This is a genomic window from Pseudoduganella sp. GW821-FHT12E03 (assembly GCF_058807115.1).
Genome location: NZ_JBXAQJ010000005.1, coordinates 114389 through 172059 on the forward strand (window position 1 = coordinate 114389; position 57671 = coordinate 172059).

The following is a 57671-nucleotide window of genomic DNA, read 5'->3' on the forward strand; positions in this document are numbered from 1 at the left end:
CCCGCCGCCACGCGTTTCCTGCAAATGCAGTTGTCGGCCGTCTATGGCGACGCGGCCCGGGGCTGGCGCATTGCCGACGATGACGCACCGTATGGCGAACCGCGCGCCGCCTGCGGCATCGACGCGCAATTGCTGCAAGCGTTGCGCACGGACCTGGGCAAGCGCTGCGGCGCCATCGAACCGGTCATGGGCACGGCCAGCCGCATGCCGACGGGAATGGCGGCGTTTGCCATCGTGGAAGCGGGCAAGCTGACCATGGCCACCACGGCGCATGGGCACATCAGCGCCATCTGCTCGCAGCCTTGCGGCCCCGCGTGGCAGCAGGAACTGGAACGTGCATGGCAACGCTGGATACTGCGCATGCCGGAACTCGACAGCATTGCCGCTGTCGCCGTCATCGACCTCACTGGCCTGGGCGGGCAGCCTTCCGCGCCGCACGCGCTGCCGTCGCTGTTCCAGCCCGTCGACACGCCATTCGGCCCGTCATCGCTGCTGGCAGCCGGCGCCCAAGCGGAGGTGCTATGCGCCTGAAGCCAGCACCCGGCCTGTCGTTCACGCCAGCCGCCGCGCCACGGGGCGGCTGGCGGCTGATGTTACTGGGATTGGGGATGACCGCACTGCTGCCCGCCGCCGCACACTGGCTGCGCGTGTATGCCGATGTGCAGTCGCTGCAGGCGCGCATGGCGGTGGTCCAGCCGCGCCGCGCCGCGTCCACGCTCCTGCCACCGGCCGTTCAGCGCGAACAGGAACAGCAAGTCAACGTCGTGGCGGAAGCCGTGCGCCAGTTGAATTTGCCGGTGGCGCGCCTGCTGAAAACCCTGCAAGCGCCGGCGGATATGCACGTTGCCCTGCTGGGGCTGGATTTGAATGGCCAACCGGCGCAGGACAGCGGCGACCACGCCAGGGGCGGCACAACGGCATCGGCGACACCACCGGCACAAGCGGCAGGCAAGAGCGCGGCCCCGGTTGTCCCAAACAGCCCCGCCGGCAGCCTGAAAATCACCGCCGAAGCGGAAACCGCGCGCGACATGCTCAACTACCTGGCATTCCTCAACCAGCAGCCGCTGTTCCGCTCGGTCTACCTGGTCAAGCATGAGCAGGCCGGCAGCGACCCGGGGCGCGCCGTGCGATTCCAGTTGGAGGCGCAATGGCGGCAGTGACTTCGATCGCCCCACGCGCCAAGTGGCAGGCGCGGCGCACCTTGCGCCGCCTGGGTGCGCCCGCCGCCATTGGCGCCACCGCGCTGGCGTGCGCCCTGGCCATGCTGTGGCACGCCCGGGTGCTGCAACTGCAATTGCCCGCCATGCAAGAGCGCCTGGCCAACGCGACGCGGGCCGCCGCCATGCCGGTGGCGGCGCCCCCCACCGCCGCCGCCGGGCTGGCCGCGTTTTACCGCCACTTGCCGGACCATGCCGCGATCCCCGCGCAACTGCAAACGCTGGTGGAAATCGCCGACAAGCACCAGGTGCCGCTGGCCAAGGCGGAATACAAGCCGCAGGTGGAGCCGCGCGCAGGGTTCATGCGCTACCAGATCACCCTGCCGGTCCATGCCGATTATGCCGCTGTGCAAGCCTTCATGCTCGACGCGCTGCAGGCTCTGCCGGCGCTGACCCTCGACAGCGTCGTTTTTAAACGCGAACGAGCCGGTTCCGCCACCGTGGAAGCACGGATCCAGTTCATCCTGCTGGTCAGGAGCCAGGCATGAAGAAATGGATTATTGCCGCAGGCGCGGCCACCGTGGCGCTGGCATGGTTTGCGCCGGAAGACGACGTGGTGCCACCGGCCGCCGCCACCACCAGGAGTGCGGCCACGCCAGCCGGCGGCGCCACACACGCCGTGGCACCAGCGGCCGGCCTTTCCGCCGCGAGTTCGCTCACGATTCCAGCCGAACTGCAAATCCAGCGCCGCATCGAAGGCGAAGACCCGGGCAACCTGTTTGCCGGCGGCGCCGAACCGCCGCCAGCGCCGCTGAAGCCCGTTGCAGCCAGGGCCGAGCAGCTGGAATTGGCAACCGCCGCAAAGACGCCGGCGGGTACCTCCGCACTGCCGTTCATCTTCCTGGGCAGTTACCGTGACGGCGGCCACACCACATATTTGCTGCAGGCCGACGGCCAGGACATCGTGGCCCGCATCGGCGACACCCTCGCGGGCGGCTACCGTCTCGATGCGGCGCACGACGACACCCTGTCCTTCACTTACCTGCCACGCAACCAGTCCATGACGCTCGCATTAACTCTCGCCACCGGGGATGCCAATTGAACCAACCGAAACACATGCTGCAGCGCCTCGGCGCGGCCATCGCGGCAGCCACCCTGCTGGCCGCCTGCGCCGGCAACCCCAGTTTCAGGGAGGGCAATGCGTTGCTGGACGCGGGCCAGGTCGAACAGGGCATGGCCAAACTGGAACAGGCGCTGCGCGAAGACCCGAACAATGCGCAGTTCCGCATGGCGCTGCTGAACCGCAAGGCGGCGCTGGTCAATGGCTACATCAGCCGCGCCGATGCGCAGCGCCGTGACGGCAACGACCTGGAAGCGGAAACGCTGTACCGCCAGGCACTGGCCGTGGACCAGCACAACATGGTGGCGCAACAGGGCCTGGCGGCATTGGCGCAGGAACGCCGCCACCGCGCCATCGTGGCGGAGGCGGAAACCCAATTCCAGAAAGGCGATCCGGCGGCCGCGCTGGACTTGCTGCGCCCCGTGCTGCAGGAAAAACCCAACCAGCGCGACGCGCTGCGCCTGAAGGCCCGCATCGCCGACGCCCAGGCGCAGAAGGGGCCGGGCCGCCTGTCGGCGGCCTTCCGCAAACCCGTCACCCTGCAATTCCGCGACGCCCCGATCCGCTCGGTGTTCGACTTCATCGGCAAGGTCTCCGGCCTGAATTTCGCGTTTGACCGCGAAGTCGATCCCAACCTGCGGGCCACGATTTCCGTGCGCGACGCCAGCATCGAGGAAGCCATCGCCATGCTGCTGTCCTCCAACGGACTGGAACAGGCCGTGACGGGAGACCGGTCGATCACCATCTTCCCCAACAATCCGCAAAAGGTGAAGGATTACCAGCAATTGATGGTGCGCAGCTTCTTCCTGGCCAACGCGGAAGCAAAACAGGTGGCGGCCACCCTGAAAACCCTGCTGAAGGCGCGCGACATCGTCACCGACGACCGCCTCGGCATCGTCATCATGCGCGACACGCCGGACATGGTGCGCATGGCCGAACGCATTATCGCGATGCAAGACCTGGCGGACCCGGAAGTCATGCTGGAAGTGGAAGTGCTGGAAGTCAAACGCTCGCGCCTGCAGGAACTCGGTATCCGCTGGCCGGAGCAGGCAACCTTGTCGCTGGCCGGCGTCAACGCCACCAATATCGGTACCGGCCAGCTGAAGGTGTCGGACCTGAAGCGCATCAACAGCGGTAATATCAACCTGGACCTGGGCAAGACCACCATCAATGCCGGGGCGACCGACACCGACAACAACCTCCTGGCCAATCCCCGCATCCGCGTGCGCAACAAGGACAAGGCCAAGATCCTGATCGGCGACCGGGTGCCCGTCATCACCGTCACGACCAACAATGGCGTCAGTTCGGACAGCGTCAACTACGTCGATGTGGGCCTGAAGCTGGACGTGGAGCCGAACGTGCATCTCGACGACGAAGTGGCCATCAAGATCAACCTGGAAGTGTCGAACGTGGTCAAGGAAGTGACCAGCAAATCCGGCACGCAGGCCTACCAGATCGGCACCCGCAGCGCGTCGACGGTGCTGCGGCTGCGGGACGGCGAAACGCAGGTGCTGGCTGGGCTGATCAACGATGAAGACCGCAAGGTCGGCAGCAAGGTGCCGGGCGTGGGCGACTTGCCGGTGCTGAACCGCCTGTTCGGCACGCAAAAGGATGACGTGTCGCGCAGTGAAATTGTGCTGTCGATCACGCCGCGCCTGTTGCGCTCCGTGCGCCGTCCGGATTTGCGGGAAGCGGAATTCCTGTCCGGCACGGAAGCGTCGATAGGCGTGCGCGCGGCCGTGACCGGGCCGGACCTGGGCGTGCCGGCGCTGGCCACCGAGCCGCCGCCGTATAACCGCGCGCCGGAGGGCGACGCGGCCCAGTCCCTGCCATCGGCGCAATCCGGGCCGGTCACGCCAGCCACCGAACAAGGCGCTAATCCCGACAAGCCGGCCAACGCCGGCCCGGGCCCGAAAAAGGTGCAGTGATGGGGCGAGGCATGGCGCGACTTCGCCGCCAGCGCGGCTTCACGTTCATCGAACTGATCGTCACGCTGGCCATCATGGGCGTGCTGGCCACGGTGGCGGTGCCGATGGCGCAGGTGGCGATCCAGCGCGACAAGGAACGCGAACTGCGCCTGGCGCTGCAGGAAATCCGCGAAGCCATCGATGCGTATAAGCGGGCGTCCGATAATGGCAGCATCAAACTGAGCCTGGGCGACTCTGGTTTTCCGAAAACACTGGAGGAACTGGCTGAAGGCGTGCCGGACCAGCGCCACCCGCAAAAGCGCACGTTGTATTTCCTGCGCCGCATTCCGCGCGACCCGTTTGCGCCGCCATCCATTGCCAGTGCGGCGGACACCTGGGCCAAGCGCGCGTATTCGTCGCCGCCGGACAACCCGATGGAAGGCGTGGATGTATTCGACGTGGCCAGCCGTTCGGATGTGACGGGGCTGAACGGCACTCCCCTGAGGGCATGGTGATCATGAAGAACAAGCGCGGTTTCACGCTGATTGAATTGCTGGTGGTGCTGGCCATCATTTCCCTGTTGCTGACGGTGGCCCTGCCGCGCTATTTCGGGGCCGTCGATAAATCGAAGGAAGCGGCGCTGAAGGAAAACCTGCGCGTGCTGCGCATCGGCATCGACAAATATTACGCCGACAAGGGCGAGTACCCGGCCGCGTTGTCCGACCTCGTGACACACCAGTATTTCCGGGCCGTGCCACTCGACCCGTTGACGGACTCCGACAAGACGTGGCAAGCCGTCAATCCGCAGGCGGCCGGTCTGTCCGGCATTGCCGACGTGCGCAGCGGCGCCCAGGGCAAGACGCGCGACGGCATCCCTTATAACCAGCTGTGATGCCACGCCTGACCCGCGCCACCGGCGGTTTCGCCTATCTCTGGACCTTGATGCTGGTGGCCCTGATGGGGACCGCATTGGCGATCGGCGGCGAATTGTTTGCGACGGCGGCGCGGCGCGACAAGGAAGCGCAGTTACTGTTCATCGGCCATGAATTCCGCCAGGCGCTGGGGCGCTACCTGCAGGCGCAGGGTTCCGGCGGCATGGCGCAATATCCTCTGAGCCTGGACGAGCTGCTGCAAGACCCGCGCTTTCCCGGCGCCAGGCGCCATCTGCGGCGGCTGTATGCGGACCCGATCACGGGCAAGCCGGAGTGGGGGCTGGTGCGGCAGCAGGGACGCATTGTCGGCATCCATTCCCTGTCCGAACAACGCCCCATCAAACAGGGCAATTTCCTCGACGACGACCGTGGCTTCAATGGCAAGGGGCGCTATGCGGATTGGGTCTTCACCTATCCGTCCGACCTGCACACGGGACCGCAGACCGCGCCGCCACCGGGCATGGCGCGCAACCCGATGACGGGCGGCTGAACCGGCGGCCGGATGCGCGGCTGTGCGGCTTTCCTCATGCTGCGATACGATCGCGGCACAAGCTGTTTTACCCGCCGCCAAAGCTGCTATGATCGCCGCCACCGGCAATTACCAGGAGTTATCAGGATGACCATCGGCGTAGGCGGCAAAACCGCGGAACAAGCCCTGGCGACGCTGTCTGACATGACGGCAGGCGCCATCCCCATCGGCAAGGATGAACACCAGCAGCGCATCGCGCGTGCGCAAAGCTATATGCAGGCGAATGGCATCGCCGCCATTTATATCAATGCGGGCGCCAACCTGCTGTATTTCACCGGCACCCGATGGCATCCGAGCGAGCGCATGGTGGGCGCCATCCTGCCCGCGCAAGGCGCCATCGAATACATCGCACCGGCATTCGAAGAAAGCACCTTGCTGGACTTCATGCTGATCGAAGGTAAAGTCAATGGCTGGCACGAGCATGAAAGCCCGTACCGCCTGTTCATCGATACGTTGCAGCGCATGGGAATCGCCCCCAATGCCGCCGATCCGGCAAAAGCGCCGCGCATCGGCATTTGCGAGAGCGCCGCATTCTTCATCTATGACGGCGTCAAGCCGCTGGCGGAAGGCTACGCGTTGGAAAACGCCCGTCCGGTGACGGCGCACTGCCGCATGCGCAAGTCCAAAGCGGAAATCGCACTGATGCAGCGCGCCAAGGACATGACCCTGGCCGTGCACGTGGCCACCGCGTCGATGCTGCATGAAGGGATCACCACGAAGGAAGTGGAAGAATTCATCGCCAGCGCGCACCGCAAGGTCGGCGCATCGGGTTCGTATTTCGTGATCGTCCTGTTTGGCGTCGCCACTTCGTACCCGCACGGCGTCAGCTACGTGCAAACCCTGAAACAGGGCGACACGGTGCTGATCGACACGGGCTGCAAGGTGCACAACTACATTTCCGACATTACGCGCACCTATGTGTATGGCGAGCCCAATGCGCGCCAGCGCAGCGTGTGGAACAGTGAAAAGAAAGCCCAGGCAGCGGCATTCGCAGCGGCGCAACTGGGCGCGCCATGCGAAAGCGTGGACCAGGCCGCGCGCCGTTCGCTGGAAGAAGACGGTTTCGGCCCCGGCTACAAGCTGCCCGGCCTGCCGCACCGCACCGGCCACGGCATCGGCCTCGATATCCACGAATGGCCGTACCTGGTGGGTGGCGACAAAACCCCACTAGACGTGGGCATGTGCTTCTCGAATGAACCGATGATCGTGGTGCCGGGCGAATTCGGCGTCCGCCACGAAGACCACTTCTACATGGCGGAAGAAGGCCCGCGCTGGTTCACCAAGCCGGCGCACAGCATTGACGATCCGTTCGGGCTGCAGCAGTAAACACCATGGCGGGCCGCGATGGCCCGCCTGTGCGAGGCTGGTGACGAGCTGTTATTTGGCGGCTTTTGCGCCGGTGTAGCTCAATTCGGACAGGTCTTTGCGGGCCTGGTCCGCACCCACCAGTTCCGGCACCACGTGGCCCACCATCAGGCCCATCGACACCGACGTTTTCACGTACTTGGTTTCGCCCTTATCCAGCACGAAGCTGACCTTGTTGGTGGTTTCAGTGCTGGTCTGCGCCACGTGGCTGCCCGCGTACGTGTCCACGTAGAAGTATCCGCCCTGGTGCGAGTTGCCCACTTCGATGCCGTCCAGCTGGATGGCCGGTTTCAGGGCTGCGCCCAGCATGCTGGCGTTACGGTAGAAATACACGCGGCCCTGGTCCGCTTTCAGCACAGGCGCTGCGGATTCCGCTTCAGCGAATTTCGGGCCGGTTGCCGCGCAACCAGTCAATGCCAGGGCCAGGCCGATAGCGGCAAATTTCATCAATTTCATTTTTTATTCCTGTAGTGTGATGGGAAGGGATGGCTGTTGCGGCGAGAAGCCTCTCTCGGCCGGGAGGTAAAAACCTACCAGGTGGCCTTGTTCGACCACCAGGTAAGCTTCGTGTACATGCGCGCCCTCCAGCGTGAACACATCCCGGTGACGGCGGTAGACCGTCCCTTGGGGGATGGTGCCGGCCATGGTCCAGAAACTGCCGGCCGGCAGCTTGCGCTGATAGCCTGTGGCCAGCGGGACGATGACTTCACTGGCGATGGATTTGGGCACCAGCGCAGCATGGCCGGTGGCGGGGGAAATCGCGACGGGGACATGCTGGACGCTGGCGCAACCGGCCAGCATCAAGGCTGCTGCAAGGCTAAAAAGGCGCATCGTGTTAGATAGCAATAAGCAATGCGCTCGATGTTAACCGCTAATGTGCTGTTGAAAACTCACCAATCTTCACGCCGGCTGATTTCACCTGTAAAAAAGGCGCCACACCGGCGCCTTTTTAGCGGGAAGCCGGCAGCAAAGGGCTTACTGCTTCTTCATGACCAGCGTCAGGATGTCATACGACGCCACCAGCTCGTCGTTCTGGTTGGTCACCTGCACGTCCCACGCCACCACGCCCTGGCCGCGGCCCTGGTCGTCGGTGCGGTTGCGGTCGACCTTGCGCTTGCAGGTCAGGCGGGCGCGGATGGTGTCGCCGATCGCCACCGGGGTGATGAAGCGCAGGTTGTCGAGGCCATAGTTGGCCAGCACTGGGCCCGGCGCCGGCGACACGAACAAGCCTGCCGCCGCCGATAGCACAAAGTAGCCGTGCGCAATGCGCTTGCCGAATTGCGTGTCTTTCGCCGCGATGTCGTCGAAGTGCATGTAGAAGAAATCGCCCGAAATGCCGCCGAAGTTGACGATGTCGGCTTCGCTCACGGTGCGGCGGTGCGTCAGCAGCGAGTCGCCCATCTGCAAATCTTCGAAGTATTTGCGGAACGGATGCACGTCGCTTTCATTGACGGTCGCGCCACGCACATACTCGCCCGTGACGGCGGCCAGCATGGTCGGCGACCCCTGCACGGCGGCGCGCTGCAGGAAGTGGCGCACCGCGCGGATGCCGCCCAGTTCTTCGCCGCCGCCGGCGCGGCCCGGGCCGCCGTGTTTCAGTTGCGGCAAGGGCGAACCGTGACCGGTCGAATCGACCGACGATTCCTTGTCGAGGATGTGCACGCGGCCATGCGATGCGGCCGCCACCGGCACCGCGTACGCCGCCGTCTTCGGATCTTTCGTCACCAGGGTCGACACCAGCGAACCCTTGCCGCGCGCGGCAAGGTCCAGCGCTTCATCGATGCCGTCATACGTCATCATGGTCGACACCGGACCAAATGCTTCCACGTCGTGCACCGCGTCATTGCTGCCCGCGTTACGGCACAGCAGCAGGGTCGGCGAGAAGAACGCGCCATCGGCCACGCCGTCGCCCACCGGCTTGAAGCCGTCGCCCGCGCCAAACACGATTTCATTGCCTTGCGCGAGCATCGCCACGCGTTCCGCCACGTCGCGCTGCTGGTCTTTCGACGCCAGCGCGCCCATGCGCACGCCTTCGATCGACGGATCGCCCACCGTGACTTTCGCCAGGCGCTCGCGCAAGCGTTCCGCCACCGCGTCGACGCGGTTGCGCGGCACGATGATACGGCGGATCGCGGTACATTTCTGGCCGGCCTTGCCCGTCATTTCACGTGCGACTTCTTTCACGAACAAGTCGAATTCCGAGTCGTCCGGCGTCACGTCCGGCGCCAGGATCGCGCAGTTCAGCGAATCGGCTTCCGCCGCGAACGGGATCGAATTGGCGATCAGGTTGCGGTTGGCGCGCAGCTTGGCGGCGGTGTCGGCGGAACCGGTAAACGTCACCACGTCGGCGCCGGTCAGGCGGTCCAGCAAGTCGCCCGTGCCGCCAATCACCAGCTGTAAAGAGCCGTCCGGCATCAGGCCGGATTCATGGATCATGCGCACCACGGCTTCGGTCAGGTAGCTGGTGGCGGTGGCGGGTTTGCCGATGCACGGCATCGCGGCCAGGAAGGTCGGCGCGAATTTTTCCAGCAAGCCCCAGATCGGGAAATTGAAGGCGTTGATGTGCACCGCCAGGCCGCCGCGCGGCACCAGGATGTGGGTGCCGGCAAAGCCGCCGCGCTTGCCCAGCGCCATGGCCGGGCCTTCATGCAGCACGTTCGACGATGGCAGTTCGCGGCTGCCCATCGATGCGTACGCGAACAGGGTGCCGATGCCGCCTTCCACGTCCACCCAGCTGTCGGCGCGGGTGGCGCCGGTCAGATGCGAAATCGTGTACAGCTCTTCCTTGCGCTCCATCAGGTACTGCGCCAGCGCTTTCAGGCGCTGCGCGCGCTGCTGGAAATCCAGCTTCATCAGCGCGGGAATACCGGTCTTGCGCGCATACGTGACGGCTTCCGAGAAATCGATGGTTTCCGCGTGCGTGTGATAGATCACGCTGTTGTTCAACGCGTTGTACAGCGGGGTGGCGGCTTCCTTGCCGTGCCAGCGGCCGGCGATCAGGCTTTGCAAAGTTTGAGGCATTTGTCTCTCCAGTTATTCGGTTGTCTTTTTATGCTGGTGCAGCGGCAGCGACGTTTCCCAATCCATCCGCCTGCGGTCCGCCTCCGGCGCGTCCAGCGCATCGACTTCGCGCATGGTGGCCAGCGAACGCACGGCCAGTTCGTGGTATTGCGCGGTGCCGCTGCTCTTCCACTTCACTTCATCATCGGTCACGCTGCGCAGGATCTTCGCGGGCATGCCCACCACCATCGAACGGGGCGGCACTTCCATCTTCGCCTTCACGAAACTCATGGCGGCCACGATGCTTTCCGCGCCAATCACCGCGTTATCCATCACCACGGCATTCATGCCAACCAGCGCATTGCGGCCGATGCGGCAACCATGCAGCACGGCGCCATGGCCGATATGGCCATCAACTTCGACCACCGTGTCGCAGCCGGGGAAGCCGTGCATCACGCAGCCATCCTGCACATTGGCGCCCTCTTCCAGGATCAGGCGGCCGAAATCGCCGCGCAGCGACGCCAGCGGGCCCACGTAGCAGCGCGGGCCGACGATCACATCGCCGATCAGCACAGCGGTCGGGTGCACGTAGGCCGTTGGGTGCACCACGGGACGGATGCCGTTGATTTCGTAGACTTTGACCACGGTTACACCCGCTCGATCACCAGGGCAATGCCCTGGCCCACACCGATACACATGGTGCACAGCGCATAACGGCCGCCCGTGCGTTCCAATTGGTTCAATGCCGTCGTCACCAGCCGCGCGCCGGATGCGCCCAGCGGGTGGCCAATCGCAATCGCGCCGCCATTCGGGTTTACGTGCGCCGCATCATCGGCCAGTCCCAGGTCGCGCGTCACCGCCAGTCCCTGCGCGGCAAAGGCTTCATTGAGTTCGATGACATCCATCTGGTCGATACTCAAGCCCAGCTGCGCCAGCACTTTCTTCGATGCCGGCGACGGACCGAAGCCCATAATGCGCGGAGCCAGGCCGGCGGTCGCCATGCCCAGCACCTTGGCGCGCGGCTTCAGACCATATTGGTCCACCGCCGCGCCGGATGCCAGCAAAATCGCGCAAGCGCCGTCGTTGACGCCGGACGCATTGCCGGCCGTGACGGAACCATCCGGCTTCACCACGCCTTTCAGCTTGGCCAGCATCTCGACGGTGGTTTCCGGACGAGGATGCTCGTCGGTATCGATGACCTTCGGGTCGCCTTTCTTTTGCGGGATCGTGACCGGCACGATTTCCGCCTTGAAGTGGCCGGCCGCATGGGCGGCGGCCCAGCGCTGCTGGCTGCGCACGGCAAACGCATCCTGGTCGGCGCGGCTGATATTGAAATCCTGCGCCACGTTTTCCGCGGTTTCCGGCATCGAGTCGATACCGTATTTCGCCTTCATCAACGGATTGACGAAACGCCAGCCGATGGTCGTGTCTTCGATTTTCGCGCTGCGGGAAAACGCGCTGTCGGCCTTGCCCATCACGAACGGCGCGCGCGTCATGCTTTCCACCCCGCCTGCAATGATCAGCTGCGCTTCGCCGGCCTTGATGGCGCGCGCACCGATACCCACCGCATCGAGGCTGGAACCGCACAGGCGGTTGATGGTGTTGGCCGGCACGTCGACCGGCAAGCCGGCCAGCAGCGCCGCCATGCGGCCCACGTTGCGGTTATCTTCACCGGCGCCGTTGGCGCAGCCATAGTAGATGTCATCCACTTGGGCCCAGTCCACGCCCGGATTGCGCGCCATCAGCGCGGCGATCGGCACGGCGGCCAGGTCGTCGGCGCGCACGGACGCCAGGGCGCCGCCGTAGCGGCCGAAGGGGGTACGGACGGCGTCACAGATGAAGGCTTCGTTCATTATTTTTCCTTTATACGATTTTCGGGCGCTGGTCGATCACACGCTTGGCCTTGCCGGTCAGGGTGCGCTCGATACTGTTCGGTTCTTTCAATGTCACACGGGTCGACACGCCAACATTGGTCTTGATGCGCTGCTCCAGTTCGCGCGCCAGGTTGGCCACGTCACCGGGCACCAGCGAGCCACCGGGCCGCAGTTCGGCCAGCACTTCCAGCTTGTCGAGGTGGCCGTCGCGGCTCACGACCAGCTGATACTGCGGCGCCAATTGCGGCATCTTGCAAATCAATTCTTCGATCTGGGTCGGGAACACATTGACGCCACGGATGATCAGCATGTCGTCCGAGCGGCCCGTGATCTTGCCGATGCGGCGCATCGAACGCGACGTCGGCGGCAGCAAACGCGTCAAGTCGCGCGTGCGGTAGCGGATCACCGGCATCGCTTCCTTGCTCAAGGAAGTGAACACCAGTTCCCCTTCGGATCCATCCGGCAGCACTTCACCGGTTTCCGGATCAATGATCTCCGGATAGAAATGGTCTTCCCAGATCACCGGGCCATCTTTCGACTCGATGCATTCGCTGGCCACGCCGGGGCCCATCACTTCCGACAAGCCATAGATATCGACCGCATCGATCCCGGCGCGCTGCTGGATTTCCGCGCGCATCGCTTCAGTCCACGGTTCGGCGCCAAAAATGCCGACCTTCAGCGACGAGCTGGCGGGGTCCATCCCCTGGCGCTGGAATTCCTCGATGATGTTCAGCATGTACGACGGCGTGACCATGATGATGTCCGGCTTGAAGTCGGTGATCAATTGCACCTGCTTTTCGGTCTGGCCGCCGGACATCGGCACCACCGTGCAGCCCAGGCGCTCCGCGCCGTAATGGGCGCCCAGGCCGCCCGTAAACAAGCCATAGCCGTACGAGATATGCACCATGTCGCCGGCGCGGCCACCGGCGGCGCGGATCGAGCGGGCCACCACATTGGCCCAGGTGTCGATGTCTTTCAGGGTATAGCCCACCACCGTGGCCTTGCCGGTGGTGCCGCTCGATGCGTGCACGCGGGCGACTTGTTCACGCGGCACCGCGAACAGGCCGAAGGGATAATTGTCGCGCAGGGTTTTCTTGTCCGTGAACGGAAATTTGGCCAGGTCCGACAAGGTTTTCAAGTCGCTCGGGTGGACCCCGGCCGCGTCAAACGCGGCGCGGTAATGCGGCACGTTTTCGTATGCGTGCGCCAGCGACCATTGCATGCGTTCCAGCTGCAGCGCCTGCAATTCATCGCGGCTGGCACGCTCGATGGCTTCCAGGTCGGTTGGTGCGGGATGACGTTGAACCATGTTGCGATCTCCTGTTACTGCGGCACAAATTACAGCGGCACGGGTTATTGCGGAACAACTTCTCCGCTGATGCGGTGCGATTTTCCCCGGAACAGCACAATCAGCTTGCCGTCCTGGTTGCGGACCTGGACATCGTAGACGCCGGTCTTGCCGGCCAGTGCCTGTTCCTGCGCCTCCGCAGTCAACACGTTGCCGGGACGGCCCGGGGCCAGGTATTCAATGGTGCAGCCGGCGCCCACGGTCACGTGGTTATGGCTGTTGCAGGCGAACGCAAAGGCGCTGTCGGCCAGTGCGAAGATATAGCCGCCGTGGCAGGTTTGGTGGCCGTTCAACATGTCGTCGCGCACCGGCATCGTCATGCGCGCATAGCCGGGGCGGATTTCCGCCAGCACCATGCCCATCGCCTGGCTGGCCCGGTCACGTTCGAACATGGCGGCGCCGGCCGCTTGCGCCAGCGCCAGGGCATGCTCGGGTGACAGCGCAGCATGTGCGTCATGCATGGAACTTGCCTCCGGCAGCCAGCTTGCGGCGCAGCAGCGGCGACGCGCGGTAGCGGTCTTCGCCATAGCACGACGCCAGGTTGTGCAACACCGTCACCACGTGGCCGATGCCGATACTGTCGGCCCAGGCCAGCGGGCCTTTCGGATAATTGACGCCTTTTTGCATGGCGGTATCGGCGCCCTCGGCGCTGCACACGCCCTGGTTGACCGCGTCCGCCGCTTCATTGGCCAGCATGGCCACGGTGCGCATCACGGCCATGCCGGGCACGTCGTCGAGTTTCGTCACGATGAAACCGGCCGCCTGGAACAGGCCGACCACGGACTGCCACACGGCCGGCTTGCACTGGTCGGAGCACGCCAGCGCAATGCGCGGCGCCTTGCCATAATCGAGCGCCAGGTCGAACAGCACGGTATCCGGATGCCTGTTGTCGCGCGCGCGCTGGGTCGCGGTGCGGCCGTCGGTCAGGTAAATCGCGGCACCGTTGCAGTGGATGCCGGCCGCGCTTTCATTGCCGTGGCCATGGCCTTCCAGGTGCTTTTTCAGGCCCACTTCCACGCCACGCGCGCGGAAGCGTTCCAGCAGCGCATCCATCTGCGGCATGGCTGTCACCGCGCCCGTCGCATCCTGGCCATGGCTGTGGTTCGCATATTCCGGGTTCGGTTGCGGCGCTTCGCAGGCCGCTTGCGGCGCTGCTGCGCCTTCACCATAGGCATAGAATCCCTGTCCGGATTTACGGCCCAGGAAGCCCGCATTGACCAGTTCTTGCTGGATCACGGACGGCGTGAAACGGGGATCGTTGTAATACGCGTTGAAGACCGATTGCGTGACGGAGTAATTGACGTCGTGGCCGATCAAATCCATCAATTCAAAGGGCCCCATGCGGAAGCCGCCCGCGTCGCGCATGACGGCGTCGATGGTGGCGGGATCGGCGGCCTGCTCGTTCAGCAGGCGCAAGCCTTCCGCATAGTATGGACGTGCCACGCGGTTGACGATGAAGCCCGGCGTGGATTTCGCGTGTACCGGATTCTTGCCCCAGCTGGCGGCCGTGTCGAACACGGTCTGCGCGACTTCGGCATCGGTGGCCAGGCCACTGATGACTTCCACCAGCGCCATCAACGGCACCGGGTTAAAGAAGTGCATGCCGACCAGCCGCTGCGGGCGGCGCAGTTTGGCGGCGATCGCGGTGACGGAAATCGACGAGGTATTGGTGGCGAGGATGCAGTCGTCGGACACCACGCCTTCCAGGTCGGCAAACAGGGAACGCTTGACGTCGAGGTTTTCCACGATGGCTTCCACCACCAGCGCGGCATCGGCCACGTCGCCCAGGCTGGACACCGCTTTCAGGCGCGCGGTGGCGGCATCGGCGTCGGCCGCCGTCATCTTCTGCTTGTCGACCAGCTTGCGGTAGACCGCGCCGATGTCGGCAATGGCTTTGCCGACGGCGTCGAGGCGGGTGTCATACAGTTTGACGATATGGCCCGCGCTTGCAGCCACTTGCGCGATGCCGGAGCCCATGGCGCCGCTGCCGATGACGGCAACGACGCTGCCTGCAGCAAGAATGCCCATGATTATTCCCCCTTGAATTCAGGCGTGCGTTTTGCCATGAAGGCCGACACGCCTTCGCGGTAATCGTGCGAGTAGCCCAGTTCGCGCATCATGCCCGCTTCCAGCGCCAGCTGGTCTTGCAGGGTATTGCCGTAGCTGGCTTGCAGGGCTTTCTTGGTGAAGGCAAGTCCCTTGGTCGGCGCGGTGGCGAAGTGCGCCGCCATCGCCATGGCTTCGGTCATCAGCACTTCGTCCGGTACCGACTTCCAGATCAGGCCCCATTCCTCGGCGCGTTCCGCCGTCAGCTTTTCGCCCAGCATGGCCAGGCCGGTGGCGCGCGCCAGGCCGATCAGGCGCGGCAAATGCCAGGTGCCGCCGGTATCCGGGATCAGGCCCAGTTTGCAGAACGCTTCAATGAAACTGGCCGATTTACCGGCGATCACGATGTCGCAGGCCAGCGCCAGGTTGGCGCCTGCGCCGGCCGCCACGCCATTGACGGCGCAGATCACCGGCATCGGCAGGTTGCGCAATGCCAGCACCAGCGGCGCATAGAATTTTTCCACCGATTCGCCCAGGTCCACGCCCTTGGCGCCAGGTTCCACGGCGCGGTCGGACAAGTCCTGGCCGGCGCAGAAACCACGGCCCGCGCCGGTCAACACCAGCACGCGCACCGATTTATCGGCCTGCACCTGCTCCAGCGCGGCGCGCACTTCCAGGTGCATCGCCTGCGTGAAGCTGTTGAGTTTATCGGGACGGTTCAGGGTCAGTTTGGCGACGCCGTTGCTGATGTCGAACAGGATATTTTCGTAGGTCATGTTGTCTCCTCGGTCTCGTCTCAATCTCGTTTTATTCAGCCTGGTCGAAGTCGACCACCACCTTGTCGGTCACGGGGAAGCTCTGGCAGCTCAGCACAAAGCCCCGGGCAATCTCGTAATCTTCCAGCGCATAATTGACGTCCATGTCGACCTTGCCGTCGAGGACCTTGCAGCGGCAGGTGGAACACACGCCGCCCTTGCACGAATAACGCATGTCGATGCCGGCGCGCAGGCCCGCGTCGAGGATCGATTCCTTGTCCTTGTCCATCGTGAACATGGTGTGGTTGCCATCGAGGACCACGGTGACTTCCGTGAGGCCGGAGCCCAGGTCCGTGGCGGCGCGCGGCTTGTGCTGGTGCTTCGGAATGCTGGCGGCGAACAGTTCGATCTTGATGTTCGATTTCGGCATGCCGGCGTCAATCAGCGCTTCCGACACGCCATGCATCATGTCTTCCGGTCCGCAGATAAACGCGGTGTCGTAATCGGCCGGGTTGACCCACAGGCGCAGGAAGTCCTTGGCCTTCTCTTTCGTGATGCGGCCATTGAACAATTCGATATCCTGCTGTTCGCGGCTCATTACATAAACGATGTTCAGGCGGTCCGTGTAAATATCCTTCAGGTCGCCCAGTTCGCCCTTGAAAATCACCGACGACGACGCGCGGTTACCGTAAAACAGCGTGAAGCGGCTGTGTGGTTCCGTCATCAGCGTGGTCTTGATGATCGACAGCATCGGCGTGATGCCGCTGCCGGCGGCGAACGCCATGTATTGCTTGCGGTGGGCGCTATCCAGCGGCACGTTGAAGTGGCCCATCGGCGGCATCACATCCAGCATCGAGCCCGGCTTCAGCGCTTCGTTGGCCCAGGTCGAAAACAGGCCGCCCGGGGTGCGCTTGATGGCGACGCGCAGGCGGTTATCCTGCACGGCGGAACAGATCGAATACGAGCGGCGCACATCCTCGCCATTGATATGGGTACGCAGGGTCAAGTGCTGGCCTTGCTGGTACTGGAAGCTTTGCTGCAGCTCGGGCGGCACGGCAAAGGTGACGGCGATGCAGTCGCGCGTTTCGTGGGTCACCGCGGCGACCGACAGCGGATAGAATTTGCTCATATTTTTTCAGTGACACTTGAAGTAGTCAAATGGTTCGCGGCAGTCGAGGCACTTGTACAAGGCCTTGCAAGGCGTGGAACCGAACTGGCTGGTGAGTTCCGTGTGGCTGGAGCCGCAATGGGGGCACGCGACTTTCGGCGCGGCGACGGCGTTGCCGCCTTTGCGGCTGACGCCGGCGGCCAGGCTGCCGCCCTTGCGCAAGCCGCTGATGTCGATCACCTGCTGCGCGGGCGGCGCGATGCCATAGCCTTTCAGCTTGGCCTTGCCCGATTCGCTCATCCAGTCGGTGGTCCATGCCGGCGACAGTTGCGTATGCAATTGCACCTGCTGCACGCCGCGCGCTTTCAACGCGTCGGTCACGGCGTCGGCAATCACTTGCATCGCGGGGCAGCCGGAATACGTGGGCGTGATGGTGACGGTGCAGGCGCTGTCCCCCGTCACTTGCACGCCGCGCACGATGCCCAGATCGACCACGGAAATCACGGGGATTTCAGGGTCCGGCACGTCGTTGAGCCAGGACCAGACTTGGGCGGCGCTCAAGCGGGCATCCATGGCAGCCTCCATTACCACTGCGAACCGGGATAGGCGCGCTGCAGGTATTGCATCTCGGCCAGCAGGTAGCCCAGGTGCTCGGTATGGCGGCCTTGCTTGCCGCCTTTTTGCATCCATGCGTCAGGCGCCGGCATCACCAAGGTGGCTTCGGCCAGGATGTCCGACACGTGGGCCAGCCACTGGGCGCGCAATGCCTCCGCCGGCGGGGCGATCCCGGCCGCCACCATGGCCTGGTCCACGTCGTCGTAGTTGAAGAATTCGCCCGTGTACATCCACAGTTCATTGACGGCGGTCTGGGTTTTCGCGTGGCTCACTTCCGTGCCATCGCCCAGGCGCACCACCAGGTCGCCGCTGCGGCGCAGGTGATAGGTGACTTCCTTCAGCGATTTTTCAGCGATTTCCGCCATCCGGGTGTCGCTGCATTTGGTCAGCGCGCCAATCAGGAAATAATGCCAGGTATCGAAGAAGAACTGGCGCACCAGCGTGTCGGCATAGTTGCCGTTGTTTTGCTCCACCAGCAGGCAATTCTTGAACTCGTGCGCGTCGCGGTGATAGGCGATGCGGTCTTCATCGCGGCCCAGACCTTCCAGCTCGCCGGCATAGGTGAACCACATGCGGGTCTGGCCCAGCAAGTCCAGCGCCACGTTGGTCAGCGCCATGTCTTCTTCCAGCGCCGGGCCCTTGCCGCACAGTTCCGACAAGCGCTGCGACAGGATCAGGGCATTGTCGCCCTGGCGCAAAAGATAGTTAACCTTGACGTCCATGGCTGCGCTCACAGGTTCTTGACTTCTTCCGGCATCGGGAAGAAGGTCGGGTGGCGGTATACCTTGCTGTTCGATGGTTCGAACAGCGCATCCTTGTCGCCGGGGCTTGATGCAACGATATCGGTGGCGCGCACCACCCAGATGCTGACGCCTTCATTGCGGCGCGTATACACGTCGCGCGCATTGTTGACCGCCATGCCGGCGTCCGGTGCGTGCAGGCTGCCCACATGCTTGTGCGCCAGGCCGTGCTGGCTGCGAATGAATACTTCCCACAATGGCCATTCTTTGCTCATAACTTTATCTCCTTAAGCCGCAGCCTTTGATCAGTACCACCTGACACCTTCGGTATCAGGCAGCAGCCGGTGTAGATTGTTGTTTGTCGGCGTACGCCACCAGCGCGTCGCGGAACCACTCGCCATCGTCCCAGGCTTTGACGCGGGTGCGCAGGCGTTCGCGGTTGCACGGGCCATTGCCCTTCAAGACCTGGTGGAACTCTTCCCAGTCGATTTCACCGAAGTCGTAGCTGCCGCGCGCCTCGTTCCATTTGAGGTCCGGGTCGGGCACGGTCAGGCCCAGGTATTCGATTTGCGGCACGGTCTGGTCGACCATGCGCTGACGCAGTTCATCGTTGGAGAACAGCTTGATGCGCCATTGCGCCGATTGCGCGCTGTTGACGGAGGCCGCGTCGGACGGGCCAAACATCATCAGGGAAGGCCACCACCAGCGGTTCAGCGCATCCTGCGCCATGGCCTTCTGCTCCGGCGTGCCCTTGGCCAGCGACATCATGATGTCGTAGCCCTGGCGCGCGTGGAACGATTCTTCCTTGCAGACGCGGATCATGGCGCGCGAATACGGACCATACGAGCAGCGGCACAGCGGGATCTGGTTGATGATGGCGGAACCGTCGACCAGCCAGCCGATGGCGCCCATGTCGGCCCAGGACAGGGTCGGGTAATTGAAGATGCTGGAATATTTGGCTTTGCCGCTGTGCAGGGCCGCCAGCAATTCATCGCGCGAGACGCCCAGGGTTTCCGCGGCGCTGTACAGGTACAAGCCATGGCCGGCTTCATCCTGGATCTTGGCCAGCAAGATCGATTTGCGTTTCAGGGTCGGGGCGCGGGTCACCCAGTTACCTTCAGGCAACTGGCCGACGATTTCCGAGTGCGCGTGCTGCGAAATCTGCCGGATCAGGGTCTTGCGGTAAGCGTCCGGCATCCAGTCTTTGGCTTCGATTTTCACGCCGGCATCGATGCGAGCCTGGAACTCGCGCTCTTCCGCGCTCATGTCGTCGCTGGTCTGGACCTTCTTCAGGCCGGTTTCCACCATCTGTGCGTACATGACTCATGTCTCCTTCATCAAGGTATGACCGCATATTACGATACAAAATTTCAGTTGGCTACAGTTTTTATGACTCAAATCATTTTTATGTATCCAGTTAGAGCGCAAAATGGCTGGTTTGGGCGACTATAAGAAAAATAATGCTGCGCCGAAGCCAGAGCAAAGTAAACTCCTGCCTGACGAGACCTAATAATATTGCACTGCAAGATGAATATCCTGAACAGCAACGAATGGATTGCGCACTTCCTGGCCACCGACCCGCCCCGCTCAAAGTCGCTGGTGATGACGATCTTCGGCGACAGTATCGTGCCGCATGGCGGGACAGTCTGGCTGGGTAGCCTGATCGAATTGCTGGCGCCGTTCGGCGTCAATGACCGGCTGGTGCGCACGTCGGTGTTCCGGCTGGCGCAGGAAGGCTGGCTGGCGTCGCAGCGCGATGGCCGCCGTTCTTCGTATGCCGTGCCCTCGGATACCATCGCCCGCTTCACCCGCGCCTACCGCCGCATTTATGCGCCGCTGCACGCGGACTGGGATGGCCAGTGGACCCTGGTGATGCACCCCAGCGTCGGCCTGACCGCGTCCGAGCGCAGCAACCTGCGCAAGGAATTGCTATGGCAGGGTTACAGCATCCTGGCGCCGGGACTGGCCGCGCACCCGGCCGGCGACCGTGAAATCCTCGATGAATTGCTGGTCCGCACCGGCACGCAACACAAGCTGTTCGTGTGCCAGACGGCCGACTTGCCGGGCGTGCGCTTTTCCAGGCCGCTACGCGACATGGTGGCCGATGGCTGGGATTTGTCGGGCGTGGTCGAAGGCTACGAACAGTTCACGGCGCTGTTCGAGCCGTTGCTGGCGCTGCTGAAAGCCGGCCCGGCGCCGGTGCCGGAACACGCGTTCGTGATCCGCACCCTGCTGATGCACGCCTACCGCCGCGTCCAGCTGCACGATCCGCAATTGCCGGTGGAATTGCTGCCGGAACCATGGCCCGGCGCGAAAGCATATGACCTGGCGCGGGCGCTGTACCTGCACGTCTATCAAGCGGCCGAAGAGCACATCACGGCTGTGTTGCGGCGCGAGGATCCGGAGGCGCCGCAGGCCGATGACAGCTTGTACCTGCGCTTTGGCGGCTTGAAGTAATCGATCAGTAAATGGTCACCCTGGCGGCATCACTTGCCAAGCAGACTCAAGTAAGTGCGTACTTATGGATCCCAGCATCCGTGTTGGGATAGCCATGCCGTCGAGCATGGCCACGCTGAAGGCAAACTAACTCAGCCGACATCGACACCCAACTCCTGAGCGCAGTCACGCACATACTGCATCACTAATTCAACGCCGGCGTCAGGGGCAATCTCCAAAGCCTTTCGCAGGGATTGGTCGCGCTCCGCTTGTTGCCCCAATGCGTGGAAGCAACGAGCCAATTCGGCATGTGTATAGGCTTGCCCCATAGGATCCGTGATTTGTAAATACAAGTCCAATGCTTTTAGATGTATGTTTACCGCTCCGGCTGGATCACCGTTCGACCTGAGCAGATTTCCCAGCGACTTTAGCGTGTTCGCTTGCCCCAGTCCGCTTTGCTCCCGCTCGTGCTGCGCCAGTGCCCGATCATATAGCGCTCTGGCCACATCCAATCGGTTCAGGCGACATTCCAGGTCGCCCAGCGACTTTAGCGTGTTCGCCTGCCCCAATCCGTTTTGCTCCCGCTCGAACAGCGCCAATGCCCGATCGTACAGCGTTCTGGCCACTTCTAAACGCCCCTGCCGATGTTCCAGATCGCCCAGCGACTGCAGCGTGTTCGCCTGCCCCAGTGCGCTTTGCTCCCGCTCGTACTGCGCCAGCGCCCGGTCGTACAGCGCTCTGGCCACACCCAACCGGTCCAATTGGTATTCTAGATGGCCCAGCGACCTGAGCGTGTTCGCCTGCCCCAGTCCGTCTTGCAATCGTTCGGACAGAGCAAGTGCCCGGTCATACTGCGCTCTGGCCACGTCCAACCGGCCCAACCGACGTTCCAGATCGCCCAGCGACCTTAGCGTGTTTGCCTGCCCCAGTCCGCGTTGCTCCTGCTCGAACAGCGCCAGTGCTCGGTCGTACAACGCCCTAGCCACTTCTAACCGGCCCAGCCGCCCCTCCAGATCACCCAGCGACTGAAGTGTGTTCGCCACCCCCAGTCCGTCTCGCTCCCCCTCGAACTGCGCAAGCGCCCGGTCGTATAACACTCTGGCCTGATCCAATCGACCCAGCCGACTTTCCAGATCACCCAGTTTTTTGTGGACTGAACCTGTCTGTGCAAGTAATACACTCAACCGCCGCAGCACATCCACGGCCAGGATGACCTTGAACGAATACAGGTTGATTAAGCGATGATGCAGATCGTTCAACCAAGTGCCATCTGGTGTTCTAGCTTGCATTTCGTGGTGCATCAGTCTGGCCAGGCTCTCAAAATGGGCAAGCAGCCAAGCCCGGGCCTCCAGCACCTCCGCCGTGGACTGCACCGTGGCCGCTGCGCTAGCTTGGTCGAAAAACATCTCATGAAGCACAGAACGTCCTGTGGCCCAATCAAAGCCGTCGGTCTGATTAAGTGAAGCGCCAAGCGCATAACGGGCCAAGGGCGGCAATATGCTCCAGCGCCCATCGGCCTGACGATTGATGACATGATGGCGTACCAGCGCCGGACGGGCGGCGGCCCAGCCACCGCGATGCTCGATTTCATTCAGGATAGCTTCACTTGCACCAGTGGCGAACACACTGAGCGCCATCCACAGGTTCAATGCGCCTGGCGTCCGGCTCAACGCTTCTGCAGTCAAGCGCAGGCTGGCGGGCAAGCTGCCTTGACGACCGGCCTCGCCGGGCTGCTGTAGGATCTCCGCCCCCAACCCGCGCCAACGCCGCTCCAATTCGTGATAGGCGTAGCAGTCGCCGAGCCGGGCAGCAAGGGTCACGCTCAGCGCGTGCCCGCCCAAATCATCGATAACAAATTCCGCCAGCAAGTCATCCACCGGCAAGGCATCACTTCCCAGCCAAAGTTCACGAAATAGCCGCAACGCCGCCGTGCGCGGCAACACGCCAATTTCGATGCTGACACCAAACACCCTAGGCAAGCTATAGCGCGACGACACCAGCAACCTGACGCCTGGCAGTTGTTGCATCGCACGCAAAAAGTCTGCGCCCTCATCAGTGGAAGCGACACTCTCCAGGTTGTCAAGGTAATACATACCTGCCGGCAACGCATGGAGCAACTGCTCACCGGACTGCACGTCAGGGAGGTCCAGCATACTGGCCAGGCGATCAACCAGCGTCGCGAGGCTGGCGCCGTCGGCGACCGCGACGAACCATGCCGTCTGGCCGGGATCAGTTGCCAGCCAGCGCTTGAGTGCTGCTTTACAGACTTCGGTCTTGCCGATGCCGCCCACACCCGAGACTTCGCGCGCGGTCACGACCACGCCGCTATCGTGCCCACTCAAGAACGACAATACCTTCTCCACCTCGTCATCACGTCCATAGAAACGTCCCTCGGCGGGCTGTAGACGGTTGTCGAGCGCCCCTGTCAGTTGGCCAGGGGGCCGCCGAACTGGCTGCTGCGCGGGCGCGCGCACCGCCGGAGGCGGCGCAATGGACTGCGCAACGGGAACATCCAGCTGCACGGCTGGGGACAGCGGCAGCGCCTGGATGTCGTCGCGTATAAAGGCAACGAGCATGCGATGTACCTGGGCGTCGCGGCCTGAAGGCTTGCAGATGCTGAAGTGGTCTTCCGCCAGCGGAGTACAAGTCACTCCATCCAGCGCCGGATCGCTGCTGGACGGGTCCACTACCCGCACACCGACTTGCCGGGTAATCAGTCCTAGCCAACTCTTTTGCTGCCACACAACGTCACGCCGTTCAGCAAAGGCTGCCACTTTTAATTGCAGGTCTCGCGACTGCTTGCGAAACGCAGTATTGAGTTGAAGCAGGTGGGCATCGTGGAGGCACATGTTGCCGACCTGCGCATTGGTACGCATCACTGCCGCAGTAGCATTGGCGAGACTGGCTAGTTGCGAACCTTGGTGCGGTGTCGCTACAAACACGACGCCACGGATTCGGTTTACCAATGCCTGGGCCTTTACGTCGCCACTGGCCTGTGTCTGCGTAATCAGGGATTTGATCACCAGCCCGCCCATGCTGTGGCCAACCAGTACGACGCTCCGATCCTTTAAACCATCGTGAACAGCCAGCAACTGGACTACCTGCGTGCCTTGGTCCGGCAAGGGCATGGCCTGGTCTTGCCAGCGACTCAGCGCCGCATCATACCCCAAGGTCCAGGTATCGCAGCCCGTGTCTTTTCCGACCCAGTGCAACCAGCAATTGTCCCGGGAGGTGCCTGGCCCCACCCAAGTGTCGAACAGGTCGCCACCCAGTCCGTGCACGAACACGACCGCAGGCAGCGCAGGATTGCCACTATGTACTTGCTCCAGGCGCGCCATGGCTTTCCTTGGTATTTTTCGTGACAGTCAAGCTTCGGCTTGCACCCATGCTTCGCCGGGCATAATGCGTCGCATGAACTCATCAAACAGTGGCACCGTGAATGCCGTGTCGCCATGCGTTGGACTCCAGATCATCCCTTTGGAGATCAAGCTGCTGCGTACCGGGCCGAGGGATGAACTTTCCCTGCCGAGTCCTGCGGCAATGTCGCCAGAACGATGCGGCCCGCTGCCAAGCGCAGCCATCGCGCGCAAATATTTTTTTTCCGTTGGTGTCAGCCGATCAAAGCGCACCCTGAAAAAACTTTCGTCAAGTGCGGCAATGGCTTCCGTCGACGCTGTTTCGACATCCTGCCGCGTAATTGGGCTGACAGCGGCAACGTCCCATGCGTGCTTCCCCCATTCCTGCAAGAAGTAGGGATAACCTTGGGTGTAGTTCACGATGAGCGTCACCGCATCGTCATTGATGTCGACGCCTTCATCCTGGGCAGGTTTCACGATTGCATCAGCGGCGTCCGCAGCCTCCAGCGGCCCGATGGCAGGGAAGTCGAACAGGCGCTCGGCATACGATTTCGCCTCGCCCATCCGTCCGCGCAATTGCGGCAGACCGGCGCCGACCACCACTAACGGCAATTGCAATTGCGCGCAACGGTGCAACGCTGAAATCAATGCCGCCAGTTGTTGCTCAGGTACGTATTGCAATTCATCGATAAAGATCGCCACCAGCGTGCCAGCTGATTGCGCGGCCCGCCCCACTTGCTCAAGCAGCATCGTGAGGTCGCCCTCCAGGTCGCCATTGTCCGCCAATCCCGGCTCCGGCTCGTAATCCAGTCCCACCTCGATGTCATTAAATGTCAGCTTCATTTTTCCGACAAAGCCCGCCAATGCTCGCAACCCACGTACAGCCACGTCCTTGGCATTCTCCATCCGGCTTAATTTGAGCAATCCCAAACGCAATTGGGGCGCCAACGAAGCTGGTAGCGACTTCCCCTCTGGCGCCTCAATGCGGATTGTCACCACCCCGGACGCTTCGGCGTCCTTCATCATCTGATCGAGCAGCACAGTCTTACCGACGCCTCGGAGCCCCACCAGCATCATGCTCTTCGCCGGTTTCCCCCGGCGTAGCCGTTCGATGCATAAGTGCATTTTTTCTCTTACAGCATCACGGCCTGCCAGCTCAGGTGGAGGACTACCTGCCCCAGGGGCATATGGATTCAGGATGGGGTCCATGTGTACCTTCTTTAGCAAATTTATTCGATAAGCATAAATTAGCTAATGTAAGTATAGGTGTCAACATAAAGAGCATAAAAATCGAGGGCCGACCGTTGCCCACTGCTCGATACATTTCGACATTTTTTCACCCTTCCCCCCATGCTATTCTCGGCATTTCCTTGCTCCTTTGAAAGATTTTCCATGAAGCTCGCCCGCCTTGCCATCCTGCTGTCTGCCGCCCTGCTGGCATCCACCGCCGCCCTGGCCGCGCCCGTCACCCTGGTGCAAGCCGGTAAGCTGCTGGACAAACCCGGCCAGGCGCCGCGTGGCGCATCGACGGTCGTGATTGACAACGGCAAGGTCAGCGCGGTGCTGGACGGTCACGTGGGCGCCAACCAATATCCGGGCGCGGCCATCGTCGACTTGCGCAACCGCTTTGTGTTGCCGGGCCTGATCGACAGCCATGTGCACCTGGTCTCGGACCGCGCCGGCGCCGAAGGCGCGCTGGCCAACGTCAACACCAATGCCGCCGCCTGGGCTTTTGAGGCGGAACAGAATGCCCGTAAAACCCTGAACGCGGGCTTCACCACCGTGCGCAACCTGGGCGATGGCCCGGACGGCATCACCCTGGCGCTGCGCGACGCCATCAACAAGGGCTGGGTGCAGGGCCCGCGCATCCTCGATGCGGGCATGCCGATTTCCACCACCTCGGGCCACATGGACGGCCGCCTCGGTTATGCCGAGTGGGTCCAGCATGGCATCACCGAAGACAACCTGTGCGACAGCCTTGAAAGCTGCCGCCGCGCCGTGCGCAAGCAGATCGGCCGTGGCGTCGATGTGATCAAGATTGCCACCACGGGCGGCGTCAACAGCCGCGTCGGCGCCGGTGTGGCGAAACAGATGTTTGACGATGAAGCCAAGGCGCTGGTCGACACGGCGCACCTGTACGGCAAAAAGGTGGCGGTGCACGCACATGGCGAAGGCGGTATCAACCTGGCGCTGGCGGCCGGCGCGGATTCGATCGAGCACGGCACCCTGCTCGACGAGGAAGGCATCAAGCTGTTCCTGAAATCCGGCGCATATTACGTGCCGACGCTGTCCACCATCAATGGCTACAAGGAGCGCATCGCCGCCAACCCGAACGCGTATGAGCCGGACGTGCGCGCCAAGATCGACTGGCGCATCGGCATCACAGGCAAATCGTTGAGAATCGCGCATGCCAAAGGCGTCAAGATTGCGTTCGGCACCGATGCGGGTGTGTCCAAGCATGGACGCAATGCCGATGAATTTGAATTGATGGTGCAGTATGGGATGTCGCCGATGGAGGCGATCAAGGCGGCCACGGTGAATGCGGCGGATTTGCTGGGGGTGTCGTCGGTGGCCGGCACGCTGGAGGCGGGCAAGGCGGCGGACCTGATTGCGGTCGGTGGCGATCCGTTGAAGGATGTGACGGAGTTGAAGCGGGTGACGTTCGTGATGGCGGGCGGGAAGATCGTGAAAGCGGAACGCTGACCGGGTTGCCGCTGCCGTCGGCTGCGCATCAACAGAAAAGCCCGCGCAAGGCGGGCTTCGATTTACTGGCTATCGGACGCCCATGCTATCTGCATGGTGCGGCCGCAATCAGCAACTACTTGCAGCTTAGATCGGGTTGATCTGGGTAGCCTTGTCGCCCTTCGGGCCGGTGCCACGCACGAAATTCACGCGCTGGTTTTCCTGCAGGCTCTTGAAGCCATTCGATTGGATGTCCTGGAAGTGCGCGAACAGGTCGGCGCCACCCGCGTCAGGCGTGATGAAGCCGAAGCCCTTGGAATCGTTGAACCATTTAACGGTGCCGGTCTGGGTAGTCATGTGTGTTTTCCTCAAGGTTAATAGGGCAATAAAGCCCGGGCACACTTCAAATCAAGAAGCGGATGTAACGGAGGGATCAGACAGGAATTGTCCTTGAACAAGGACCAGACAGGAAGGAGGCCAACAATTATTACGTCTTACCGAAGTGCCCACGCAATATACATGGCTTTGCGCAGATCGCCTAACGATTTATTCACGGTCGAAAAAACACAACCCTGAACGCGGGTACCACCCGGGACTTCAGCCAGCGCCGCTGCCATGTGCGCAAGAAATCCCTGTCGCCCGCCGTATCCAATGCCAGCTTGTCGACAGCGTTAAGCTGCTATCAAAAACGTGAACACGCTCCCTTCCTGCCCTGAGCCGTCTTGTTGACCATACTCATGCCTGACAGGCATCACTTTCCCGCCTGATGCCCCTATACCGCCACGGTTTCGTCGCCATACACATCCCCATCCCATCCATCGGTATATTTCACCAAGCCATCGGCCACATCAATCACACGGTGCCGGTAAAACAAGTGCATGGTGGGCTGGAACGATGGCGGCAATTGCCCGCCTGCCGCGCGCGCGGCCAGGCTGTTGGGTACGACGCGCATGCCGAGCCGGTTGGTGCCGAACACGGTTTCACCGCAGCCGCGGCAAAATGCGCGTGACAGTTGCCGTTCGGGGTGCGCGTACGCGGCCACTTCGCCACGCGTCACACGCACCATGCCGGCATCCCATGCCGTCGCCGACAGCATCGCGGTGCCGTAAAAATCGCGGCACGCATTGCAATGGCAATGGCAATGGGCGCGCGCCGCCGGTTCCCCCAGCAACTCGACCACCACCGCACCACACGTGCACCCAATAGTCAGCGAAGGCGCCGTCATGGCTTACTTGCGGCCACTGCTGATCAGGAAATTCTGCATCGTCGATTCCGCCACCGACGCCCACAAATTCTGCTCGTGGCGGAACTTCTTCCACGGGTCGTAAATCTTCTTGAACTTGGCGTTCTTCGCGGCTTCCTCTTCCATCACGTCGACCGAGTGCTTGTATGCGGTATCCATGATCTCTTTCGAGAATGTCCGGATTTTCGCGCCGCTCTTTTGCAGGCGGGCCAGTGCTTTCGGGTTGCGCGCATCGTACTCAGCTTGCAGGCCCACGTGGCACTCGAAGCTGGCCGCCTCGATCGCCGCCTGGTATTCCTTCGGCAGCTTGTCCCACTCTTTCAAATTCACATAGAACGACAGTTGCGGCCCCGCTTCCCACCAGCCCGGCGCATAGTAATGCGGCGCGACCTTGGCCAGGCCCAGTTTTTCATCGTCGTACGGACCGACCCACTCGGCCGCATCGATCGTGCCCTTTTCCAGCGCCGAATACACGTCGCTGGCGGCAATTTGCTGCGGCACGGCGCCCATGCGCTCCATCACGCGGCCCGCGAAACCGGCGATGCGGATTTTCAAGCCCTTGATGTCGGCCACACCCTTGATCTCCTTGCGGTACCAGCCCCCCATCTGCGTGCCGGTATTGCCGCCAAAGAAATTGATGATGCCGTAGCCTTTGTAGAATTCGCGCAACAGTTCGCGGCCGCCGCCCTGGTCGCACCACGCCGTTTGCTGGCGCGACGTCAGGCCGAACGGCACCGCGCAATCGAAACAAAAGGTCGGATCCTTGCCGAAGTAGTAATAGGCCGGCGTGTGACCCATTTCCACCGTGCCCGCCTGCACCGCGTCCATCACTTGCAAGCCCGGCACCACTTCCCCGGCGGCGAACTGGCGGATCAGGAAGCGGCCGCCCGTCAATTCGGCCACCCGTTTGATGAAGCGCTCAGCGGAACCGTAGATCGTGTCCAGCGTTTTCGGGAAGCTCGACGCCAGGCGCCACGTAATGGCAGGGCCCTGGGCCAGGGCCGGCGTGGCAACGGCGGCGGTGGCGGCGGCGCCGGCAGTGGCTTGTTTCAGGAAGGAACGACGCTGCATTCGAGTCTCCAGAGTGGTAATGACTTGGGGGCCGGGCCGTCAGGCCGGGCCCCACCTATCAGAAATGAGAAAGCAGTTTATGTCTGAAATGACAAGCTTGCAATCCCAGGTGCTATATGAGGCCGATTAAAGCGGTTATCATATCGGCCACGCTTCATTTTCAACCCAGGATTTCCATGCCTATCAAAATCAGCCACCAATTCGATGCTGGCGCCATCGAGGTTCTGCGCGCGGATGATCCGTCCGCGATCGATCTGAACATCCGCAAGGATTCCGCCGCCGACATCATCCAGTGGTTCTACTTCCGCGTACAGGGCGCCAAGGCGACGCCGCTGACGATGAATTTCAAAAACGCCGGCCAGGCCGCTTACCCGGACGGCTGGAAAGAGTACCAGGCCGTGGCCAGCTATGACCGCACCAGCTGGTTCCGCGTCCCGACCTCGTTCGACGGCCAGGTCATGACCATCGAGCACACCCCGGAATTCGACAGCGTGTACTACGCGTACTTCGAACCGTATTCGTGGGAACGCCACCTGGCGCTGCTGGACAGCGCCCAGCTGTCGCCGCACGTGCGCATGGAAGACCTGGGTTCGACCCTGGATGGCCACGACATGAACTTGCTGGTGATCGGCGAACCGGCCGAAGGTAAAAAGAAAGTCTGGGTCATCGCGCGCCAGCACCCGGGTGAAACCATGGCGGAATGGTTCGTCGAAGGCATGCTCGATGCCTTGCTGGACGACGCCAACCCTCACGGCCGCCAGTTGCTGAAGGAATCCGTGTTCTACGTGGTGCCGAACATGAACCCGGACGGCTCGGTACGCGGCAACCTGCGCACCAACGCGGCCGGCGCCAACTTGAACCGCGAATGGATGACCCCGACCATGGAACGCAGCCCGGAAGTGTTCCTGGTGCTGAACAAGATGAAGCAGACCGGCTGCGACCTGTTCCTCGACGTGCACGGCGACGAAGGCTTGCCGTACGTGTTCGTGGCCGGTTCCGAATCGCTGGAAACGTTTGGCGACAAGGAGTTGGCCGAGCAGCAGCGCTTCATCAACGATTTCAAGATCGCCAGCCCGGACTTCCAGGACGTGCATGGTTATGGCGTGACGCCATTCACCCCGGAAACGCTGACCATGGGTTCGCCGCATATCACGCACGCCTTCGGTTGCCTGTCGCTGACCCTGGAAATGCCGTTCAAAGATAACGCCAACGATCCCGACCCGGCCGTCGGCTGGGATGGCGCCCGCAGCGCCCGCCTGGGTGCGGATATCCTGCAACCTGTATTACAATCGCTGCGCGCCTGATTCCCGTATCAGCGCCACCGATCAAGCCCCGCACGGCGGGGCTTTTTTGTGCCCGCAAATGTGTTAAATCGCCAGCCCACTCCATATGAAACGAACCGCCCGCCCTTCCCCCACTTTGCTGCGCCTGCTCGCGGCCGCGCCTGCCCTGCTGGGCGCCATGCATGCCCATGCAGCGGATGACCAGCCTAAGAAAATCGAAGAAAAAGTCCAGCAGGTGGAAATCAAGGGCGCGGCCACGGCCTATGATGCGCGCCGCAACGATACCGCCACCAAGATCGTCGTGACACAGGAAGAAATCCTGAAAAATGGCGACACCACCGTCGGTGAAGTACTGAAACGCTTGCCCGGCGTGACGATTGGCGGCGTGCAGGGACGCGGCGGCGATATCCGCATGCGCGGCCTGGGCGCCGGCTATACGCAAATCCTGTTGAACGGCGAACCGGCGCCACCGGGCTTTTCGCTCGATTCGATTTCGCCGGACATGATCGAGCGCATCGAAGTGATGCGCGCGGCCACCGCCGAATTCAGCACGCAGGCGATTGCCGGCGGCATCAACATCGTGCTCAAGCGCGCCGTGCAAACCGCGCAGCGCGAAGTCAAAGTCGGCCTGCAGGACGACAACGGCAAGATCGGCACCAACACGAATTTCCAGCTGTCGGACAAGAGCGGCATCATGTCGTATGCGATCGGCGGCAATTTCACCTATGGCAAATTCGACCGCCCGTCCGAACTGGTGCAGGAAGAATTCGACCTGGCCGGCAAGCGTACGCAGTTGCGCAGCGCCGACCAGCAAAACCGCGGCGTCTTCAAAGGCCTGGGCTTGTCGCCGCGCGTGAATTTCAACCTGGGGCCTGGCGATATCGTCACGTGGCAAAGCTTTATCAATGCCAACCAGTTCCGCGCCAATGTGACGGAGCGCTTCACCCAGCAAGAAGGCGAGCGCCTGGCGCGCTACGTGGGAACCGACGTCGGCATCCGCTCCGACTTCATCATGGCGCGCAGCGACCTCACGTGGACCCGCAAGCTGGCGGCCGGCGCCAAGCTGGAAATCAAGGGTGGCGTCAACTATAACAACCGCGACACGGATGCCCCCAGCCTGCAATACGCGCCAGGCATGAAACTGGCGATGGACCGCCTCGTGACATCGACCTTGACGGAAAAAGGCTATTCCACCACCGGCAAATACTCGACACCGATCATTGAACATCATGCGCTGGCGATGGGCTGGGACCTGGGCTTCAGCACGCGCGATGAAGACCGCATCCAGCGCGAAACGGAACTGCTGCCGCCACCGCCACCCAAGCCGGGCCAGCCGGCGCCACTGCCGGCGCAAAACCTGGACCAGGTATATAACGCGGACATCAAGCGCCTGGCGCTGTATGCGCAGGACGAATGGCAAGTGACGGACCGCTGGTCGATTTACATGGGTCTGCGCTGGGAAGGGATCGAGACCACCAGCGAAGGCACCGGCTATGCCGCCGTGGACAGCAAATCCAGTGTCTTCAGCCCGCTTCTCCAGACCCTGTGGAAACTGCCGGACACCAAGAACGACCAGGTGCGTCTGGGACTGACCCGCACCTACAAGGCGCCCGGCGTCAACCAGCTGATCCCGCGCCGCTTTGCATCGAACAATAATTCGTCAACCTCACCCGACTCGTCCGGCAATCCGCAATTGAAGCCGGAACTGGCCTGGGGCCTGGACCTGGCCTATGAACACTATCTGCCGGCCGGCGGCTTGCTGACGGCCAGCACCTACCTGCGCCGCATCGACAACAGTATCCGCAACCGCGTGGACTTGATCGACAGCCTGTGGGTGTCGCGCCCCGTCAATGCCGGCACCGCCAATACCCATGGGATTGAACTGGAAGCCAAGCTGCCATTGCGCTCGCTGTATCCAACCGCGCCGGCGATCGAAGTGCGCGCCAATATCGCGCGCAACTGGTCGACACTGGACACGGTACCGGGCCCGAACAACCGCATCGATGGCCAGACGCCGGTCAGCGGGACGGTGGGCTTCGATTACAAGATGGATGCGCTGCCGGTGACCACGGGCGCGAGCTTCAGCTTCCAGTCGGGCGGTCCGGTGCGGGTTTCGGATAAACAGTTTGCCTGGTCGGCGCCGAAGCGCACGCTGGACTGGTATGGCGTGATGAAGTTCTCGCCGAAGACGCAGCTGCGGGTGTCGGTGTCGAACCTGCTGCACCAGGATAACGTGGCGCAAAACGCATTCCTGACGCCGAATGGCTTGAATGCGGATACCACGCTGACGCCGACGGTGGCGATCGTGCGGGCTTTAATGGAAATGAAGTTTTAAAGCAAAATGGGCCGGATGATCTCCGGCCCATTTTATTGACTTACCAGGTTACTTACCGCCGCGTGCCACGGAAATCAGGAAGTTTTGCATCGTTGATTCCGCCACCGATGCCCACAGGTTCTGTTCCTTGCGGAACTGCTTCCATGGTTCGTAAATCTTCGCGAATTTCGCATTCTTCGCCGCTTCCTCATTCATCACATCCTGCGCTGTCTTGTAGCTGGCTTCCAGGATCTCTTTCGGGAACGAGCGCAGCTTGACGCCTTTCTTTTGCAGGCTGGCCAGCGCTTGCGGATTACGCACATCGTATTCCGCCTGCATCACCACGTGCGCTTCATACGACGCCACTTCGATCGCGGCCTGGTATTCCTTCGGCAGCTTTTCCCATTCCTTCAAGCCGACATAGAACGAGAACGAGGCGCCGGCTTCCCACCAGCCCGGGTAGTAGTAATACGGCGCGACTTTGTAGAAGCCGAACTTCTCGTCGTCGTACGGGCCGACCCATTCCGCCGCATCGATCGTGCCTTTTTCCAGCGCAGGGTAAATATCGCCGCCGGCCAGCTGTTGCGGCACCATGCCCAGGCGCTCCTGCACCTTGCCGGCGAAACCGGCGATGCGCATCTTGGTGCCCTTCAAGTCGGCCAGCGACTTGATCTCCTTGCGGAACCAGCCGCCCATCTGCGTGCCCGAGTTACCACCCAGGAAGTTGATGACGCCATAGCCCTTGAAGAATTCACGGGTCAATTCGCGGCCGCCGCCCTGGTCATACCACGCGGTATGCTGGCGCGAGGTCAGGCCGAACGGCACGGCGCAGTCAAACGCGAACGTTGGATCTTTACCGAAGTAATAGTACGACGCGCTGTGGCCGCACTCGACGGTGCCGGCCTGCACCGCGTCCAGCACTTGCAGGCCCGGCACGATTTCGCCGCCGGCGAAGACACGGATATTGAATTTACCGCCCGTCAGCTGGGAAACGCGCTTGACGAAGGTGTCGGCGGCGCCATAAATGGTGTCCAGCGTTTTCGGGAAACTGGACGCCAGGCGCCAGTTGATGGTGGGAAGCGACTGCGCCATCGCCGGCGTGACAATTGCGCCGGCGCCGGCGCCTACTGCGGCCTTTTTTATAAAGGAACGGCGTTCCATACTTTGGTCTCCTCAGTGGTGTTTTGCCCGAGACAGTGTATGGAAACAACTTTAAGGTTGCAATGAAAATATCATTGCGCCGTGCAGCATCTGCCGTCCAGCCGAATCAATTCCCGGCGATGACCATTTTTTCGATCAAAATCGAGCCGGTCTGCTTGGTGCCGCGCACCAGCACGTCCGTGCCGACGGCCACGATGTCCTGGAACATGTCTTTCATGTTGCCGGCAATGGTGATTTCTTCCACCGGGTATTGAATCACGCCGTTTTCCACCCAATAACCCGACGCGCCACGCGAATAATCGCCCGTCACGTAATTGGTGCCCTGGCCCATCAATTCCGTCACCAGCAAGCCGGTGCCCATTTTCTTCAGCATGCCGACGAAATCGTCATTCTTTTTCGTGCGGGACGACGTCATCGACAGGTTGTGCGAACCGCCGGCATTGCCGGTGGTCTTCATGCCCAGCTTGCGGGCCGAATAGGTGGACAGGAAATAACCTTGCAGCACGCCGTCCTTGACCACGTCGCGCGCCGAGGTCCGCACACCTTCTTCATCGAACGGAGCCGAACCAATGGCGCCGATCACATGCGGATCTTCGCTGACCTGGATGTGCGACGGGAAAATCGACTGGCCCAGGCTGTCCAGCAGGAAGGTGGATTTGCGGTACAGCGCGCCACCGGACGTGGCCTGCACCAGCGCACCCACCAGGCCGGCGGCCAGCGGCGCTTCGAACAGCACCGGGCAGGTGCGTGTATCGAGCTTGCGGGCATTCAGGCGCGCCAGCGCGCGTTCCGCCGCATAACGGCCGATGGCTTCCGGCTGCGACAGGTTTTTCGCATCACGCACCGAGCTGTACCAGTCATCGCGTTGCATTTTCGCGCCCTTGCCGGCAATCGGCGCCACGGAAATCGTATGGCGCGAATACGGATAGCCACCGATAAAACCGCGCGAATTGGCGGCCACGAAGTGCGATTGCTGCACGTGCACGCCGGCGCCCTCGCTGTTTGTCACGCGCGGATCGACGGCAAACGCGGCGGCTTCGGCGCGCTGCGCCAGCACCACGGCTTCTTCCGTGCTGATGTTCCATGGGTAGAACAATTGCAAATCCTGCGGGTTCTTTTCCAGCATGTCGTCATCCGCCAGGCCGGCGCAATCATCGTCCGCCGTGAAGCGGGCAATGTTGTAGGCCGCTTCCACGGTGGCGCGCAGCGAGGCGGCGGAAAAGTCCGAGGTGCTGGCATTGCCGCGTTTCTGGCCGATAAACACCGTCACGCCCAGGCCCTTGTCCTTGTTTTGCTCGATCGTCTCGATCTTGCTCTTGCGGACCGACACGGACAAACCGCTGCCTTCGCTGATCTCCACCGCCGCATCGGTGCCGCCCTTCTCGCGCGCATATTGCAATACATCGCGTGCAAGCTGTTTCAACTGGTCCTGGCTATGGGTGAAGAAGGAATCGCTCATGAGGTGGCTTTTTTCAGGGGTAACGTGTAAAGGAGGTATCATAGCAGCCGTTTACTGTTTTTACAGGTCAGGTACGCCTGGCCTTTTGTCATTATGCCAAATGCTAATCGGGGCGCCGTCGGCTTCAATTCATCCGAATTCGAAGAAAAGTACGAACGCCCGTCTAAAACCGAACTCAAACGCCAGTCCGATGCGCTGCAAGACCTGGGCACGGAACTGGTCAATGCGCCACGCGACCGCGTGAAGCGCATGCAGATGCCGGACGATGTCAAGGACGTCATCCTGGAGACCCAGAACATCAAGGACCACGAAGGCCGCCGCCGCGCGCTGCAATTCGTTGGCAAGAAAATGCGTTCGCTGGACGAGGACGAACTCGCCGTGATCCGCCGCACCATCGCAGGCTGGACCGGCGCATCGAAGGCCGATACCGCCGCGCTGCACGCGCTGGAACGCCGCCGCGACAAACTGCTGGCCGACGATACCGCGCTGACCGTGCTGCTGTCCGAGCACCCGGAACTGGACGTGCAGCACTTGCGCGCGCTGATCCGCAATGCCCGTAAAGAGCAGGCGGAAAGCAAGCCGCCGAAAGCTTACCGTGAAATCTTCCAGATCCTGAAAGACCTGGCGGCGAAAAACGCCAAGGCGGCAAGCGACGAAGACGGCGAAGCAGAAGGCGAAGGCGATGACGAGTAATTCGTCGCCTGCGGTGGAACCGGAATTGGTCGTTGGTTTAGTGTCGATTTCCGACCGCGCCAGCGGCGGCGTCTACCAGGACCAGGGCATTCCCGCGCTGCAGGACTGGCTGGCAGCCTGCCTCACCACGCCGTTCCGCATCGAAACCCGTTTGATTCCCGATGAGCGTGCGCAAATCGAAGCGACGCTGGTGGAACTGGTGGACAGCGCGCGCTGCCACCTGGTGCTGACCACCGGCGGCACCGGGCCATCGCGCCGCGATGTGACGCCGGAAGCGACCCTGGCGATCGCCACCAAGGAAATGCCGGGCTTCGGCGAACAGATGCGCCAGGTCAGCCTGGCGTTCGTGCCGACCGCGATCCTGTCGCGCCAGGTGGCGGTGATCCGCGAGACGCCAGAGCACGCCGCACTGATCATCAACCTGCCCGGCCAGCCAAAAGCCATCAAGGAAACCCTCGAAGGCCTCAAAGACGCCGACGGCAAGCAACTGGTCGGTGGCGTGTTTGCCGCCGTGCCGTATTGCGTGGATTTGATCGGCGGCCCGTACATGGAAACCAACCCGGCGGTGTGCAAGGCCTTCCGCCCGAAATCCGCGATCCGCCCAACGAGCACTCCGCAACAAGGATAAGTTTTAGATGACGACTGTTTTAGACGCGATTGAAATCAACACTTCGGCCAACCCTGAACTGGCCGTGATCTGGATGCATGGCCTGGGCGACAGCGGCGAAGGCTGGGCGCCGATCGTCAATGAACTGGACCTGGCGGGTTTGCCGGGTATCCGTTTTATCTTCCCGCATGCAAACATGATGCCGGTCACCATCAACGGCGGCTATGTGATGCGCTCGTGGTACGACATCGTGCACACCGACCTGGGCCGCCAGGAAGACGAAAAAGGCTTGCGCGAATCGCAAATCCTGGTCGAAGCGCTGATCGCCCGTGAAAAGGCGCGCGGCATTCCCGCCAACCGCATCGTGCTGGGCGGCTTTTCGCAAGGTTGCGCCATGACATTGCAAGCCGGCTTGCGCCATCCTGAACAGCTGGCCGGCCTGATGTGCCTGTCCGGCTATGTGCCAATGGCCGACAAGGTCGCGGAAGAACGCAGCGCCGCCAACCAGGACACGCCGATTTTCATGGTGCACGGCACGATGGACCCGGTGATCCCGATCAGCCGCGCCACCGCCTCGCGCGACTTGCTGACCCAGCTCGGTTACCAGATCGAGTGGCACGACTATCCGATGCAGCACTCGGCGTGCGCCGAGGAAATCCAGCACATTTCGGCGTGGCTGAAAAAAGTATTCGCGTAACTCCCTGAAGGACATCCATGCCTGTTTTGCTGGATAACATCGAAATACAGACTGCCCCCAATCCAACGGTTGCGATTATCTGGATGCACGGCATGGGTGCCGATGGTAAGGACTTCGTCCCCATCGCCGGGATGCTTGACCTGTCGGAACAGCCCGCTGTGCGCTTTGTATTCCCTCACGCGAATCCCATTCCTACGACGATCAACAATGGCCACGTCATGCGCGCCTGGTATGACATGGACAAGAACAAGCAGGAAGAGCCGAAAAGCTTACGGACCGCCCAAGGGCAAATTGAAGCGCTAATTGCCCGGGAAAAGAAACGAGGAATTCCTGCCAACCGCATTATTCTGGCAGGCTTTTCGCAAGGCTGCGCAGTCGCCTTGCATACAGGCCTGCGCTATCCTGAAAAGTTGGCAGGCATCATGTGCCTGTCAGGCTATGTCCCCATGCAGGACACACTCCAGAAGGAGCGCAGCGATGCAAGCCTGAAAACGCCGATCTTCGTTGCCCACGGCACGCAAGACCAAATCATTCCGCTAACGCGAGCAACCACATCCCGCGATTTGCTTCAAGCCCAGGGCTACCATGTCGATTGGCGTCAGTATCAGATGCAACATACGCTGAATCAGGAAGAAATCAGGGACATTGGTTCTTGGCTAAAGAAAGTCATGCAATAAGATTATCCGGCACAACCAGTAGAAGGCGCCGATGATCTTGTAGCACGCAGTGGGAAGTTAACCGGCCGGCAAATCCGGCAGCGGCGCTGCCGGTGATGGTGGCGCCATTGTCTGCGCCCCGTTCATGACCATGGCCAGGAACGTGTAATACCCGTTCAGTCCCATCAGGTCCACCACGCCCTGCTCCCCAAACTGCGCCAGCGCAACGGCATAGGTGGCATCCGACACGCGCTTGTCGCGCTGCAGTTCGGCACAAAAATCAACGATGGCCGCCTCGGCATCCGCCATGCCCTCCGGCCTGCGCCCCTGCGCAATCGCCTCGATCACATCCGCACTAATGCCCTCCTGCGCCGCGATCGGCGCGTGAATCGCCCATTCGACCTGCTGGTTCCAGTGGCGCGCCGTGACCAGGATCGCCAGTTCCGACAACCGTGTCCCGATCGCGCTGCGGTAGCGCAAATACTCGCCCAGGCGCTGCGCGTGCTCCATCAGTTCCGGGCTGCGCAACAGCGGCACAAAGGGGCCATACAGGGCGCCGCGCGGGCCATCGATGATGGCCTGGGCCGCCTGCTGTTGTATGGGCGTCAGTTGATCGTGGGGAATGGGGGCGAGGCGTTCAGTCATCGGGCCATATTCGCATACGGCTAGAGAAAAATCAAAAGACGGCAAGATTGCCCGGGCTATCGTCCGAATTTCCTACTAACAACAAGGGGACGAAAATGAGCCACATCATCCACCGCAGCCTGCGCCGCACGCCGCCTGTCGCCGTCAGCGGCGAAGGCATCCTCCTCCGCGACAGCAAAGGCAACTCCTACCTCGACGCCAGCGGCGGCGCCGCCGTGTCGTCGCTGGGACATGGCCATCCCGACGTGATTGACGCCATGCATGCGCAAATCGACCGCCTGGCCTATGCGCACACGGCCTTCTTTACCTCCGATGCGGCGGAAGAACTGGCTGCCCGCATCGCCTATGACGCGCCGGGCGACCTCGATCACGTATACCTGGTGTCGGGCGGATCGGAAGCCATGGAAACCGCACTTAAGCTGGCGCGGCAGTACGTGGTGGAATGCGGCCAGCCGCAGCGCCGCCTGTTCATCGCGCGCCGCCAGAGCTATCACGGCAATACGCTGGGCGCGCTGGCGCTGGGCGGCAATGAATTCCGCCGCAAACCCTACGCGCCGCTGCTGATGGACGTGGCGCGCGTATCGCCGTGCTATGAATACCGCGACCGCGACGAAGGCCAGAGCGTGGCCGATTACACGGCCGGCCTGATCGCGGAACTGGAAACAGCTATCGTGGCCGCCGGCCCGGAAAACGTGATCGGCTTTTGCGCCGAGCCGGTGGTGGGCGCGACCGGCGGCGCGATCCCCGCCACCCCGGGTTATTTCAAAGGCGTGCGGGAGCTGTGCGACAAGTATGGCATCCTGTTCATCGCCGATGAAGTCATGTGCGGCATGGGCCGTACCGGTACGTTATATGCGGTGGAACAGGAGAATGTATTGCCGGACCTGGTGGCGCTGGGCAAAGGCCTGGGCGCCGGCTACCAGCCAATCGGCGCGGTGGTGGCGCGCGATCCCATCGTGCAGCGGCTGCGCAATGGCAGCGGCGTATTCCAGCACGGCCATACCTATGTCGGCCACCCGGTGGCGGCAGCCGCCGCGCTGGCGGTGCAGCGCGTGATCCAGCGCGATTGTTTATTGGGCGCCGTCACCGTGCGCGGCGCGGCGTTGCGCCGCATGCTGCGCGATGTGTTCAGCCAGCACCCGCACGTGGGCGATATCCGGGGACGGGGTTTGCTGTGGGCGCTGGAACTGGTGCGCGACCGCGAGACCAAGGAACCGTTTGCGCCCTCGCTGAAGTTGCACGAAGCCGTGCGCACGCACGCCATGGCATGCGGCTTGATGGTGTACCCGATGGGCGGAACCATCGATGGCGAACGGGGCGACCATATCCTGCTGGCGCCGCCATTTATCACCACCGATGCGGACCTGGCGGAAATCGTGTCACGCCTGCAGGATGCGCTGGACCGGGCAGTGGCCAGCGTGGGGGCGGCAGCGTATGCGTACGGCGGCAAGCGCGCGGCGTGACATCGCCGGGCGGCACGCCGCCCGACATCAACCCGGCATCAATACTGCTGGAACGCGATCACGTCCTGCTGCTGTTCACCGAGACCGGCGATACCGAGGCGCATCAAATCGCCTTTCTTCAGGAAGCGCTTCGGCTTGCGGCCATTGCCCACGCCGGGAGGCGTGCCGGTGGCAATCACATCGCCCGGTTCCAGGGTCATGAATTGCGACAGGTAACTGATGATTTGCGGCACAGAGAAAATCATGTTGTCCGTGCTGCCGGTCTGCATGCGCTTGCCGTTCAGTTCCAGGTACAGGTCCAGCTTGTCCGGGAAATACACTTCATCGCGCGTCACCAGCCAGGGGCCGACCGGGCCAAAGGTATCGCAGCCTTTACCCTTGTCCCACTGCGAACCGCGCTCGAACTGGAATTCGCGTTCGGAGATATCGTTGACCACGCAATAGCCGGCGATGTACTGGTCCGCGTCCTTGACGCTGACGTGGCGGGCGCGGGTACCGATGATGACACCCAGCTCCACTTCCCAGTCGGTCTTCTTGGAACCCTTGGGCAGCATGACCGGATCGTCCGCGCCGGACAGGCAGCTGATCGCTTTCATGAACACGATCGGCTCGGTTGGAATCGGCAATTCCATTTCCGCGGCGTGGTCGTAATAGTTCAGGCCAATGCCGATGAATTTGCCGACCTTCGCTACCGGCACCCCAAAGCGGGGATTGCCGCGCACCAGTGGCAAGTCTGCATGCGGGATCTTGGCCAGCTTGCGCAGCGCCTTGTCCGACAGTTGCTCGGGACCGATGTCATCGATCACACCGGACAGGTCGCGCAGTTTGCCTTCATCATCAATCAGGCCGGGTTTTTCTTTGCCGGGACGGCCGTAACGAACCAGTTTCATACATATCCTTCAACGTAAGGACAACATTGTAACGGATGCTGCGGAGTCGTTCCGCGCGGCGCCACGCGAACACCAGCAGCCCCGGTAATTGCAGCAGCACCAGCACGCCAAACGCGGCCTGGTAAGCGATGGCGGGATAGCGCTGCAAGGCATCGGGCTGCCACAGCCCCACCACCAGGCCGAAGCCGGCCTGCACGCAAAATGCGGCGAGAAAAATGAACAGGTTCAGACAGGTCGATGCGCGTCCCGTCAGCGCCGGCGGCATTGCTTGCGCAACGATGGCGTAATCGATGCCCGTGATGGTGCCGGTCAGGGTGAACAGCACCGCCAGTTGCGCATAACCGGGCCGCCAGTCCAGCACGAAACCGACTTGCACCACCACGAACAGCGCGATGCCGGAGGCTGCCACCGACAGCGGCGCAATGTTGCGCTTGGCCGCCCACTCCGTGATCATGCCGGTGGCAACCGCGCCCAGCACCACCGCCGCCATGCCCAGGTACAGCAGCCAGGCGATCGCCTGTGGCGGAAACCTGCCGACATCGTGCAGCCAGCGTGCAATCCACAACCCCTGCACGCCGAAAAACACGGCATGGGGCAGCAGCATCAGCGTGGCGGTGGAGCGGAACACCGGGTGCGCGCAAATGTCGGCAAACATGCGCCGGTTGAACGGTTTCGGTTGCGTGGCGGGCGGTGTCGGCGTCAACAGCCAGATCAGCAGTGCGATGATGGCGCAGCCCGCGGCCAGCATGATGAACAGCCAGCGCCAGTCCATGTAGTGCAAGGCCAGCCGCACCGGCAAGGTGGCGCTGGCCGCGCCCAGTCCGCCCACGGCGATCAGGTAGCCCTGCACCGACGGTAATTTGGCGGGCGCGATCCAGGTCGACACGGCTTTCACCGCCGCCATGAAGCAACCCGCCAGGCCAATGCCCATGACCGCGCGCGCCACCACGAGCTGGCCGAATTCCCGGCTGCCGGCAAACGCCAGCGCGCCCAGCACGGCCAGCCACAGCATGGAAAACTGCACCAGGCGGGGACCAAAGCGGTCCAGCGCCATGCCAACCGGCAGTTGCGCCAGGGCGAACGTGAAGAAGTACGCGCTGGTCAGCAGACCCAGTTGCACCGGCGTCAAACCCAGCGCATCGACCAGTTGCGGCGCCAGGATCGCATTCACATTGCGCAGCAGGCTGGACATGAAGTGGCCCAGTGCGAAGGGCAGGAACACCAGGCAAAACATCGAGGCCGGAGACAGGGTGCCTGGGAGGCGCACGCGGCCGATAAACGCGGGCACACCGAATTGCAGCCAGTGCGGCGCGGGAGCATGGAGCGCCGCCGGACCGGCGGTGCCGCCAGCCGTGCAGGCCGGCGCCGGTTGCGCGGCAGGTGTGGTCACTGCCGTGCCGCCGGCGTCCGAGGGAGAGTCGCAGACGCCGGCAATGGGCAAGGCGGTCCCCTTGGCGGCGGCCGGGCCGCCGTGATGGTGGTCATCCATGATGCGCTCCTCATGCGGCGTGGCTCTGACCGCATGGGCTGCCGGCATGCGCAGGTTCGGTGCGCACAGCGGCCAGTGGAATCACCTTGCGCGGCATCGGTTCATCTTCTTCAAAGAAGAAGCGCTCCTTGCCGAACGCCGGCACCAGGTCGTCCATCCAGGTGGCGTTCGGATCGAACTTGGCATAGAACGGCCGGCGCACCCAATCCGGATTACGCGCCTGCAGGAACTGCAGCGCGAACACTTTTTCACCGCCGATGGTGGCCACGCCATCGATCACGACCTTGCCGGGGAAAGCGCTCATCGATGGCCCGCGCACCGTGCGCGACAGGCCCGACACCATCTGGTACGCCTGGCGGAAAATCTCGTGCGCACGCGCCAGCGGCAGCTGGAAATAGTCGCGCGGCCCGGTGTCGCGTTCGACGAACATGTAATACGGGATCGCCCCGAGGCGCACCCCGGTGGTCCACAATTCCGCCCAGCTGCGCGGGTCTTCATTGATGTGGCGGATCAGCGGGCCCTGCATGCGCAAGGTGGCGCCGGTGCCGACGATGCGCTTGACCGCCTGCTGCGCCACTTCCTGCCGCAATTCCACCGCGTGGTTGTAATGGCCCATGATGGCCATGTTCTTGCCACTGGCAACCACCCGCTCGAACAGCCGCAACAAATCATCCGCATCGCGGTCGCTGACAAAGCGCTGCGGCCAGTACGACACCGACTTGGTGCCGATGCGGATGTTCTGGATATGCGCCAGCTCCGGCGCCAGCAACGGTTCAATGAATTCTTCCAGCGAACGGGTATTCATGATCATCGGGTCGCCGCCCGTGATCAGCACATCCGTCACATCGGGGTGCGCGCGCAGGTATGACACCAGTTGCGTGGTTTCCCGCGCATCGAACTTCATGTCATCCATGCCGACGAATTGCGGCCAGCGGAAGCAGAACGTGCAATACGCGTGGCAGGTCTGGCCCGAACTGGGGAAGAACAGCACGGTTTCCTTGTACTTGTGCTGCAAGCCTTTCAGCGGCGCGTCATTCACGCGCGGCACGTTGTGCGTCATCTGCCCGGCGGGATGGGGATTCATGCGCATGCGGATGCCGTGCACTAGTTGCGCAATCGCCGCTTCATCGCGCTGGTCCGCCAGCACCAGGTTGCGCAACTGCGTGTATTCGTGGCCGGGCAACATGTCGCGGTGGGGGAAGACCAGGCGGTAAATCGGGTCGTCCGGGATGTTGCTCCAGTCAATCAGCTGCTCCAGCACGTATTCATTGACGCGGAACGGCAGCACATGCGACACCACTTGCACGGCTTCTTTTAACTCGTCGGGGATCCATTCCCACTGGCGTGCCTGGCGAATGGTCTGGCGGGTATAGGGCTTGAATTTGGCGGGTTCGGTATGCATGGCGGGGTCTCCTGGTTGGTGTGCCGGATTTCATCGTAGGCGTCACTTCCCATATCGAATTGCCAAAACTCAATATCCACATGGAAATTCTCACAGATTCCCACCATGCTTGATCGTAGTTACTGGTTGCTGTGCACATTTCCACACGGCATGCACAGTGCTTGCGGAAGCGCAATTTTTCCTACAGGCATGCGGCGTACATTACCTCTGCGCAATTCACACAGGAGCCCACCATGAACCGCTTGCTGACTGCCACCCTGCTGTCCTTCGCTGCCTGCCATACCTACGCCGCCGAGCCCACCGAGAAAGACGCCATTGCCATGACCGAGCGCGGCGCGGCTTATATCAAGGCGCACGGCAAGGATGAAATGATGAAAAAGATTTCCGCCAAAGATCCGGACTTCGTGCAGGGCTCGCTGTATGTCGACATGCGCGATTTGCACAGCGGCATCGTGCTGGCGCACCCCATCAACCCCTCGATCGTCGGCAAGGATTTGACGGACGTGCCGGACGCCAGCGGCAAGAAGTACCGCCGCGAAATCATTGAACTGGCGGCCGCCAAGGGCAAAGGCTGGGTCGACTACATGTACAAGAATCCGGTGACAGGCAAGATCGAACCGAAGACCACGTACATCCTGCGGGTCGGGGATGTGGTGCTGGAAGCCGGCATCTACAAAAAGTGAGGCCGCCATGCTCAACCAATTGCGGATCGCCCCCAAGCTGCTGCTGGCGCCTGCGCTGGCGGTGGCGCTGCTGATGGCGACGGCGGGCGGCGCGTATTACGGCCTGGTACGGCAAAACGCCACCATGGAAAACCTGGTGAAGGTGCGCGCCGCGCGCCTGCAGGCGGCGGCGGCCATCACCGGCGAAGCGCGCTATGCCCACGCCCACATTTACCAGTTGCTGGCCTGGATCAACGGCAGCTTTGCGCAGGCGCGGCTCGACGCCCTGTCGGCGCAAATCCGCAGCGGCCATGGCGCGATTGAACAACAGCTGGCGCAACTGGCGGCCGTGGCCGACCCGGCGGAACTGGCCATCGTCGACGCCTCGGGGCGCGCGCTGGCGTCGTACCGCAAGGCGGTGCTGGAAACCATGGAAATGGCGGCCGTCGACCAGTCGATTGCCACCAATTCCATGGCCAAGGCCGAGCGCCAGTTTGAAACGCTGAACGGGGAACTGGGCAAGCTGGCCGCACTGGAGCAAGCGCTGAGCGCCCAGGCGCAAGCGCAGGCGCAGGAGGAATTCCAGATGCTGGGCGCGGCCATGGCGGGCATGGTGTTGCTGTCGGCGGCGCTGTCGCTGCTGGTCACCCTGTTCCTGCGGCGCGCCATGCTGCGCGGTATCCACGGCATTGCCGACGTGGTGCGCAGCCTGGCGGCGGGACGGCTGGTGCAGGGCAAGACCGGCGCCGGCCGCGATGAAATTGCCGAAACCGGCCGCCTGCTGGACCAGACCATGGACAAGCTCAATGGCACCGTGCGCGCCATTCTCGATTCGGTCAGCGCGATCGACACGGCGTCGCGGGAAATCGCCAGCGGCAATATGGATTTATCGAACCGCACCGAACGCCAGGCCGCCTCGCTGGAAGAAACCGCCAGCGCCATCCACAGCCTGACCCAGGCCGTGCGCAGCAATGCCGATCACGCGCGCGCCGCGTGTGAACTGGCGGCGCGCGCCAGCAGCCTGGCGGGACGCGGCGGCGTCTCCGTCACGCAGGCGGTGGCCAGCATGGAATCGATCCGGGCCAGTTCGCGCCGCATCGTGGAAATCATCGGCGTGATCGACGGCATCGCCTTCCAGACCAATATCCTCGCGTTGAATGCCGCCGTGGAAGCGGCGCGCGCCGGTGAAGCGGGACGGGGCTTTGCCGTGGTGGCGTCCGAGGTGCGGACCCTGGCGCAGCGCTCCGCCGCCGCGGCGAAGGAAATCAAGACCCTGATCGGCGCGTCCGTCGCCACCATCGACAGCGGCGCCGCGTGTGTCAATGCGGCCGGCGCCAGCATGGGCGATATCGTCGATTCGGTGCGCCAGGTCAATGAAGTGATCGAGCACATCAGCCAGGCCAGCTCCCACCAGGCGCAGGGTATCGAGGAAGTCAATCATGCGGTGTGCCAGATCGACGACGTGACCCAGCAAAATGCGGCGCTGGTGGAACAGGCTGCGGCAGCGGCGGCCAGTTTGCAGGAACAGGCGGTGAATTTAACGCGGGCGGTGGGGGTGTTCCAGCTGGCGGGGGACGCTGCTGCGCCGGTGGCGTCAGCGCGGCCGGCACGGGAGCGGCGGGCGATGGCGAGTCCGATGCGCAGCTTGGGTAGCAACGTGAAACGGCAGGTAAGGACGGCGTGAGCGTGCTGGCATGGCGGCTTTGCCTGCGGCAAAGCCGCCCTACGGATTGCACGCCAAGGTAATTTTTTTGCATCACCTGAATGGTCTGCTGACGAACTTTGATCCCGCTTCGCCAAAGCGCCAGGGCACGCCGATAGCCTTGGAAATACCGATGCGCGGGCCGGTCACCACTTCCGCGTCCGCGTCGCGGGCAATCAGCTGGAACGGCGGCGCCGCCAGCGACAAGCCGTTATAGGCGCGCGTGACGGCCAACGCCTGGCACAGCTTCCCCGGCCCGGAACACAGCATGCGGTCATCGTCCTGGCGGCGCCGCACCCGCATCGCGTCGAGCCCGTGCAGTGGTTCCAGCGCACGGATCAGCACCCCGGCGCCATGCCCCGCTTCCATGCAGACAAAGTTCAGGCACCAGTGGATGCCGTGCGATAAATACACGTAGGCATGGCCCGGCGGCCCGAACATCGCGCCATTGCGTTCGGTCGGCCCGTTATACGTGTGGGACGCCGGATCGTCGCGGTCATACGCTTCCACTTCCACGATACGCCCGCCAACGCCATGGACCAGCACCGTCACGCCGATCAACTGTGGCGCAACGCTTGCTGCAGGCTGGGAAAAATCGATGTTGGCAAGAATGCAGGGTGCTGTCATGGTGTCTAGCCTACCAAACAATTTGTGAACAAAGCGCCATCATTGCCTGTCACAATTACGTCAATTTCATCGTTTTTACAGGAATTTTCAAATTTAATTTGCACTACAGTAACGCGGATCGGGCGATAATCTCCCTTCGCACGTCCGGCAGCCACGGCAGTAGTAGGCTATAGTTCTCATAACGGACCAGATTGAAATCATCATCAGCTTGCCATCATGACCACAGTAGTAGCCCCAGCCCCGGTAATTGAAACGACGGTGGAAGACGCCTTGTTGCGCTCCATCCGTATTCCGCCGCGGCCCAGCCTGCTGGTGGACTTGCAACAGGAACTGGCGCTGCCGGATCCGTCGCCACGCAAGATCGCCCGCATTATCGGCAGCGATGTCGGCATGTCGGGCGCGCTGCTGAAGCTGGCCAACTCGCCCTTCTTCGGCGCCACGCGCAAGGCGAAATCCGTCGAGCAGGCCATCAACTTCCTTGGCATCAACCATTGCGCCGCCCTGCTGACAGGCTTGCTGGCGCGCGAAGCCATCGGCGGCAATGACAGTGCGCTCAATGCATTCTGGGACATTTCGGCGCGCCGCGCCCAGGCCGTGGTGTTCGCCTCGCGCAAGCTGCGCATTGCGCCGCCCGACATCGCCCACACCTTCGGCCTGTTCTGCGATATCGGCGTGCCGCTGCTGATGGACCGCTTCCCCGACTATGCCGCCACCTATGCCCAGGCACAACTGGACCCGGTCGGTAAAATCACGGCCATTGAGGATGCCCGCCATTCCACCAACCACGCGGCCATCGGCTGCCTGCTGGCGCGCAACTGGGGCTTGTCGCCCGACGTGTCGTGGGGCATCCTGCACCATCACGATTACGAAGTGATGGAAGACAGCGCCACCGACGACGCCGTGCGCTCGCTGGTGGCGCTGTCGGTCATCGCTGAAAAAGGCATCCGCCGCTACCACGGCTACGCCGATTCGCTGGAATGGGACAAAGGCGGCGAATACGCTTGCACCCACCTCGGCCTGAATGACGATGAAGTCGCCGACCTGCTGGACGAATTGCACGACACTTTCCATATCGAACACTAAGAACTTATTTCACAAGCGCCCATGCAAAACAAGAAGCGCCCCGCTCCCCGCAAAAACACGACGCCCGCAGAAGACCAGGATGATGTGCTAAGCGACGCTCTGTGCGCGCTGGCCCTGGAACTGGCCGAACAGGAAGACGCCGACACCGAAGCCGCCGAGCTGCGCCGCAAGCACAATGACTTCGTGCGCCTGGTGCGCAAGTACGTGCAACAGCAAAAGGATGAGCTGCTGTACACCGCCGTGATGCAAGCGCGCGACGAAGATGCCGCGGGCTGGCGCCTGCTGCGCGAAACCGTTGAAGAAGCCGCCGGCACCATCCACGTGCGCCGCGACAACGCGCCCGACATGGAAGTCAATGCGTTTGCGATTCCCGTCTTCGTGCACAGCACGGGCGGCCTGGTGCAGGACCAGGCCTTCCTCGATGACGGCGCCTACGATACCTTGCTGGCGTCCTTTACGCAGGCCGGGCTGGAAGCGCCGAAAGCGCGCGTGGTGCTGGTGCGCCACGCCTACACGCTCGATGAACTGAACCGTATCCGCTATGGCCACCTGAACGCGATGGTGCGCGAAGCCGCCAGCGCCATGATGGACAAGAAAGTGTCGGCCGCGCCGGCGCTGGACCGCAGCATTGCCGGCTGGCCGAAAAACGACTTTGGCGCGGACGACAGCGCGGTGGAATTGCGTTTCCTGCTGGGCTTTGCCCTGAAGCGCGCCGATGATCCGTTTTACGCGGTGCCCGCCGACGAAGCGGCGCAGGACGGCTATTTTGCCGCCCGCCTGGAACGCTACCGCCAGTGGACCGTCGATGTGGCGCCGGTGGTGGCGCGCTGTCTGGCGGGAGACCGCCCGGTCCAGCTGAACTTCCTGTACCAGGACTTGTTCCATGGTGCACTGGAACAAGGCCGCCTTGAACATGCGATGCTGGAAATGCTGGCGCAACTGCGCGCGGTGCTCGACAGCGGCGCGGCGCCGGCCCGGGTGGTGATCGCCCCGGCCGAAGCCCGCAACGACAGCGTGCTGCGCGTGGTGCTGTATGGCGCCGATGGCGGCCGCCTGGCGGCCTGCGACAAGCCGGTCGATCCGGATTGCGATGTCGATGCCGAAGTGGACGACGTGGCCGATGCGCTGTCCACGCTGGGCATTACGCCGGAGGCGATCGAACTGGCCACCGGCTATGACAACATGGGCCGCCCGATGGACGCCCGTCCGATGGCATCCTGACATCGCTTTGTGCGGTTTCGCTGCAGTGCGGCATAACATCTTTTTGACAGCGGCATAGCAGGGGCAGATACTGGTTTCATCAGAGAGGTGCTCCATGAAACGATATCTGTTGCTGCTACTGTCCGCCCTGTCCTTCCTACTGTTGACGGGGTGCGCCACCGGCACGGCGCCGATGGCGCCATCGTCCCACCTGTTCAAAGACCAGCTGTTTGGCAAACCGGCGCAAGACACGTCGGCGGCGCAAATCTTTGCCATCACGCCGGAAATGAAGCAATACGCGGCCGACATCGTGCGCGGCCACGAAAAAAAAGAACCGCAAGCCATGCTGTTCGATGCGCTGTACAAGAAAGACAAGCTGCAGCTCGAATATGACGCCGCCGTCACGCGCAACGCCGCCCAAACCTTTGACGCCCGCCGTGGCAACTGCCTGTCGCTGGTCCTCATGACCGCCGCGCTGGCGCGCGAAATGGGCATGTCGACGCAATTCCAGGCGGTGACGGTGGAAGAAACCTGGAGCCGCACCGGCAGCCTGTATTTTTCCAGCGGCCATGTGAATATCGTGCTGGGCAAGAACCGCATGAGCGACGACAGCCGCGGCTTTGACCGCAACAAATTCATGGTGATCGACTTCCAGCCGCCGGAAGAAATCGCCAACCTGGTCACGGTGCCGCTCGACGAGCACACGGTGGTGGCCATGTACATGAATAACCGCGCCGCCGAATCCATGGTGCAGCGTGACCTTGATTCCGCCTACTGGTTCGTGCGCAAGGCGATTGAAGCCGATCCGGGCTTCATCAATTCCTATAACACGCTGGGCGTGATTTACCAGCACCACGACAACATGCCGGAAGCCGAAGCCGCGCTGCGTTATGCCTACACCTTGCAGCCCAACAGCACGATCGCCATGTTCAACCTGGCCCAGGTGCTCGACACACAGGGCAAGAAAGGCGAAGCCACCGCCTTGCGCGAGCAGCTGGCGCGGCTGGAACCGCATCCGCCATTCTATTATTTCAACCTCGGCCAAAAAGCCATGAAGGAAGGCGATTACCGCCGTGCCCGCAGCCTGTTTGCCCGCGAAGTGGACCGTGCGCCCTACTACCATGAATTCCACTTCTGGCTGGCGGTGGCGTCCTACCGGCTGGGCGATATGAAAACCGCCGACAAGCACATGGAACTGGCGCTGGAAAACAGCACGACTTCGCGCGACCACGACCTGTATGCGGCCAAGCTGGACAAGCTGAAGGGACTGGAGCGTAAACGCAACGTTTATTCCACCAATTAAGTCCGCCCGCCCCGGCGCCCGCATAGCAAGCCCCCCTTGCGGCAGCTGTCGGCCACGCCGGCGGCAATTGGCTATAATCAATGGCGGGAGCGCACGCTCCCGTCCGCAGCCTGCCCGTTTCCCCGCTTTCACCGGAGCCGCCGATGACCGCTATCCTCGGACGTTTGCTACTGTGGCAAAAATTCGCCGTGCTGGGCGCCATCAGCGCCTTGATCGCCATGGTGCCGCTGGCACTCTTCATCCAGGCATCGATGCGCGTTACCGATACCGTGACGCTGGAAGTGGGCGGCCTGCCGCCGATCCGCGCGGTGCTGTCCGTGGTGGCCGACATGCAGCGCCACCGTGGCCTGTCCGCCATGGTCCTGGGCGGCAATGCCGGCGCCGCCGGGCAGCGCGCCGACAAGCGGCGCGACGTGGACAAGAGGGCGGCAGCCCTGGACGACGCACTGAAATCGTCCGCTTTGCCCGATGCCGCCCAGCGCTGGGCTCAGGCCCGCACCACCTGGACCGAACTGGCCGCCCAGGTCGACCAGGGCGCCATCAAGCCGGCCGACAGTTTCCAGCGCCATACCGCGCTGATCGGCCAGTTGATGAAAATCGAGGAAGCGCTGGTCGACCATTACAAACTCAACCTGGACCCGGAAGCCGACAGCTATAACCTGATCTATGCCTCGCTGATGCAGTCGCCCCAGCTGACGGAATCGCTTGCGCGCCTGCGCGGCCGTGGCGCCGGCTTGCTGGCGGCACGGACCATGAGCACGGCGGACCGGATTGCCATCGGCACCATGGTGGACAGCGCCACGTATTTTTCCACGCTGTTCAACAATTCCATCGACAAGGCCGGCAAGGCCAATCCCGCCATCCAGGCGGAATTGCTGGACAAGGTACAAGTGGCGCGGGAAGCGGGCAGCCAAGCGCTGGCGCTGGCGCAGCAGCACTTGCTGCAGGCGGAGCAGCCGTCGTTCGCCGCCGCGGATTACTTCGCCCGGTTCACACGGGCCATCGACACCCAGCAAGCCGCCAGTGACCAGGCCATGGCAGCGCTTGAGCGCCTGCTGCTGGCGCGCAAAGACCAGGTGCTGGCCACGGAGCGATTAACCATCCTGGCTGTGATTGGCCTGTTTGCACTGGCCACATGGCTCAGCTACCTGATCGTCCAGGCCGTGATCCGGCCGCTGCAACAGGCCGTCTCGGTGGCGCATCGCATCAGCCAGGGCGACCTGACCGTGCAAATCGCCGCGCACGGCCGCGACGAATCCGCCCAGTTGCTGCGCGCGCTGGATGACATGAACCGGGGCTTGGTGCGCATCGTGCAGCAGGTGCGTGACGGCACTTCCACCATTGCCACGGCATCGCAACAGATCGCCAACGGCAACAGCGACCTGTCCGCACGCACGGAACAGCAAGCCAGCGCACTGGAACAAACCGCGTCGTCGATGGAGCAGTTGACGGCCACCGTGCAGCAAAGCGCCAGCCACGCGCGGCAAGCAAACCAGTTGGCCGATACCGCGTCGTCCCTGGCGACGCGCGGCGGCGGCGTGGTTGGCGATATGGTCGACACCATGGGCGCCATCAGCCAGGCCGCCAACAAAATCGTCGACATCATCGGCGTCATCGACGGCATTGCGTTCCAGACCAATATCCTGGCGCTGAACGCCGCCGTGGAGGCGGCGCGGGCAGGCGAACAGGGCCGCGGCTTCGCGGTCGTGGCGTCGGAAGTGCGGACGCTGGCGCAGCGCTCGGCCGGCGCGGCCAGGGAAATCAAGGCGCTGATCGGCGAAGCCGTCACCAGCGTGGAAACCGGCAACCGCCTGGCGGGCAGCACGGGCGGCGCCATGCAGGAAGTGGTGGGCAGCATTGGCCGCGTCACCGCCATTGTCGGTGAAATCTCGCAAGCGAGCACGGAACAGTCGGACGGCATCGCGCAAATCAGCCAGGCCATCGTGCAAATGGATGACGTCACCCAGCAAAACGCCGCGCTGGTCGAACAAGCCGCCGCCGCGGCCGCCGCGTTGCAGCAACAGTGCGCCGCCCTGCTCGATGTGGTCAGCGTGTTCGTGTTGACAGGCGATCAGCGCGCCTCCTGACACAGCCACACGCCCATCAGCGAAAACAGTTTGTCGAGATCGACCGGCTTGGCGATGTAATCGCTGGCGCCCGCATCCAGGCACAATTGCTGGTCGCCCGGCATGGCCTTGGCCGACAGCGCGATCACGGGCAATGTGCGCCACCGCTCGTGCGCACGGATGCGGCGCATCGCCGTGTAGCCATCCATGTTGGGCATCATGATGTCCATCAGCACGATATCGATTTCCGGATGCGCCTGCAATTGCGCCAGCGCTTCCAGGCCATCCCCCGCTTCCACCACACGCATGCCCTTGCCGATCAGCGCGGCCGACAGGGAAAACACATTGCGGATATCGTCATCAACCAGCAGCACAGTGCGCTGTTCCAGCACGGCGGCCTGGTCCGGCGGTTCACCGGGCAGCGCCGTCGCGGCGCGCTCCGTGGCGGCTGGCCGTGCGTCCGGCAAGGCCGGTGGCGGCGCGGCGGCAGGCCCGGCGCCGGGCGTCACCGGCAGTTGCGCCGCGGCGATCAGGTCGGCGCTAATACGCAACGGCAAGTGCAACACAAACGCACTGCCGCAGCCGGGAGCGCTGCTGACCGTCACATCGCCGCCCAGCTTGCGCGCCAGTTGCCGCGAGATCGACAAGCCCAGGCCGGATCCACCATATTGACGGCTGGTGGCGCCGTCCCCCTGCTGGAACGCATGGAAGATCCGTTCATGCAGATCCGCCGCAATGCCAATCCCGCTGTCGCGCACCGTGAAGGCAATCCCGGTGGGCTCCAGGGTCACCAGCAACCGCACATCGCCGGCCGGGGTGAATTTGATGGCATTGGCCAGCAGGTTCTTCAGGATTTGCAGCACGCGCTGTTCATCGCTGTACAGGAAGGCCGGCAAGCCGGGGGCAACGTCGAACACCAGCGCCAGCCCTTTGTGGTCGGCCACCGGCTGGAACAGGGCGCGCAAGGCGTCCACCAGGTCATCGGTGCGTACGTCGCTGAACTGCATTTCCAGCCGGCCGGCTTCAATCTTCGACAGGTCGAGGATATCGTTGATCAAGTTCAATAAATCCTTGCCGGCGCCGTTGATGGTGGCGGCATACATGACTTGCTTGTCGGTCAGCCGGCGTTCCTTGTTTTGTTGCAGCAGGCTGAACAGGATCAGCATGCTGTTCAGCGGCGTGCGCAGTTCATGTGACATATTGGCCAGGAATTCCGACTTGTACGCGCTGACCTGCTCCAGCTGCCACGCCTTGGCCAGCAAGTCGCGTGCCGCCGCGTCACTTTCCTGGCTCTTTTGCCGGATCACTTCGCGCTGCTGCTGCAACAGCGCCGCCCGCTCTTCCAGCTCTTCATTCGATTGTTGCAACTGCTCCTGCTGCACGCGCAATTCCTCGGCCTGCTGCTGGGTCTGCTCAAGCAATGCATTGACACGCTGGCGGGCAGCGTCAACGTCCACCGCGATCGCCAGCGCTTCCGCCACTTGGGCCAGCCATTGCTGTTGTCGCTCGTCAAATGACTGGCATGACGACAATTCCAGCAACCCCTGCAGGCGACCATCGTGCAGCAGCGGCATCGCCAGCACGGCCGCCGGCGCTTGTGCGCCGCTGGCCGCCGCCAGCCGCACATAACCGGCCGGGACCGGATCGAGCATGATGGGATGGCGCACCTGCGCCGCCGTACCGGACACGCCTTGCCCCAGCGCGATCTGCTGCGGCGGCGCGGCCAGCGCATGCGAAGCCAGCAGCGCCAGGGCTTGCCGCTCCGGCACGAAGCGGTACAGCGCTCCCCCGACGGCGCCCACATGGCCGGCGATCAATTCGAGTGCCGGCGGCGCCATGGCCGCCAGCGCCCGGTCGCCCCGCAAACAGATGCTGATTTCCGCCAGGCCGCTCTTGTGGCTATCCTGCACATTTTCTTCCTGCTGGTGCAGGAGCAGCGTTTTTGTCATGCGGATAAAGCCAGCCCCGAGGCGCTGCTGCGTTTCAGCCATCCGGTAGAGCGCCACCGCCAGGCCGCCGATCTCATCGTGGCGGGACTGGCTGGGCGGGGATTCCGGCGCCAGCGCCGGCTGCACTTCGCGTCCCAGGTCGCCGCCGGCAATGGCGCCCACCAGTTCGGCCCGGTCCTTGCTGTCCGCCACCATGGCGCGCAGGGTCGACAGCACGTTTCGGATTTGCTCCGTCAGCGCCAGGTAAGCGCCCACCGCCAGGTAGGCAAACAACAGCAGCCCCCCGATCCCCACCGCCGTCACCTGCGCCAGCCGTTGCTGCGCAGCCTGGCGCCGGGCCCCGATCAGGTCGCGCAGTGCCGGCGCCAGCACCTCCTCGCCGCTGGCATAGCACAGGTCGATCAGGGCCGTCATGCGCTGGAAGTATTGCTGCGGTGACGTCTCCAGTTTCGCGCCCAGGATGTCGCGCCGGATCATGAACAGCGCGTCTTGCAGGCTGGCATCGAAGCGCCGGTCGGCCTGGCCCAGCATGGACCGCAGCGCCGGCGCATACAGCATGACTTTTTCCAGGTTGGCTTGCTGCAGGGCGCGGGTGGTCTGCACATGGCCCAGGAATCCCGCCATTTCCAGCCGTTCCACGTCGTCGATGGACGGTTTGGCCAGCATCGCCATGCCATACGCACGCGCCTGCCCCAATTGCTCCGCGTATTGCGGCAATTTGATCAGCGTGTCGAACAGGTAATGGCCGCCCAAGTCGCCCAGCAAGGACAGCGCCGTGGCGTCACTGGCATCGGTGCTGAGCAGCAGCAGTTTGTTGATCATGACCGTGTGGCGGTCGGTATTGGCGCGCGCTGCCCACGCCAGTCCATGTTCGCGGATTTCACGCCAGTCCCGCGTGACTTCGTGCCAGCGCGCCTGGGTGCGCAACTGCGCCGGCAACAGCGCGCCCAGCTCGTCAAAGGCGCGCTCGACCTCGCTTCCCCTGGTAGCCACGGTGCCCGCCAAGTCCGCGTTCCCGCTCAATAAGCCGGACGACAATCCGCGATGCTGCTGCGCCAGCTGGATCAACCGGTTGAACTGGGCGATCACGCGCAAGCCCTGTATTTCGCGGTAAGTCGTATCGATGTCGCCTTGCAGGCGTTGCAGCAAGTTCAATTGCAAATACAGGATCGCCGCCAGGCTGAGCAGTCCTAGCAGCATGAATTTGCGCGCATAGCGCAGGCGGCGCATCAGGCCAACCGCGGGTTGGAACAGCGTACGCATCGGGTCTCCCTACCGGCAGTGCGTGCCGGCCCATTGCATCCAAGCTGTTGTCCAGAACAAGGACGGGCGTTGCAGGCAATATGCTTGAATTCAATGTACGGATTAATGCCGGATCTATCAAGAAAACAGCGGCCAGCCTTGCAATATTGGGTGCGCTGTGGACACGGCACAACGAAGGTTGTCACACTTCTTACACGAGCAACATTTTCACCTTGGTACAGATTACAAACGGATAGGCAATCCTTACAATCAGCTGCAAGACGCCACTGTAAACGTCATAGGAGACAATGTGTCCACAATCATGAACCGTATGAAACTCTGGCAGCGTTTTGCGCTGCTCGGCATCCTGGGTCTGTTGCTGGTGCTGCCACCACTGGTGCTATACCTCGAGGGCAGCAATAAGGACATACGATTCTCCGTCACGGAAGAAAGCGGCATCAAACCAGGCGAAGCCACGCTGCGGTTGCTGCAACGCATCCAGCAGCACCGCGGCTTGTCCGCCGCCTTTGTCACGACAGGGCAACTGGCCGAACAGCGCAGCAACAAGGCCGAGGAAGTCAACAAGACACTGGTGGAAGTGGACGCCCTGCTCAAGGGCGACAATGCCGCCACCACCAAGCTGCTGGCCCAGGTGCGCAATGACTGGCAAGCCTTGCAAAGCCGCGTGGCGGCGCGCAACCTGACCACGGCGGAAAGCTACAAGGGACATACCGACCTGTGCGAAGTCATGCTGTTGCTGCTGGAAGGCGTGGCGGACCGCTACGGACTGGCGCTGGACCCGGACGCGGACAGCTATTACCTGATGCGCGGCGTGCTGTTCGACTTGCCGCAGCTGACGGAATCGACCGGCCAGTTGCGCGCCAAGGGTGCCGGCTTCCTGGCCGCCAAACAAATCGATGCCGATGGCCGCGCCGCCATGTATGGTTTGCTGGCCAAGGAGCGCATCGCGATCGACACGGCGGCGCGCTCATTCCAGAAAAGCTACCTGGGCAATGCCGCCATCGAACCCGTGCTGGGGGCGAAAGTGGGCAAGGCCATGCAAATGGCGCAGGAAGCCTCCGACCTGGCGCGCACCAAGGTGGCGACCGCCGCCGTCATTGAATATCCGTCACCGGACTACATCGCGTTCACGACCCGCGCGATCGATGTGCAGTTCGAAGCCGCGTATGCCGGCATTGCCGAGTTGTCCACCCTGATCAATGCCCGCATTGCCAGCCAGCGCGGCACCCGCAACGCCATGGCGGCGCTGATGGCGGCCATCGGCCTGGTGACGGCGACCCTGGGCTGGTACATCACGCGCCACCTGATCAGGCAGCTGGGCGGCGAACCATCGTATGTGACGGAGGCGCTGCTGCGCGTGGCAAAGGGCGACCTGACACAAGAGATCCAGCTGGCCAAAGGCGACGGAACGAGCATGGCGTATTCGCTGAAGCTGATGGTGGACAAACTGGCCGACACCGTGGGCCAAGTGCGCGAAACCGCCGACAGCATGATGGCCGCCGCCCAGCAAACCGCCGACACCGCGCAATCGCTGTCGCAAAGCGCCAGCCAGCAGGCTGCCGGCGTGGAGCAGACCTCGGCGTCGATCGAGCAAATGAATGCATCGGTGCAGCAAAACACCAGCAATGCCAAGGTCACGGCGGACATCGCCACCACGGCGGCCACCTCGGCGGAAGCGGGCGGCAGCGCCGTCAAACAGACGGTGGAAGCAATGCGGCAAATCGCCAAAAAAATCATCATCATTGATGACATTGCCTACCAGACCAATTTGCT

General features: G+C 62.7%; 52 protein-coding genes (2 of these 52 running past the window's edge). 25 read left to right on the forward strand and 27 right to left on the reverse strand.

Features of this window, described 5'->3' with window-relative positions:
• From AC1RRC_RS14030 to AC1RRC_RS14070, 9 genes are all read left to right on the forward strand, one after another.
• Positions 1–531, forward strand: partial view of a hypothetical protein gene (locus tag AC1RRC_RS14030; protein WP_493056100.1) — the 3' portion only. It extends 465 nt beyond the left edge of the window; the window shows 531 of its 996 coding nt (coding positions 466–996); its start codon lies off the left edge, out of view; the stop codon is at positions 529–531.
• A complete protein-coding gene (locus AC1RRC_RS14035; protein ID WP_493056101.1) occupies positions 522–1160 on the forward strand; it encodes a hypothetical protein in 639 nt (212 codons plus the stop codon). The genes AC1RRC_RS14030 and AC1RRC_RS14035 overlap by 10 nt, the downstream gene beginning before the upstream one ends.
• Complete coding sequence (locus AC1RRC_RS14040) at positions 1148–1705, forward strand: hypothetical protein (RefSeq protein WP_493056102.1); 558 nt, start codon at positions 1148–1150, stop codon at positions 1703–1705. The genes AC1RRC_RS14035 and AC1RRC_RS14040 overlap by 13 nt, the downstream gene beginning before the upstream one ends.
• On the forward strand, positions 1702–2259 hold the full coding sequence (locus AC1RRC_RS14045) for a hypothetical protein (protein ID WP_493056103.1): 558 nt from the start codon (positions 1702–1704) through the stop codon (positions 2257–2259). The genes AC1RRC_RS14040 and AC1RRC_RS14045 overlap by 4 nt, the downstream gene beginning before the upstream one ends.
• Positions 2256–4205 carry a secretin GspD/PilQ domain-containing protein gene (locus tag AC1RRC_RS14050; protein WP_493056104.1) on the forward strand — a complete coding sequence of 650 codons (1950 nt, stop codon included), beginning with the start codon at positions 2256–2258 and terminating at the stop codon, positions 4203–4205. Before AC1RRC_RS14045 ends, AC1RRC_RS14050 begins: the two co-directional genes overlap by 4 nt.
• Positions 4206–4216: 11 nt before the next feature.
• Positions 4217–4699 carry a type II secretion system protein gene (locus AC1RRC_RS14055; RefSeq protein WP_493056105.1) on the forward strand — a complete coding sequence of 161 codons (483 nt, stop codon included), beginning with the start codon at positions 4217–4219 and terminating at the stop codon, positions 4697–4699.
• 2 nt (positions 4700–4701) lie between these two features.
• On the forward strand, positions 4702–5076 hold the full coding sequence (locus AC1RRC_RS14060) for a type II secretion system protein (RefSeq protein ID WP_493056106.1): 375 nt from the start codon (positions 4702–4704) through the stop codon (positions 5074–5076).
• Positions 5076–5606, forward strand: coding sequence for a type II secretion system protein (locus AC1RRC_RS14065; RefSeq protein ID WP_493056107.1), 531 nt, complete (start codon positions 5076–5078; stop codon positions 5604–5606). The genes AC1RRC_RS14060 and AC1RRC_RS14065 overlap by 1 nt, the downstream gene beginning before the upstream one ends.
• A gap of 126 nt (positions 5607–5732) precedes the next feature.
• A complete protein-coding gene (locus AC1RRC_RS14070) occupies positions 5733–6971 on the forward strand; it encodes a M24 family metallopeptidase (protein WP_493056108.1) in 1239 nt (412 codons plus the stop codon).
• Between the two features lie 51 nt (positions 6972–7022).
• On the opposite strand, the gene AC1RRC_RS14075 is transcribed toward AC1RRC_RS14070, so the two are convergent.
• From AC1RRC_RS14075 to paaA, 14 genes are all read right to left on the reverse strand, one after another.
• Positions 7023–7466 carry a DUF2846 domain-containing protein gene (locus AC1RRC_RS14075; RefSeq protein ID WP_493056109.1) on the reverse strand — a complete coding sequence of 148 codons (444 nt, stop codon included), beginning with the start codon at positions 7464–7466 and terminating at the stop codon, positions 7023–7025.
• A 3-nt stretch (positions 7467–7469) separates the two neighbouring features.
• Complete coding sequence (locus AC1RRC_RS14080; protein ID WP_493056110.1) at positions 7470–7811, reverse strand: hypothetical protein; 342 nt, start codon at positions 7809–7811, stop codon at positions 7470–7472.
• A 174-nt stretch (positions 7812–7985) separates the two neighbouring features.
• Positions 7986–10031 carry a phenylacetic acid degradation bifunctional protein PaaZ gene (gene paaZ / locus AC1RRC_RS14085; RefSeq protein ID WP_493056111.1) on the reverse strand — a complete coding sequence of 682 codons (2046 nt, stop codon included), beginning with the start codon at positions 10029–10031 and terminating at the stop codon, positions 7986–7988.
• Positions 10032–10043: 12 nt separating this feature from the next.
• Positions 10044–10655, reverse strand: coding sequence for a phenylacetic acid degradation protein PaaY (locus tag AC1RRC_RS14090; RefSeq protein ID WP_493056112.1), 612 nt, complete (start codon positions 10653–10655; stop codon positions 10044–10046).
• A 2-nt stretch (positions 10656–10657) separates the two neighbouring features.
• Positions 10658–11863 (reverse strand): 3-oxoadipyl-CoA thiolase, encoded by a 1206-nt coding sequence (pcaF, locus tag AC1RRC_RS14095; RefSeq protein ID WP_493056113.1) that lies wholly within the window; start codon positions 11861–11863, stop codon positions 10658–10660.
• Positions 11864–11873: 10 nt separating this feature from the next.
• On the reverse strand, positions 11874–13193 hold the full coding sequence (gene paaK, locus AC1RRC_RS14100) for a phenylacetate--CoA ligase PaaK (RefSeq protein WP_493056114.1): 1320 nt from the start codon (positions 13191–13193) through the stop codon (positions 11874–11876).
• Positions 13194–13237: 44 nt separating this feature from the next.
• A complete protein-coding gene (paaI, locus tag AC1RRC_RS14105; protein ID WP_493056115.1) occupies positions 13238–13693 on the reverse strand; it encodes a hydroxyphenylacetyl-CoA thioesterase PaaI in 456 nt (151 codons plus the stop codon).
• Entirely contained in the window at positions 13686–15260 is a 1575-nt protein-coding gene (gene paaH, locus AC1RRC_RS14110; protein ID WP_493056116.1) for a 3-hydroxyacyl-CoA dehydrogenase PaaH, read from the reverse strand. The genes paaI and paaH overlap by 8 nt, the downstream gene beginning before the upstream one ends.
• Positions 15261–15262: 2 nt before the next feature.
• Positions 15263–16054 (reverse strand): 2-(1,2-epoxy-1,2-dihydrophenyl)acetyl-CoA isomerase PaaG, encoded by a 792-nt coding sequence (paaG, locus tag AC1RRC_RS14115; RefSeq protein WP_493056117.1) that lies wholly within the window; start codon positions 16052–16054, stop codon positions 15263–15265.
• Between the two features lie 31 nt (positions 16055–16085).
• A complete protein-coding gene (paaE, locus tag AC1RRC_RS14120) occupies positions 16086–17162 on the reverse strand; it encodes a 1,2-phenylacetyl-CoA epoxidase subunit PaaE (protein ID WP_493056118.1) in 1077 nt (358 codons plus the stop codon).
• A 6-nt stretch (positions 17163–17168) separates the two neighbouring features.
• On the reverse strand, positions 17169–17714 hold the full coding sequence (gene paaD / locus AC1RRC_RS14125; RefSeq protein ID WP_493056119.1) for a 1,2-phenylacetyl-CoA epoxidase subunit PaaD: 546 nt from the start codon (positions 17712–17714) through the stop codon (positions 17169–17171).
• 11 nt (positions 17715–17725) lie between these two features.
• Positions 17726–18478, reverse strand: coding sequence for a 1,2-phenylacetyl-CoA epoxidase subunit PaaC (gene paaC / locus AC1RRC_RS14130; protein WP_493056120.1), 753 nt, complete (start codon positions 18476–18478; stop codon positions 17726–17728).
• 8 nt (positions 18479–18486) lie between these two features.
• Positions 18487–18771, reverse strand: coding sequence for a 1,2-phenylacetyl-CoA epoxidase subunit PaaB (gene paaB / locus AC1RRC_RS14135; RefSeq protein ID WP_493056121.1), 285 nt, complete (start codon positions 18769–18771; stop codon positions 18487–18489).
• Between the two features lie 55 nt (positions 18772–18826).
• Positions 18827–19816 (reverse strand): 1,2-phenylacetyl-CoA epoxidase subunit PaaA, encoded by a 990-nt coding sequence (paaA, locus tag AC1RRC_RS14140; RefSeq protein WP_493056122.1) that lies wholly within the window; start codon positions 19814–19816, stop codon positions 18827–18829.
• Between the two features lie 207 nt (positions 19817–20023).
• Between paaA and paaX the strand changes: the two genes are divergently transcribed.
• Complete coding sequence (gene paaX, locus AC1RRC_RS14145) at positions 20024–20953, forward strand: phenylacetic acid degradation operon negative regulatory protein PaaX (protein WP_493056123.1); 930 nt, start codon at positions 20024–20026, stop codon at positions 20951–20953.
• A 131-nt stretch (positions 20954–21084) separates the two neighbouring features.
• Here the strand turns inward: paaX and AC1RRC_RS14150 are convergent, their stop codons facing one another.
• Together AC1RRC_RS14150 and AC1RRC_RS14155 are read right to left on the reverse strand one after the other, a co-directional pair.
• A complete protein-coding gene (locus AC1RRC_RS14150; RefSeq protein ID WP_493056124.1) occupies positions 21085–24270 on the reverse strand; it encodes a tetratricopeptide repeat protein in 3186 nt (1061 codons plus the stop codon).
• Positions 24271–24297: 27 nt separating this feature from the next.
• The gene (locus tag AC1RRC_RS14155) at positions 24298–25497 is read right to left on the reverse strand and encodes an ATP-binding protein (RefSeq protein WP_493056125.1); all 1200 of its coding nucleotides are present in this window, start codon (positions 25495–25497) and stop codon (positions 24298–24300) included.
• 183 nt (positions 25498–25680) lie between these two features.
• On the opposite strand from AC1RRC_RS14155, the gene AC1RRC_RS14160 reads away from it, so the two are divergent.
• The gene (locus tag AC1RRC_RS14160; protein WP_493056126.1) at positions 25681–26991 is read left to right on the forward strand and encodes a metal-dependent hydrolase family protein; all 1311 of its coding nucleotides are present in this window, start codon (positions 25681–25683) and stop codon (positions 26989–26991) included.
• A 126-nt stretch (positions 26992–27117) separates the two neighbouring features.
• On the opposite strand, the gene AC1RRC_RS14165 is transcribed toward AC1RRC_RS14160, so the two are convergent.
• From AC1RRC_RS14165 to AC1RRC_RS14175, 3 genes are all read right to left on the reverse strand, one after another.
• The gene (locus AC1RRC_RS14165; RefSeq protein ID WP_154375798.1) at positions 27118–27327 is read right to left on the reverse strand and encodes a cold-shock protein; all 210 of its coding nucleotides are present in this window, start codon (positions 27325–27327) and stop codon (positions 27118–27120) included.
• A gap of 415 nt (positions 27328–27742) precedes the next feature.
• The gene (locus AC1RRC_RS14170; protein ID WP_493056127.1) at positions 27743–28195 is read right to left on the reverse strand and encodes a GFA family protein; all 453 of its coding nucleotides are present in this window, start codon (positions 28193–28195) and stop codon (positions 27743–27745) included.
• A 3-nt stretch (positions 28196–28198) separates the two neighbouring features.
• Positions 28199–29284, reverse strand: a complete 1086-nt coding sequence (locus AC1RRC_RS14175) for a TRAP transporter substrate-binding protein (RefSeq protein WP_493056128.1) — start codon at positions 29282–29284, stop codon at positions 28199–28201.
• Between the two features lie 176 nt (positions 29285–29460).
• Between AC1RRC_RS14175 and AC1RRC_RS14180 the strand changes: the two genes are divergently transcribed.
• Positions 29461–30588, forward strand: coding sequence for a M14 family metallopeptidase (locus AC1RRC_RS14180; RefSeq protein WP_493056129.1), 1128 nt, complete (start codon positions 29461–29463; stop codon positions 30586–30588).
• Positions 30589–30673: 85 nt separating this feature from the next.
• Positions 30674–32902: a TonB-dependent receptor plug domain-containing protein gene (locus AC1RRC_RS14185; protein WP_493056130.1), complete on the forward strand. Its 2229-nt coding sequence runs from the start codon at positions 30674–30676 to the stop codon at positions 32900–32902.
• Positions 32903–32950: 48 nt separating this feature from the next.
• On the opposite strand, the gene AC1RRC_RS14190 is transcribed toward AC1RRC_RS14185, so the two are convergent.
• The gene (locus AC1RRC_RS14190; protein ID WP_493056131.1) at positions 32951–34042 is read right to left on the reverse strand and encodes a TRAP transporter substrate-binding protein; all 1092 of its coding nucleotides are present in this window, start codon (positions 34040–34042) and stop codon (positions 32951–32953) included.
• 106 nt (positions 34043–34148) lie between these two features.
• Positions 34149–35501, reverse strand: a complete 1353-nt coding sequence (gene pmbA / locus AC1RRC_RS14195) for a metalloprotease PmbA (RefSeq protein ID WP_493056132.1) — start codon at positions 35499–35501, stop codon at positions 34149–34151.
• A 93-nt stretch (positions 35502–35594) separates the two neighbouring features.
• Here pmbA and yjgA point away from each other — a divergent pair, with 93 nt between their 5' ends.
• From yjgA to AC1RRC_RS14215, 4 genes are read left to right on the forward strand one after another with little or no spacing between them, the layout of a single operon-like run.
• On the forward strand, positions 35595–36194 hold the full coding sequence (gene yjgA, locus AC1RRC_RS14200) for a ribosome biogenesis factor YjgA (protein ID WP_493056133.1): 600 nt from the start codon (positions 35595–35597) through the stop codon (positions 36192–36194).
• Positions 36184–36822 (forward strand): molybdopterin adenylyltransferase, encoded by a 639-nt coding sequence (gene mog, locus AC1RRC_RS14205; RefSeq protein WP_493056134.1) that lies wholly within the window; start codon positions 36184–36186, stop codon positions 36820–36822. The genes yjgA and mog overlap by 11 nt, the downstream gene beginning before the upstream one ends.
• A 7-nt stretch (positions 36823–36829) precedes the next feature.
• Positions 36830–37498, forward strand: coding sequence for an alpha/beta hydrolase (locus AC1RRC_RS14210; RefSeq protein ID WP_493056135.1), 669 nt, complete (start codon positions 36830–36832; stop codon positions 37496–37498).
• A gap of 17 nt (positions 37499–37515) precedes the next feature.
• Entirely contained in the window at positions 37516–38175 is a 660-nt protein-coding gene (locus tag AC1RRC_RS14215; protein WP_493056136.1) for an alpha/beta hydrolase, read from the forward strand.
• 57 nt (positions 38176–38232) lie between these two features.
• Here the strand turns inward: AC1RRC_RS14215 and AC1RRC_RS14220 are convergent, their stop codons facing one another.
• Positions 38233–38799 carry a carboxymuconolactone decarboxylase family protein gene (locus AC1RRC_RS14220; protein WP_493056137.1) on the reverse strand — a complete coding sequence of 189 codons (567 nt, stop codon included), beginning with the start codon at positions 38797–38799 and terminating at the stop codon, positions 38233–38235.
• 95 nt (positions 38800–38894) lie between these two features.
• On the opposite strand from AC1RRC_RS14220, the gene AC1RRC_RS14225 reads away from it, so the two are divergent.
• Entirely contained in the window at positions 38895–40262 is a 1368-nt protein-coding gene (locus tag AC1RRC_RS14225; RefSeq protein WP_493056138.1) for an aspartate aminotransferase family protein, read from the forward strand.
• Positions 40263–40300: 38 nt separating this feature from the next.
• Here AC1RRC_RS14225 and AC1RRC_RS14230 read toward each other — a convergent pair whose 3' ends face one another.
• Genes AC1RRC_RS14230 through AC1RRC_RS14240 form a run of 3 tightly spaced genes read right to left on the reverse strand, consistent with a single transcriptional unit; the run spans position 40301 to position 44043 of the window.
• Positions 40301–41152 carry a fumarylacetoacetate hydrolase family protein gene (locus AC1RRC_RS14230; RefSeq protein ID WP_493056139.1) on the reverse strand — a complete coding sequence of 284 codons (852 nt, stop codon included), beginning with the start codon at positions 41150–41152 and terminating at the stop codon, positions 40301–40303.
• Positions 41100–42641: an MFS transporter gene (locus AC1RRC_RS14235; protein WP_493056140.1), complete on the reverse strand. Its 1542-nt coding sequence runs from the start codon at positions 42639–42641 to the stop codon at positions 41100–41102. Before AC1RRC_RS14235 ends, AC1RRC_RS14230 begins: the two co-directional genes overlap by 53 nt.
• Positions 42642–42651: 10 nt before the next feature.
• The gene (locus tag AC1RRC_RS14240; protein WP_493056141.1) at positions 42652–44043 is read right to left on the reverse strand and encodes a KamA family radical SAM protein; all 1392 of its coding nucleotides are present in this window, start codon (positions 44041–44043) and stop codon (positions 42652–42654) included.
• 233 nt (positions 44044–44276) lie between these two features.
• Between AC1RRC_RS14240 and AC1RRC_RS14245 the strand changes: the two genes are divergently transcribed.
• Entirely contained in the window at positions 44277–44726 is a 450-nt protein-coding gene (locus AC1RRC_RS14245) for a cache domain-containing protein (RefSeq protein ID WP_493056142.1), read from the forward strand.
• Positions 44727–44733: 7 nt separating this feature from the next.
• Positions 44734–46389, forward strand: coding sequence for a methyl-accepting chemotaxis protein (locus tag AC1RRC_RS14250; RefSeq protein ID WP_493056143.1), 1656 nt, complete (start codon positions 44734–44736; stop codon positions 46387–46389).
• A 72-nt stretch (positions 46390–46461) separates the two neighbouring features.
• On the opposite strand, the gene AC1RRC_RS14255 is transcribed toward AC1RRC_RS14250, so the two are convergent.
• Complete coding sequence (locus AC1RRC_RS14255; protein WP_493056144.1) at positions 46462–47034, reverse strand: DNA-3-methyladenine glycosylase; 573 nt, start codon at positions 47032–47034, stop codon at positions 46462–46464.
• A 216-nt stretch (positions 47035–47250) separates the two neighbouring features.
• Between AC1RRC_RS14255 and AC1RRC_RS14260 the strand changes: the two genes are divergently transcribed.
• The 4 genes from AC1RRC_RS14260 to AC1RRC_RS14275 all read left to right on the forward strand — a co-directional run bounded on the left by AC1RRC_RS14260 (position 47251) and on the right by AC1RRC_RS14275 (position 52707).
• Positions 47251–48117, forward strand: a complete 867-nt coding sequence (locus AC1RRC_RS14260; RefSeq protein WP_493056145.1) for an HDOD domain-containing protein — start codon at positions 47251–47253, stop codon at positions 48115–48117.
• Between the two features lie 21 nt (positions 48118–48138).
• A complete protein-coding gene (locus tag AC1RRC_RS14265; protein WP_493056146.1) occupies positions 48139–49338 on the forward strand; it encodes a hypothetical protein in 1200 nt (399 codons plus the stop codon).
• A gap of 94 nt (positions 49339–49432) precedes the next feature.
• Positions 49433–50620, forward strand: coding sequence for a tetratricopeptide repeat protein (locus AC1RRC_RS14270; protein WP_493056147.1), 1188 nt, complete (start codon positions 49433–49435; stop codon positions 50618–50620).
• 143 nt (positions 50621–50763) lie between these two features.
• A complete protein-coding gene (locus tag AC1RRC_RS14275) occupies positions 50764–52707 on the forward strand; it encodes a methyl-accepting chemotaxis protein (protein ID WP_493056148.1) in 1944 nt (647 codons plus the stop codon).
• Here the strand turns inward: AC1RRC_RS14275 and AC1RRC_RS14280 are convergent.
• Entirely contained in the window at positions 52692–55898 is a 3207-nt protein-coding gene (locus AC1RRC_RS14280; protein WP_493056149.1) for an ATP-binding protein, read from the reverse strand. The genes AC1RRC_RS14275 and AC1RRC_RS14280 overlap by 16 nt on opposite strands.
• Before the next feature lie 289 nt (positions 55899–56187).
• Between AC1RRC_RS14280 and AC1RRC_RS14285 the strand changes: the two genes are divergently transcribed.
• Positions 56188–57671, forward strand: partial view of a methyl-accepting chemotaxis protein gene (locus tag AC1RRC_RS14285; protein ID WP_493056150.1) — the 5' portion only. 400 nt of this gene lie beyond the right edge of the window; the window shows 1484 of its 1884 coding nt (coding positions 1–1484); its start codon is at positions 56188–56190; the stop codon falls past the right edge of the window.

Bases quoted from the DNA above. Each gene is read 5' to 3' on its own strand.
- AC1RRC_RS14035 (WP_493056101.1), top strand. From the start codon at position 522: ATGCGCCTGAAGCCAGCACCCGGCCTGTCGTTCACGCCAGCCGCCGCG.
- AC1RRC_RS14040 (WP_493056102.1), top strand. From the start codon at position 1,148: ATGGCGGCAGTGACTTCGATCGCCCCACGCGCCAAGTGGCAGGCGCGG.
- AC1RRC_RS14045 (WP_493056103.1), top strand. From the start codon at position 1,702: ATGAAGAAATGGATTATTGCCGCAGGCGCGGCCACCGTGGCGCTGGCA.
- AC1RRC_RS14055 (WP_493056105.1), top strand. From the start codon at position 4,217: ATGGCGCGACTTCGCCGCCAGCGCGGCTTCACGTTCATCGAACTGATC.
- AC1RRC_RS14060 (WP_493056106.1), top strand. From the start codon at position 4,702: ATGAAGAACAAGCGCGGTTTCACGCTGATTGAATTGCTGGTGGTGCTG.
- AC1RRC_RS14065 (WP_493056107.1), top strand. From the start codon at position 5,076: ATGCCACGCCTGACCCGCGCCACCGGCGGTTTCGCCTATCTCTGGACC.
- AC1RRC_RS14070 (WP_493056108.1), top strand. From the start codon at position 5,733: ATGACCATCGGCGTAGGCGGCAAAACCGCGGAACAAGCCCTGGCGACG.
- AC1RRC_RS14075 (WP_493056109.1), bottom strand. From the start codon at position 7,466: ATGAAATTGATGAAATTTGCCGCTATCGGCCTGGCCCTGGCATTGACT.
- AC1RRC_RS14080 (WP_493056110.1), bottom strand. From the start codon at position 7,811: ATGCTGGCCGGTTGCGCCAGCGTCCAGCATGTCCCCGTCGCGATTTCC.
- paaZ (WP_493056111.1), bottom strand. From the start codon at position 10,031: ATGCCTCAAACTTTGCAAAGCCTGATCGCCGGCCGCTGGCACGGCAAG.
- pcaF (WP_493056113.1), bottom strand. From the start codon at position 11,863: ATGAACGAAGCCTTCATCTGTGACGCCGTCCGTACCCCCTTCGGCCGC.
- paaK (WP_493056114.1), bottom strand. From the start codon at position 13,193: ATGGTTCAACGTCATCCCGCACCAACCGACCTGGAAGCCATCGAGCGT.
- paaI (WP_493056115.1), bottom strand. From the start codon at position 13,693: ATGCATGACGCACATGCTGCGCTGTCACCCGAGCATGCCCTGGCGCTG.
- paaH (WP_493056116.1), bottom strand. From the start codon at position 15,260: ATGGGCATTCTTGCTGCAGGCAGCGTCGTTGCCGTCATCGGCAGCGGC.
- paaG (WP_493056117.1), bottom strand. From the start codon at position 16,054: ATGACCTACGAAAATATCCTGTTCGACATCAGCAACGGCGTCGCCAAA.
- paaE (WP_493056118.1), bottom strand. From the start codon at position 17,162: ATGAGCAAATTCTATCCGCTGTCGGTCGCCGCGGTGACCCACGAAACG.
- paaD (WP_493056119.1), bottom strand. From the start codon at position 17,714: ATGGATGCCCGCTTGAGCGCCGCCCAAGTCTGGTCCTGGCTCAACGAC.
- paaC (WP_493056120.1), bottom strand. From the start codon at position 18,478: ATGGACGTCAAGGTTAACTATCTTTTGCGCCAGGGCGACAATGCCCTG.
- paaB (WP_493056121.1), bottom strand. From the start codon at position 18,771: ATGAGCAAAGAATGGCCATTGTGGGAAGTATTCATTCGCAGCCAGCAC.
- paaA (WP_493056122.1), bottom strand. From the start codon at position 19,816: ATGTACGCACAGATGGTGGAAACCGGCCTGAAGAAGGTCCAGACCAGC.
- paaX (WP_493056123.1), top strand. From the start codon at position 20,024: ATGAATATCCTGAACAGCAACGAATGGATTGCGCACTTCCTGGCCACC.
- AC1RRC_RS14150 (WP_493056124.1), bottom strand. From the start codon at position 24,270: ATGGCGCGCCTGGAGCAAGTACATAGTGGCAATCCTGCGCTGCCTGCG.
- AC1RRC_RS14155 (WP_493056125.1), bottom strand. From the start codon at position 25,497: ATGGACCCCATCCTGAATCCATATGCCCCTGGGGCAGGTAGTCCTCCA.
- AC1RRC_RS14160 (WP_493056126.1), top strand. From the start codon at position 25,681: ATGAAGCTCGCCCGCCTTGCCATCCTGCTGTCTGCCGCCCTGCTGGCA.
- AC1RRC_RS14165 (WP_154375798.1), bottom strand. From the start codon at position 27,327: ATGACTACCCAGACCGGCACCGTTAAATGGTTCAACGATTCCAAGGGC.
- AC1RRC_RS14170 (WP_493056127.1), bottom strand. From the start codon at position 28,195: ATGACGGCGCCTTCGCTGACTATTGGGTGCACGTGTGGTGCGGTGGTG.
- AC1RRC_RS14175 (WP_493056128.1), bottom strand. From the start codon at position 29,284: ATGCAGCGTCGTTCCTTCCTGAAACAAGCCACTGCCGGCGCCGCCGCC.
- AC1RRC_RS14180 (WP_493056129.1), top strand. From the start codon at position 29,461: ATGCCTATCAAAATCAGCCACCAATTCGATGCTGGCGCCATCGAGGTT.
- AC1RRC_RS14185 (WP_493056130.1), top strand. From the start codon at position 30,674: ATGAAACGAACCGCCCGCCCTTCCCCCACTTTGCTGCGCCTGCTCGCG.
- AC1RRC_RS14190 (WP_493056131.1), bottom strand. From the start codon at position 34,042: ATGGAACGCCGTTCCTTTATAAAAAAGGCCGCAGTAGGCGCCGGCGCC.
- pmbA (WP_493056132.1), bottom strand. From the start codon at position 35,501: ATGAGCGATTCCTTCTTCACCCATAGCCAGGACCAGTTGAAACAGCTT.
- yjgA (WP_493056133.1), top strand. From the start codon at position 35,595: ATGCCAAATGCTAATCGGGGCGCCGTCGGCTTCAATTCATCCGAATTC.
- mog (WP_493056134.1), top strand. From the start codon at position 36,184: ATGACGAGTAATTCGTCGCCTGCGGTGGAACCGGAATTGGTCGTTGGT.
- AC1RRC_RS14210 (WP_493056135.1), top strand. From the start codon at position 36,830: ATGACGACTGTTTTAGACGCGATTGAAATCAACACTTCGGCCAACCCT.
- AC1RRC_RS14215 (WP_493056136.1), top strand. From the start codon at position 37,516: ATGCCTGTTTTGCTGGATAACATCGAAATACAGACTGCCCCCAATCCA.
- AC1RRC_RS14220 (WP_493056137.1), bottom strand. From the start codon at position 38,799: ATGACTGAACGCCTCGCCCCCATTCCCCACGATCAACTGACGCCCATA.
- AC1RRC_RS14225 (WP_493056138.1), top strand. From the start codon at position 38,895: ATGAGCCACATCATCCACCGCAGCCTGCGCCGCACGCCGCCTGTCGCC.
- AC1RRC_RS14230 (WP_493056139.1), bottom strand. From the start codon at position 41,152: ATGAAACTGGTTCGTTACGGCCGTCCCGGCAAAGAAAAACCCGGCCTG.
- AC1RRC_RS14235 (WP_493056140.1), bottom strand. From the start codon at position 42,641: ATGGATGACCACCATCACGGCGGCCCGGCCGCCGCCAAGGGGACCGCC.
- AC1RRC_RS14240 (WP_493056141.1), bottom strand. From the start codon at position 44,043: ATGCATACCGAACCCGCCAAATTCAAGCCCTATACCCGCCAGACCATT.
- AC1RRC_RS14245 (WP_493056142.1), top strand. From the start codon at position 44,277: ATGAACCGCTTGCTGACTGCCACCCTGCTGTCCTTCGCTGCCTGCCAT.
- AC1RRC_RS14250 (WP_493056143.1), top strand. From the start codon at position 44,734: ATGCTCAACCAATTGCGGATCGCCCCCAAGCTGCTGCTGGCGCCTGCG.
- AC1RRC_RS14255 (WP_493056144.1), bottom strand. From the start codon at position 47,034: ATGACAGCACCCTGCATTCTTGCCAACATCGATTTTTCCCAGCCTGCA.
- AC1RRC_RS14260 (WP_493056145.1), top strand. From the start codon at position 47,251: ATGACCACAGTAGTAGCCCCAGCCCCGGTAATTGAAACGACGGTGGAA.
- AC1RRC_RS14265 (WP_493056146.1), top strand. From the start codon at position 48,139: ATGCAAAACAAGAAGCGCCCCGCTCCCCGCAAAAACACGACGCCCGCA.
- AC1RRC_RS14270 (WP_493056147.1), top strand. From the start codon at position 49,433: ATGAAACGATATCTGTTGCTGCTACTGTCCGCCCTGTCCTTCCTACTG.
- AC1RRC_RS14275 (WP_493056148.1), top strand. From the start codon at position 50,764: ATGACCGCTATCCTCGGACGTTTGCTACTGTGGCAAAAATTCGCCGTG.
- AC1RRC_RS14280 (WP_493056149.1), bottom strand. From the start codon at position 55,898: ATGCGTACGCTGTTCCAACCCGCGGTTGGCCTGATGCGCCGCCTGCGC.